Source organism: Butyricimonas sp. Marseille-P3923, assembly GCF_900184685.1.
In the GTDB taxonomy this organism is placed as follows: domain Bacteria; phylum Bacteroidota; class Bacteroidia; order Bacteroidales; family Marinifilaceae; genus Butyricimonas; species Butyricimonas muris.
The window spans coordinates 1038086-1095756 of sequence record NZ_FXXL01000007.1 but is presented as its reverse complement, the minus strand read 5'-3'; the positions used below and the strand labels follow the sequence as shown (position 1 = coordinate 1095756).

Annotated in this window: 46 protein-coding genes (2 of these 46 running past the window's edge); 30 read left to right on the top strand and 16 right to left on the bottom strand. The window is 46.7% G+C overall.

All coding sequences use genetic code 11. The features are described from left to right. The 5 genes from CS948_RS16120 to CS948_RS16100 form a co-directional block, all read left to right on the top strand. Nucleotides 1–963: the 3' portion of a discoidin domain-containing protein gene (locus tag CS948_RS16120; protein ID WP_099292704.1), read on the top strand. The gene continues 867 nt to the left of window position 1, outside the view; 963 of the gene's 1830 nt are visible here — the last part of the coding sequence; the start codon falls outside the window, past its left edge; its stop codon occupies nucleotides 961–963. A 33-nt stretch (nucleotides 964–996) separates the two neighbouring features. Beyond that, nucleotides 997–2757 (top strand): O-antigen ligase family protein, encoded by a 1761-nt coding sequence (locus CS948_RS16115; RefSeq protein ID WP_099292702.1) that lies wholly within the window; start codon nucleotides 997–999, stop codon nucleotides 2755–2757. Nucleotides 2758–2785: 28 nt separating this feature from the next. Continuing rightward, nucleotides 2786–4450 (top strand): hypothetical protein, encoded by a 1665-nt coding sequence (locus CS948_RS21485; RefSeq protein WP_141560971.1) that lies wholly within the window; start codon nucleotides 2786–2788, stop codon nucleotides 4448–4450. A 19-nt stretch (nucleotides 4451–4469) separates the two neighbouring features. Next, the gene (locus CS948_RS16105; RefSeq protein ID WP_141560970.1) at nucleotides 4470–5009 is read left to right on the top strand and encodes a hypothetical protein; all 540 of its coding nucleotides are present in this window, start codon (nucleotides 4470–4472) and stop codon (nucleotides 5007–5009) included. A 153-nt stretch (nucleotides 5010–5162) separates the two neighbouring features. Next, nucleotides 5163–5699 carry a hypothetical protein gene (locus CS948_RS16100; RefSeq protein ID WP_099292697.1) on the top strand — a complete coding sequence of 179 codons (537 nt, stop codon included), beginning with the start codon at nucleotides 5163–5165 and terminating at the stop codon, nucleotides 5697–5699. A 222-nt stretch (nucleotides 5700–5921) separates the two neighbouring features. On the opposite strand, the gene CS948_RS16095 is transcribed toward CS948_RS16100, so the two are convergent. After that, a complete protein-coding gene (locus CS948_RS16095; protein ID WP_099292696.1) occupies nucleotides 5922–7481 on the bottom strand; it encodes a peptide MFS transporter in 1560 nt (519 codons plus the stop codon). 115 nt (nucleotides 7482–7596) lie between these two features. Here CS948_RS16095 and CS948_RS16090 point away from each other — a divergent pair, with 115 nt between their 5' ends. The 4 genes from CS948_RS16090 (at nucleotide 7597) to CS948_RS16075 (ending at nucleotide 12450) form a co-directional block, all read left to right on the top strand. Further along, a complete protein-coding gene (locus tag CS948_RS16090; RefSeq protein ID WP_099292695.1) occupies nucleotides 7597–9129 on the top strand; it encodes an NAD(P)H-hydrate dehydratase in 1533 nt (510 codons plus the stop codon). A gap of 11 nt (nucleotides 9130–9140) precedes the next feature. Continuing rightward, entirely contained in the window at nucleotides 9141–10253 is a 1113-nt protein-coding gene (locus CS948_RS16085) for a DUF4831 family protein (RefSeq protein WP_099292694.1), read from the top strand. Nucleotides 10254–10277: 24 nt separating this feature from the next. After that, entirely contained in the window at nucleotides 10278–12065 is a 1788-nt protein-coding gene (locus CS948_RS16080; RefSeq protein WP_099292693.1) for a chloride channel protein, read from the top strand. 163 nt (nucleotides 12066–12228) lie between these two features. After that, a complete protein-coding gene (locus CS948_RS16075; RefSeq protein WP_009135471.1) occupies nucleotides 12229–12450 on the top strand; it encodes a DUF2795 domain-containing protein in 222 nt (73 codons plus the stop codon). A 268-nt stretch (nucleotides 12451–12718) separates the two neighbouring features. On the opposite strand, the gene CS948_RS21795 is transcribed toward CS948_RS16075, so the two are convergent. The 9 genes from CS948_RS21795 to CS948_RS16030 form a co-directional block, all read right to left on the bottom strand. Then, nucleotides 12719–13255, bottom strand: coding sequence for an NUDIX domain-containing protein (locus CS948_RS21795; protein ID WP_218014313.1), 537 nt, complete (start codon nucleotides 13253–13255; stop codon nucleotides 12719–12721). A 601-nt stretch (nucleotides 13256–13856) separates the two neighbouring features. Further along, on the bottom strand, nucleotides 13857–16307 hold the full coding sequence (gene pheT, locus CS948_RS16065) for a phenylalanine--tRNA ligase subunit beta (protein ID WP_099292691.1): 2451 nt from the start codon (nucleotides 16305–16307) through the stop codon (nucleotides 13857–13859). A 250-nt stretch (nucleotides 16308–16557) separates the two neighbouring features. Then, complete coding sequence (gene nadA / locus CS948_RS16060) at nucleotides 16558–17484, bottom strand: quinolinate synthase NadA (protein ID WP_099292690.1); 927 nt, start codon at nucleotides 17482–17484, stop codon at nucleotides 16558–16560. Between the two features lie 9 nt (nucleotides 17485–17493). Beyond that, nucleotides 17494–18330: a carboxylating nicotinate-nucleotide diphosphorylase gene (nadC, locus tag CS948_RS16055; protein ID WP_099294603.1), complete on the bottom strand. Its 837-nt coding sequence runs from the start codon at nucleotides 18328–18330 to the stop codon at nucleotides 17494–17496. 102 nt (nucleotides 18331–18432) lie between these two features. Then, nucleotides 18433–20010 carry an L-aspartate oxidase gene (nadB, locus tag CS948_RS16050; RefSeq protein ID WP_099294601.1) on the bottom strand — a complete coding sequence of 526 codons (1578 nt, stop codon included), beginning with the start codon at nucleotides 20008–20010 and terminating at the stop codon, nucleotides 18433–18435. Between the two features lie 195 nt (nucleotides 20011–20205). Beyond that, entirely contained in the window at nucleotides 20206–21618 is a 1413-nt protein-coding gene (locus CS948_RS16045; RefSeq protein ID WP_141560969.1) for a hypothetical protein, read from the bottom strand. Nucleotides 21619–21857: 239 nt separating this feature from the next. Beyond that, a complete protein-coding gene (locus CS948_RS16040; RefSeq protein WP_099292688.1) occupies nucleotides 21858–23357 on the bottom strand; it encodes a potassium/proton antiporter in 1500 nt (499 codons plus the stop codon). Nucleotides 23358–23377: 20 nt separating this feature from the next. After that, entirely contained in the window at nucleotides 23378–24637 is a 1260-nt protein-coding gene (locus tag CS948_RS16035) for a DEAD/DEAH box helicase (protein WP_099292687.1), read from the bottom strand. Between the two features lie 136 nt (nucleotides 24638–24773). After that, on the bottom strand, nucleotides 24774–26174 hold the full coding sequence (locus CS948_RS16030) for a sodium:alanine symporter family protein (RefSeq protein ID WP_099292686.1): 1401 nt from the start codon (nucleotides 26172–26174) through the stop codon (nucleotides 24774–24776). Between the two features lie 761 nt (nucleotides 26175–26935). Between CS948_RS16030 and CS948_RS16025 the strand changes: the two genes are divergently transcribed. The 7 genes from CS948_RS16025 to lipB all read left to right on the top strand — a co-directional run bounded on the left by CS948_RS16025 (nucleotide 26936) and on the right by lipB (nucleotide 34690). Beyond that, nucleotides 26936–27652: an ABC transporter ATP-binding protein gene (locus CS948_RS16025; protein WP_099292685.1), complete on the top strand. Its 717-nt coding sequence runs from the start codon at nucleotides 26936–26938 to the stop codon at nucleotides 27650–27652. A gap of 10 nt (nucleotides 27653–27662) precedes the next feature. After that, entirely contained in the window at nucleotides 27663–28937 is a 1275-nt protein-coding gene (locus tag CS948_RS16020) for an ABC transporter permease (protein ID WP_099292684.1), read from the top strand. A 2-nt stretch (nucleotides 28938–28939) separates the two neighbouring features. Then, nucleotides 28940–30199 (top strand): ABC transporter permease, encoded by a 1260-nt coding sequence (locus CS948_RS16015; RefSeq protein ID WP_099292683.1) that lies wholly within the window; start codon nucleotides 28940–28942, stop codon nucleotides 30197–30199. Between the two features lie 247 nt (nucleotides 30200–30446). Then, the gene (locus CS948_RS16010; protein ID WP_099292682.1) at nucleotides 30447–31550 is read left to right on the top strand and encodes an efflux RND transporter periplasmic adaptor subunit; all 1104 of its coding nucleotides are present in this window, start codon (nucleotides 30447–30449) and stop codon (nucleotides 31548–31550) included. A gap of 2 nt (nucleotides 31551–31552) precedes the next feature. Next, nucleotides 31553–32869 (top strand): TolC family protein, encoded by a 1317-nt coding sequence (locus CS948_RS16005; RefSeq protein WP_099294599.1) that lies wholly within the window; start codon nucleotides 31553–31555, stop codon nucleotides 32867–32869. 196 nt (nucleotides 32870–33065) lie between these two features. Further along, nucleotides 33066–33920, top strand: coding sequence for a lipoyl synthase (lipA, locus tag CS948_RS16000; protein WP_099292681.1), 855 nt, complete (start codon nucleotides 33066–33068; stop codon nucleotides 33918–33920). 98 nt (nucleotides 33921–34018) lie between these two features. Next, a complete protein-coding gene (gene lipB, locus CS948_RS15995) occupies nucleotides 34019–34690 on the top strand; it encodes a lipoyl(octanoyl) transferase LipB (RefSeq protein WP_099292680.1) in 672 nt (223 codons plus the stop codon). Nucleotides 34691–35093: 403 nt separating this feature from the next. On the opposite strand, the gene CS948_RS15990 is transcribed toward lipB, so the two are convergent. After that, nucleotides 35094–36242, bottom strand: a complete 1149-nt coding sequence (locus tag CS948_RS15990) for a hypothetical protein (protein ID WP_099292679.1) — start codon at nucleotides 36240–36242, stop codon at nucleotides 35094–35096. Nucleotides 36243–36946: 704 nt separating this feature from the next. Here CS948_RS15990 and CS948_RS21725 point away from each other — a divergent pair. The 8 genes from CS948_RS21725 (at nucleotide 36947) to CS948_RS15955 (ending at nucleotide 44269) form a co-directional block, all read left to right on the top strand. Continuing rightward, on the top strand, nucleotides 36947–37153 hold the full coding sequence (locus tag CS948_RS21725) for a hypothetical protein (protein WP_176555084.1): 207 nt from the start codon (nucleotides 36947–36949) through the stop codon (nucleotides 37151–37153). An 11-nt stretch (nucleotides 37154–37164) separates the two neighbouring features. Further along, nucleotides 37165–37632, top strand: a complete 468-nt coding sequence (locus CS948_RS15985; RefSeq protein WP_255302044.1) for a DUF3575 domain-containing protein — start codon at nucleotides 37165–37167, stop codon at nucleotides 37630–37632. Between the two features lie 6 nt (nucleotides 37633–37638). Continuing rightward, entirely contained in the window at nucleotides 37639–38658 is a 1020-nt protein-coding gene (locus CS948_RS15980) for a DUF6562 domain-containing protein (RefSeq protein ID WP_099292677.1), read from the top strand. Between the two features lie 26 nt (nucleotides 38659–38684). Further along, complete coding sequence (locus CS948_RS15975; protein WP_099292676.1) at nucleotides 38685–39749, top strand: DUF6562 domain-containing protein; 1065 nt, start codon at nucleotides 38685–38687, stop codon at nucleotides 39747–39749. A 191-nt stretch (nucleotides 39750–39940) separates the two neighbouring features. Beyond that, complete coding sequence (locus CS948_RS15970) at nucleotides 39941–40627, top strand: hypothetical protein (RefSeq protein WP_099292675.1); 687 nt, start codon at nucleotides 39941–39943, stop codon at nucleotides 40625–40627. Between the two features lie 242 nt (nucleotides 40628–40869). Further along, nucleotides 40870–41628: a copper homeostasis protein CutC gene (locus CS948_RS15965; RefSeq protein WP_176555083.1), complete on the top strand. Its 759-nt coding sequence runs from the start codon at nucleotides 40870–40872 to the stop codon at nucleotides 41626–41628. Between the two features lie 85 nt (nucleotides 41629–41713). Then, nucleotides 41714–43477 (top strand): aconitase family protein, encoded by a 1764-nt coding sequence (locus CS948_RS15960; RefSeq protein ID WP_099292674.1) that lies wholly within the window; start codon nucleotides 41714–41716, stop codon nucleotides 43475–43477. A 9-nt stretch (nucleotides 43478–43486) separates the two neighbouring features. Continuing rightward, a complete protein-coding gene (locus CS948_RS15955) occupies nucleotides 43487–44269 on the top strand; it encodes a nitrilase-related carbon-nitrogen hydrolase (RefSeq protein ID WP_176555082.1) in 783 nt (260 codons plus the stop codon). A 63-nt stretch (nucleotides 44270–44332) separates the two neighbouring features. On the opposite strand, the gene CS948_RS15950 is transcribed toward CS948_RS15955, so the two are convergent. From CS948_RS15950 to CS948_RS15935, 4 genes are all read right to left on the bottom strand, one after another. Continuing rightward, nucleotides 44333–45025: an OmpA family protein gene (locus CS948_RS15950; RefSeq protein ID WP_099292673.1), complete on the bottom strand. Its 693-nt coding sequence runs from the start codon at nucleotides 45023–45025 to the stop codon at nucleotides 44333–44335. 148 nt (nucleotides 45026–45173) lie between these two features. Further along, entirely contained in the window at nucleotides 45174–46331 is a 1158-nt protein-coding gene (locus CS948_RS15945; protein WP_099292672.1) for a porin, read from the bottom strand. 75 nt (nucleotides 46332–46406) lie between these two features. After that, the gene (gene ansB / locus CS948_RS15940) at nucleotides 46407–47468 is read right to left on the bottom strand and encodes an L-asparaginase 2 (RefSeq protein WP_099292671.1); all 1062 of its coding nucleotides are present in this window, start codon (nucleotides 47466–47468) and stop codon (nucleotides 46407–46409) included. 34 nt (nucleotides 47469–47502) lie between these two features. Then, nucleotides 47503–48813, bottom strand: a complete 1311-nt coding sequence (locus CS948_RS15935) for an anaerobic C4-dicarboxylate transporter family protein (RefSeq protein WP_099292670.1) — start codon at nucleotides 48811–48813, stop codon at nucleotides 47503–47505. A 504-nt stretch (nucleotides 48814–49317) separates the two neighbouring features. Between CS948_RS15935 and CS948_RS15930 the strand changes: the two genes are divergently transcribed. From CS948_RS15930 to CS948_RS15910, 5 genes are all read left to right on the top strand, one after another. Beyond that, on the top strand, nucleotides 49318–50517 hold the full coding sequence (locus CS948_RS15930; protein ID WP_099292669.1) for a hypothetical protein: 1200 nt from the start codon (nucleotides 49318–49320) through the stop codon (nucleotides 50515–50517). Between the two features lie 104 nt (nucleotides 50518–50621). After that, on the top strand, nucleotides 50622–51305 hold the full coding sequence (locus tag CS948_RS15925) for a hypothetical protein (protein ID WP_099292668.1): 684 nt from the start codon (nucleotides 50622–50624) through the stop codon (nucleotides 51303–51305). A gap of 405 nt (nucleotides 51306–51710) precedes the next feature. Next, nucleotides 51711–53669: a DNA topoisomerase (ATP-hydrolyzing) subunit B gene (gyrB, locus tag CS948_RS15920; RefSeq protein WP_099294593.1), complete on the top strand. Its 1959-nt coding sequence runs from the start codon at nucleotides 51711–51713 to the stop codon at nucleotides 53667–53669. 96 nt (nucleotides 53670–53765) lie between these two features. Beyond that, nucleotides 53766–54329 carry a TIGR00730 family Rossman fold protein gene (locus CS948_RS15915; protein ID WP_099292667.1) on the top strand — a complete coding sequence of 188 codons (564 nt, stop codon included), beginning with the start codon at nucleotides 53766–53768 and terminating at the stop codon, nucleotides 54327–54329. 292 nt (nucleotides 54330–54621) lie between these two features. After that, complete coding sequence (locus CS948_RS15910; RefSeq protein ID WP_099292666.1) at nucleotides 54622–54888, top strand: HU family DNA-binding protein; 267 nt, start codon at nucleotides 54622–54624, stop codon at nucleotides 54886–54888. Between the two features lie 158 nt (nucleotides 54889–55046). Here the strand turns inward: CS948_RS15910 and nusB are convergent, their stop codons facing one another. Further along, nucleotides 55047–55994 carry a transcription antitermination factor NusB gene (gene nusB, locus CS948_RS15905; protein ID WP_255302043.1) on the bottom strand — a complete coding sequence of 316 codons (948 nt, stop codon included), beginning with the start codon at nucleotides 55992–55994 and terminating at the stop codon, nucleotides 55047–55049. Between the two features lie 117 nt (nucleotides 55995–56111). Here nusB and recN point away from each other — a divergent pair, with 117 nt between their 5' ends. Further along, nucleotides 56112–57671, top strand: the 5' portion of a protein-coding gene (gene recN, locus CS948_RS15900; protein WP_099292665.1) for a DNA repair protein RecN. The gene runs 99 nt beyond the window's last position; 1560 of the gene's 1659 nt are visible here — the first part of the coding sequence; its start codon is at nucleotides 56112–56114; the stop codon falls past the right edge of the window.

The window sequence follows — 57671 nt, the reverse complement described above, 5'->3', positions numbered from 1 at the left end:
ATGCCCAAAGAAAAAAATAATGTTTCCTATTTATTTAAAGATCCTTTTAATAAAGACGTAACCGACCAGTATATTGTAACTTCTGATGTTAACGTGGAATGCCCTAATCATAATAAAAACACGGAATACGCGTATTTGGCTGTTTTCTATAACTTGTCATGGGAACCCGTAGCGTGGGCAAAGAGAAATGCTAACCAATTTACGTTCAAAAATATGGGAAGGGAAATTGTCTACTTGCCCGTGTCATATAAAAACAGATACTCTTACAACCTCACGTGTCCTTTTGTACTTGATAATCAAGGAGGTGTTCGTTATTTGATTCCTGATAAAAACAAATTAAACAAAGTACATTTAACGAGAAAATACCCGATGAAAGAATTTAGCGCCCGGCATGGGGAAGAGCTTGTTGGGGGATATTTACTCTGTGCAAACAACAAAGAATACAACGATAGCATTCTCGTGCATAGAATAAATCGCAATCCCAACATGGGATATGAAATTGTGAATCTCGAAAATTCATCCGATTACCGGTATTGGAAATACGTCATGCCCGGCTACAATAGCATAGCTGAACTCAATTTCTTTGATCACGAGAAAAAAGTGAAAGGTAAAATTAAAACCCTATCCACGTGTATGGATTACGAGAATCTTTCCGATGGAAACCCGTTAACCTATTTTGAAATATACAACTACATAGAAATTGACTTTGGAAAACCTGTAAGTATCTCAAAAATAATGCTTCTGCCTAGAAATGATGGTAATGGTATATACCCGGGAGATAAATATGAATTATTTTATTTCGACAAAGACGGTTGGACGTCCTTGGGGCAACAGGTTGCGACTGAACCCTTTCTTGATTATTTGAACGTACCTGATAATGCCTTGTTGTGGTTACGAAACCTATCCAATGGAGTTGAAGAAAGGATTTTTACTTGGGAGAATGGGGGTGTAAGATTTTGGTAACAAATATCCACGTCAATATAATCCATCAAGAATATGACAAAATCTATAGCATTAATTTTTATCGCGATATACGGGGCTGTATCATTTATGCCATTTATCTTGTCGACAAGCGAACTCGTGTTGCAGGCTCAAATACAATGCGTTATACTCGCCTTGGTATTCATTTTATCCATCATGTCGATGAAAAAACTCATCACGTGCCAGAACCCTGTAAAGATAGCTAGAGTTGATATTCTTGTATTCCTGCTAATGTTATACCAAGGATTCAACATCACACGGGTGCCCGACACGAATAGGGATACTGTTACCATCTATATGTATCTCATTACAACGATATTTTACATTCATTCCCGGAATACTCTTGCCGGAAAGAATACGACAATATTTTATCTGATGATTGTTTTTATCACGTTAGGTCAAATACTGTTCGGGGTAGTGTACCAGACAAATAATTTTAATTCCATCAAACATATACATGGCACTTTTTTTAATTCGGGATTACTGGCTGGCTTTATCTCTCTTTCGATAATATCACTTGTGAATCTGCTTTGTGGCAACTTTAAGAAAGAAAATTCCCGGTACCTGAAACAAATCCTATACATTATTATCTTGATCATTCAAATATACATTATGCTTAGGTTAACCTCTAGAGCGGCATTAATAGCTTCTGTTTGTGGTGTAATTGTGATACTTTACTCTTTATTTCCATCAAAATCTTTCTCGATAAAAAGTAAATTTAAGATGCTGGTATTTATTACGATAATGTTTGTTTTGACAGGTTATTATCTTTACCAGCTAAAACCGAAATCCGCAAATGGTAGAGTTCTCGTTTGGCTGTCTTCTGTTGAAATGATAAAAGATAAGCCTATACTTGGATTTGGGACAGGTGCATTCAGGCAAAATTACATGAATTACCAGGCTCAATATCTTGCAACGATCTCGAACGAACAATTCAAAAATCTAGCCTCTGACACGAGCGTTGCTTTTAACGAGCCTTTGAAAGCGTTAACAGAGCAAGGAATTGTCGGGACAATAATACTCGTGGTGTTACTCGTGAGCGTGTTTAGAACAAAGAATATGAAATTTAGGCGGGAAATAATATCCCTTAAGGCTCTCTTGTGCACGATGCTCGTGTTTGGTTTATTCTCATATCCTACCGAGAGTATTCTTTTTCAAGTCATATTCTTTTTTATTATAGCTCAATTGTCTAGTCTTGCGGAGAATCAAGATATTGCAGATTTTAAAGTAAAAAAGCATATGGCAATAGCGTTAACGTTACTGTCTATGATTGTCTATGTCCCTGTTGGGATTTCGGTATTTACATATATGGTTAGCTGCCAGAAACTAGATAAAATTATTTCATGTAATGTCATTGACAATCAGATTATTTTTCGGCTTGAGGAATTATACCCGCGGCTTTCAGCTACTAACGAATATCTTTCATATTACGGGCAAACTCTCAATCGATTAAAAGAATATGGACTAGCTATACCTGTCCTTGAACAACAAGGGCGATGTTTCCCGTCCTCTAGGCAACGGATAGAACTGGGAATTGCTCTTCACGGGCGAGGGTATTATGATGAGGCCAACGAAAAGTGGATAGAGGCTTCAGAGATGGTTCCCGCGCTTATCAAGCCTCACTATCTGCTCGCGAAATCTTATTTTCTCCAGGGGAAGAAAGAACTTGGGCTTCGACAAGCAAAAATAGTGTTGACCAAAAAGCCTAAAGTTAACACACCGGAAATCTATCATATGAAACAGGAAATAATCTCTGCTGTTCAAGAAGCGGAGTAATTTAATGTCAAATTTAACTATAACAAAAATGAAAAAAGTAAAGAAAAAAAAGTATTTTTGGACACTGATGTCCATGATACTTGCAGTGCCCCTAACGTTTCTCGGGTGTCAGGACACTTTGGAAATTGACGATTGCAATAACGGTTCATTTACGGGAGGAACCCCGTTGGAACAGGCTATTGCGTGGTATAACACTCAAAAAAATGGAGATCCCGTGTTGCTTACATCACAATCTCGGTCAAGTGAGGGGCAACTGTTTTACACAGAACCCAGCTGGAAGTATACTTGCACTTCGAGTAATGAAGAATTAGTGGTAGTTGACGTGGATTTAACAGACCGGATTGGATTGGATTTTGTTCCCGTGAAAAATTTATCCAAATTCAAGGAATCCGGGGAATACAAGTATCGCCGTTCGTATTCGCGACTCGTGGTCATGACGGATAAAGCCACTCTTCAAAAAAGCGGGTACGTGATGACAATATTACCTTCCGTGTGGTATATTGAGCATCACGGGGCTGATATTCATTTGAATACTTATTTGCGTCGGGAGCCTAACTTGGATGGATACGTTCTGTTTCACGATCTGGACGGACAATTTGTTAACGGGTGGAGATACGAATCTGGAAAAGTAACCGGTCGTATCAAAAACCTGTCTTCGGGGCATCAAGAGGAAGAATCTAATACTACTTTTAATTATGAAACGATACCTGCCTCCTACACGGTGGCTCCCGCGGCACAATCACGCTATGGAGGGGAAGGCTCTTGGGGTGGCGGCAGTAGTGGAGGTAGTGGTAGTGGTAGTGGTAGTGGTAGTGGTAGTGGTAGTGGTATCACTGGCAATAATACGGATGGCTATGTTATTCCCGAGGTTGTTGTAACCGGTACTGGTGGTTCAGGTAGCACAGTGATCCTTCCCCCGGAAATTATTTTCCCCTCGACGGGTTCTGGAAATCAAGGCTCTGGAACCATCGAACCTGGTGGTGGCTCAGGAAATGTTTCTGGTGGGGTAACCGGTGATAATCAACCCGTGCCGGATAAAATAACTCTTGAAAATTTTCTCAAGAAGATATTCACGCCTGAATTTATCGAGAAAATATTCAAAGAATTAGGCGTTAACACGGGTAAAATAACTATTACTTTTGAGCCAGCAAAAAATCCTATGAATAATGCTAGTTATGATCCTCTAACAAAAACTCTAAATATAAACCCTGCCATGTTAAATAGAGGATTTACTGTATCGGATCTCACGTCAATCATTTATCACGAAATGGTTCATGCGAAGCAGGATATGGTGGATCAAATTCAAATTGAAAGAAATAGTGATGGCGAAATAGTGATGAAAGAATATCAAATGCCTTATGATGATTATTATATGGCTGATAAATGGGATTCTTTCTATACAGTATTAGACGTTAATGGTGTACCACACGAATTGAAAGATTGTACTCCGCAGCAAAAGCAAATATGGAATCATTATTATGAACTTTATGTGAAACCTTTTGAGGATGCTCGAAACAGAGGAGAAACCTATACGGTAGAAGCAAATATGGATCATCTTAGATGTGAAATAGAAGCGTATGAACGCCAGTTAAGAGAATATGGTAACTCGATGTCTGAAGCTTATAGAGAATCAATTATAAGTATTTTAAAAGGACTTCACAGGGAATATGAATATATCAAAAATCAAAAATAACCATCAAAACACATATATCATGAAACACTTATTTTTATACTTGATAATTATTTGTAATGGATTCTCGTTATTCGCACAGAGTCCGTTTTCAGTTAAATTTGAATTAGTAAACCCGTCCGGTAAAATTAAATCAGATTCTTATTTTCTTTTTACACTTACTAATAATACAGATTCTACCTATATTTTTACCCCGGGGGTTGAGCGATTTGGGGGGGCTTTTCATACTTATTTGGTAAAAGAAACGAAATTTCAGGCAAAAATTTCTAAAGGTCGTCCCACATACTCTTTTGATTTTGGCGATAAAAAGATAATTGTGTTGAAACCGAGAGAAAGTATATCCATCATCCTTCCTAAATTTATACAGAACGATGGTAGTGGTGTACTTCCCTATAGTAAATCAATATTGGCTACAGTTGAAAAAGTGAGGTACACTTTAGTAAAGCTACAGTACTTGAACAAGGATAATCCATTTGCGGGATTAAAGACCGTTGATCTTGTTTCCAATTGGGTGGTCATTGATACAACCGAATTTGCTCGATTGATAAAAACAAACGATTAGAATAATATGAAGAGTCCAAAAAAAGTTGGACGAATTAATTATAGCAAGTGGGTGTTCCATAACACCCACTTGGGGGTATAAGGTTGTAATCTTCTGTTGTTGTAATAATCGATATATGATTACATTAAAAATATCCATCAGCACACATATATCATGAAATACTTATTTTTATACCTGATAATTATTTGTAATGGATTCACGTTATTTGCGCAGAGTCCGTTTTCAGTTAAATTTGAACTGATAAACCCTTCCGGTAAAATTAAATCAGATTCTTATTTTCTTTTTACACTTACCAATAATACAGATTCGACCTATATTTTTACAAAAGGGATAGAGCAATTTGGAGGAGCTTTTCATACTTATTTAGTAAGGGAAATAAAGTTTCAAACTGAAATTTATAAAGGTAGACCCATGTGCTCTTTTGATTTTAGAGATGGGATAATTGTGTTAAAACCTAAAGAGAGCATATCAATTAGAATCTCTAAATTTTTTGAGGACAATGGTAACGGTGCCCTTCCCTATAATAAAGCATTATTGGCTACAGTTGAAAAAGTGAGGTACACTTTAGTAAAGCTACAGTACTTAAACAAAGATAACCCATTCGCGGGATTAAAGACCGTTGATCTTGTTTCCAATTGGGTGGTCATTGATACAACCGAATTTGCTCGATTGATAAAAACGAATAATTAGAATAAGTGTCGTGTCACTCTTTTTAATTATCCTTACTTTAACCGCAAAGCCAACAATGATAATTATTATTCTGTAACCGCCGTAACTGTTAATCTTGCATAAACCGAAAAAAAAAAGAAAAAATTTTTTTATAGGAAAGCCGCCGTAACTGTTACGGCGGTTATAAAGATACAAAAAGAGGCTGCATCGTGCAGCCTCTTTTTATATGAATAAAGTTGTTGCTTATTTTGTAACTCTTTCAAGCCATTTTACCATACCAAGCATAACGCCCATGGATACAAGGCATACGATTAAGAATACAGTCCAGCATTGCCAGATTGGCCACGCGTTGTACATAAGGGGACCAATCCAAAGCAGAAGGTTACCGAGAGCGGTAGCCGCTAACCATAGGCCTTGACATAAACCGAGCATGCTCTTGGGAGCAACTTTTGACACGAAGGATAATCCAAGAGGAGAGATAAACAACTCTGCAACTGTCAAGAAGAAGTAAGTGGCGATAAGAACCCACCAGTGAGCCTTGCTTGCCATTTGCTCCGCGATAGGCAATAATTTGAATGAATCTGCTGAAGGATAACCTTTCATCAAGGAGAAAATTGCAAGGAACAAGAAGGCCATACCCGCGATGAACATACCGATAGCGATTTTGCGGGGAGTTGAAATTTCTTTACCGCGTCTTGCGAGAGCCCCGAAAATAGCCATGATAATGGGGGTAAGGACAATCACGAAGAAGGGGTTGATTGCTTGCCATACTTCAGGAGCGACTGCGGAAGAATCCACGAAGTCGCGGGCGAAGAATGAAAGTGACATACCGTTCTGGTGGAATGAGAACCAGAAGAAAATAACTATACCCAAAACAGCAAATAACGCGTACATTCTCTGTTTAATTTCTTTAGCCATAGCAGCTTTCTCCTCCGGGGTGTAGTCTACGCTTTGGGCAGTAGCCTTCTTCGCGGGATTCGGGAAAGTCTTTTGGGAAACAAAGAAAATAACAAGAGAGATAAGCATGGCTGCAACAGATGCAATGAATGAATAGTGAATACCTTCATTGAAAATTTGCAGGTATTGGCTGCAAGATGCGGTCAGGTCGGAAACGGCTCCACCGGCAGCAACCATAAGTTGTTGTAAGTTGGCAAGAGCTTCCGGTGCCATAGCGGCAGCGTTGTTAATATACTCGTGGCAAAGTGCCGGGAGTTGCGCGTTGTAAGTGAATCCGTTTGTTCCCAACCACCATTGGCGTAAAACCGGAGCGATGAACGGGGCAATCAAACCACCCACGTTGATAAACACGTAGAAGATTTGGAATCCTGAATCCCGCTTGTCTTTCGCGATTTTGAGAGCTTCCGGACCTTGTTTGGCGGCGTCTGCCTCGAAGTTATCGTACATCTGACCCACGATAGCTTGCAAGTTACCTTTGAACAAACCGTTACCGAAGGCAATGAGGAACAGGGCAACGCAAGTGAGCGTCAACAACCAAGTCGTGTTTGCCGCGGTAGCGAGGATTGGAATGGACAGGATAATGTATCCTAATGCCATAATTACAAGACCGGTCTTAATGGTACCCTTGTAGTTTTGCGTGCGGTCAGCAATAAGACCTCCGACAAGGCTTAAAATGTATATACCGGCGTAAAAGAAAGAGTAGATAGTACCACTGGCAGCTTCACTCAAACCAAATTTAGAACATAGGAACAACACGAGTACGGCATTCATGATGTAGTAGCCGAAACGTTCTCCCATATTACTTAGAGCCGCGGTAAGCAACCCTTTAGGATGATTTTTAAACATAACTTTTGTTTTTGATTCGTATTGATTAATATTAAAATTATTTCATTCACGCTAACAGCACGCAAATATAATTTATTTTTTTATCTTTAGTCCTTGAAAACGTTTGAACTCTGTTATGAAGAACGAATATAGAAAAATTTTCAAGACATCCGAACTGCGGGAATTGGATGAATATACGATTGAGAATGAGCCGATAACGTCGTTGAATCTGATGGAAAGGGCGGCTAGTTTATTGACACAAAAATTATTGATTTTTTTTTCACGTGGTCATATTTTTAACATTCTGGCGGGGAGCGGGAATAATGCCGGCGACGGGTATGTCGTGGCTAGGTTGTTGAATGAAAAAGGGTTGATAACCAATGTGTTCGATTTGTGTCCGGGGAAGCAATTATCGCCCGACTGTGCCGTGAACAGGGAGCGTTTTGTACGAAACGGGGGAGTGTGTATCGAGGTGGAAAAAGCGGAAGATTTTCTGCCGGATGAAAACAGTGTTATTATTGATGCGATTTTCGGTGCCGGGTTGAATCGTCCGGTGACCGGATTTTTGGGGGATGTCATTCGAAAGGTGAACGAGTTGCCTAATACAGTTGTGGCAATAGATATTCCTTCCGGTTTACTCGGTGAAGATAACCGGGAGAATGACGGGGCTATCGTGGAGGCTGATTATACTTTTACATTTCAATTTCCTAAACTGGCATTCATGTTCCCGGAGAACGGGAAGTATGTCGGGGAAGTAGAGGTATTGGATATTCATTTGCATCCGGGTATTTTGCGGGAACGGGATTCTTCTTATTATTTTTTGACCGAGGAAGCGGTGGCCTCCCGTTTGCTGATGCCGGAGAAGTTTTCACATAAAGGGACCTTGGGGAATACCTTATTAATAGCGGGGACTCCCGCGATGCCGGGTGCCGCCGTGTTGGCGGCAAGAGGAGCCATTCGTTCGGGAACGGGATTGTTGACGGTGCATGTGCCTCGTTTCGTGAAAGAGATGATCCATTTTGCCGTACCCGAGGCATTGGTGGAGGTGGACTCGAGTGACTACTGTTTCTCGGGCGTGAACGATTTGTCTAGGGTACAGGCTGTCGGGATCGGACCCGGTTTAGGGACGGGTGACGTGACGAGGTACGGGATGCGCCGGTTGCTGAAGGCATGGCGGGGGAAAATGGTGATTGATGCCGATGCCTTGAATTTGCTTGCTGCCGACGCAGAATTGTTGAGTATGGTACCCCGGGGAGCCGTGTTGACGCCTCACCCGAAAGAATTCGAGAGATTGGCAGGAAAAAGTGAAAATGATTTTGATAGATTAAATAAATTAAGCACCTTTGCAGGTCTACACCAACTGTATGTAGTATTGAAGGGTGCGCGCACGGTGATAGCCTCTCCCGACGGTAATTGTTATTTTAATATGACAGGAAACCCGGGAATGGCAAAAGGAGGGGCGGGAGATGTGTTGACCGGAATCATTGCCGCGTTGCTGGCAAGCGGACACGAGCCGTTGGATGCAGTCGTTATCGGTGTTTACGCGCACGGTAAGGCGGGTGATCTGGCAGCCGCGGAATTTGGAATGAGGGGAGTCCGGGCGGGCGACATCGCGGATAAGCTGGGGTTGGTATGGAAAACGTTGGAAACATATAATATTGCTAAGTAGTGATAAACGAAATGAAACGACTTTTATTGATTATCGGGTTGATGGGATTAGTATCCCTGTCTGTTTTAGGACAGAAGAAGAGAGAATTAACGACTCCTGTATCTGTGAATTATGCCTTGCCGAAGATCGGTTATGATATAGTGGTCACGATGGAGTGTGTGGAGGTTGTGCCGGGACCTTTCCGTAAATATGCCATGCAGCAATTGGGGGTGCAGCCGGAAATCATGATGCCGGGAGAGGAATGGACGATCAAGAATATCCGTTTCGTGCCGAAAGCGTTGCCGGATACCAAAGCGATGTACACGCTGAATGCCGCGGGTGAATATAATTCGATAACGGTCAACGTGACCCCGGAAGGTTTTTTGGCCGGATTGGGAAGCGGGGCTACCAATAATAGTCACGACGGGAAAATGGTGTATGTGCCGGATAAAGAAGCCGCGGATGCCGATATTGATTACGTGCGTTTCGGGTTGCGTTCCACGCAAAAAGAGGTGTTGGATTCCAATTTCACGGAGATGGAAGTAGAGGGAGAGATTCGTAGAGTATGGGATCCGATCGAGCGTCATGTGCTGAAGGAAGAAAAAGATTACGTGAGCGAAATCACGGAAGATTTATTTGCCATACGGAAAAAGAGATTGGAACTTTTAACCAACGGAACGGCTACTGCCGAGGCTCTAAAAGCGTTGGATAAACTGGAACAGGATTATATGAGTCTTTTCATGGGTAAGAAGGTGCGGAGTAAAGTTGTTCGTACATTTACCTTTGTACCCGAGAAAGCGGACGAAGCTGTTGTTTTATTCCGTTTTTCCGCGGAAGACGGGATAACGGCTAAGAATAATGTTTCGGCACAGCCTTATATCGTGGAACTTCGTAATTTGTTGGTACGGAAACAAGACGCACCGCAAAAAGAGTCTGCCCGTCCGGTTCCCTCGTTGTTTTACAGAGAGCCGGCAACCGCTGACATTTACCTTTTGAAAGGTAAAGAAGTACTGATGACGGTAAGCGGTGTTATTCCACAGTTAGGCGTGATCAAGCAATTCCCGTTGGATGTGATCAATAACGAGGGGATTGCCCTTGAATTTTATCCGCTATACGGTTCGTTGAAAAGTGTGATAAAAAAATAATTTCAGGTATTTACAATTCTATTTATGGCGGAGGTAAGCGATAAGGGGTTACTTGGGAGATTCTTGGTGTGGCGTGTTCGCAATATTAAGGAGAAACAGTTCATCGTGATCTTGAGTATCTTGGTGGGTATTGTAACCGGGTTGGCGGGAGTGGTGTTGAAAAATATGGTACATTACACTCACGTGTTCTTCACGGAACGGATGCAGGTGGATAGCGGTAGCTTGTTTTTCTTCGTGTACCCTGTTATCGGTATTCTGCTCACGACGTTGTTCGTGAAATTTTTCGTGAAAGAGGGAATCAGTCACGGGGTGACGAAGGTTTTGTACGCTATTTCTCGTCGGAATAGTATGATAAAACCGCACAACAATTACTCCTCTATGATTGCCAGTACATTGACTATCGGGTTCGGTGGATCTGTCGGAACGGAGGCAACTATTGTATTGACCGGGGCGTCGATCGGTTCGAATCTGGCGCGTATGTTCAGGATGAACTATAAGGTAATGACATTGATGATCGGGTGTGGTGCGGCCGGTGCTATTGCCGGAATATTCAAGGCTCCTATTGCCGGAATTGTGTTCACGCTGGAAGTGCTGATGCTTGATTTGACGATGGCTTCGTTAGTACCTTTAATGTTTACCGCTATTACCTCGTATGTCGTGACTTTCTTCCTGATGGGCGACGGTTTCGTGTTCTCGTACCAGATTACCGATAAGTTCGTGATGGCTAATTTCCCGTACTATGTTATTTTGGGTGTTTTTGCCGGGGTATTGTCCGTGTATTTCGTTCGGATGAATATCCGGATAGAGCAGTTGATCGGGCGGGTGAAAAATATCTGGAAACGGGTGGCTATCGGCGGAGCGTTATTGGGAGTGGTGATTTTTATTTTTCCCCCGCTATACGGTGAAGGTTACTCGGCGTTGGATGATCTGATGGCTGGGCATTCCGATAAATTATTGAATAACACGTATTTTTTCGGTTTTCGGGATAGTACGTTGATGTTGATTCTTTTCGTGGTCGGTTTGATTTTCGTGAAGGTGATCGCCACGGCACTGACGAATGGTAGCGGTGGAGTAGGTGGTGTATTTGCGCCGAGTTTGTTCACGGGTGGTGTTGCCGGATTCTTGGTTGCCATGTTGATAAACCTGAGTGGTATCCGTCACGTGGAACCGAGTCATTTCGTGTTGGCGGGTATGGCGGGCACGATGTCGGGAGTAATGAAAGCACCTTTGACGGCGATGTTCCTGATCGCTGAAATTTCGGGGGGATACGCTTTGTTCCTGCCGTTGATGCTGACGTCAGTTATCTCTTATCTGACGAGTCAAGGCATGGAACCTTATTCTATTTATGCCCGTCGGTTGGCTATACAAGGCGATTTACTGACTCACAACAAGGATAAGGCCGTGTTGACCTTGATGAAGTTGAACAAGGTCGTGGAAACGGATTTTAAAACCATCGGGGTGGATGCCACGTTGGGGGATCTGGTAAAAGTCGTATCCAAGTCGAGCCGGAACTTGTTTCCCGTGTTGAATGATCGACAGCAATTATTGGGCATCGTGTTATTGGACGATATCCGTAAGGTGATGTTCAATCAGGATATGTATTCCAAGACTTACGTGAGGGATTTTATGACGACGCCTTCCGTGGTGATTGATATCAATGATTCGATGGAGGTTGTCATGAAAAAGTTCGAGGATTCCGGGGCATGGAATTTGCCAGTTTTGCAAGATCATCAATATCTCGGTTTCGTGTCTAAAGCAAAGATATTCAATACTTACCGTAAAGTGTTAATTCACTTCTCCGATGATGAATAGAATTTATATGTAACTATTTAGCCGTATTCCCGTTATTAGTGAGTGAAATATTTTACTTGTAATGTTTCTAAATAATTCCTTCTATATTGTAAAGAGGTTGTATTATTAGAAATAAAGTATATATTCGCGGCAAAATAGAAAAAACTATATAAACGATATAACTATGTATTGGACACTGGAATTAGCCTCAAAATTGGAAGATGCACCTTGGCCTGCATCAAAAGATGAGTTGATCGACTACGCCATTCGCTCTGGGGCGCCTATGGAAGTGATTGAAAATCTTCAGGATATTGAAGATGACGAGGAGATTTTCGAGAGTATTGAAGATATTTGGCCGGACTATCCGAGTAAAGATGATTTCTTCTTTAACGAGGATGAGTATTAATTGATGGTTGTAATGAATAAAAAGGATTGTCTAAGAAATTAGACAATCTTTTTTGTATAATCTTCCTTGCAGGTGTTGTGGGATTCTCCGTGTTTTACAGAACCATACGTTACCCTTGCTTAACCTCAAAGACGTAGCATGAACGTATCATGGACGTAGCATGAACGTAAATTTGCGTTTATGATGTGTTTATGCTATGTAAATATAGCCTCTTTGGGGGTAGGCAAAGGGGAAGAACGGGGCGTGCAACAATTTTGCAAGTGTAAGGTTATTTTTTCAGTAACCGGTGATACTCGTGCAAGAAATTGGGGGTGAATATGGAGGTGTTGTCAGGATTCTCGATTTCTTCGCGAGTCCAGAAACGTCCTTCGTCAACTTCTTCGTTATGGATGTCTATGGCGTCGTGTGCGGTACAGAGGAACGAGAACACGAGTTCGCGTTCACGGGGACTTTCCCACACGTAAGAACCGAGGAACCGGGCTTTGAATTTAGTGATTCCCAGTTCTTCCTGTGTTTCCCGTTTTAAGGCATCTTCAATTTTCTCCCCGAACCCGACATGTCCGCCGACAGCCGTATCCCACATACCCGGCAGGAAGTCTTTTTTCATGCTTCGTTTTTGCAGGTAGATATCTCCTTGTTTATTCATGATGTGGAGATGGACTACCGGGTGGAGGAGCATGGAACCGGAGTGTACACTGCGGCGGGTGGCTTTTCCGACAACTTCCCCTTTCTCGTTGACCACGGGCAACCATTCGTCGTCACGTGCCGCTTTGGCTAGAAGACGATTTTTGACAAAGAAGGTCAGGAAGAATAAGGCGAGCAGGATGTATAATAACGGTCCTTCTATAAAATCGTGTACTTCTTCATTGCAGAGAAAGGCAGAAGCGAAAGCGACAGCCGTGTGAATGACAAGCAGATAGAATAACAGTCCGAGCATCCTGTGCATGGCTTGTTGCTGTTCCGGGGTGATTTGTAAGGTGTTCCGGTATGATTCGGGCAATGTCTTCGTCATGTCGGCTTTCGTGAAAGCGAAAATGCCTAACAATACACACATGGCGGCTTCCACGATGGTTTGTTGTATTCTTTCAAAAGATGTTCCTTCCAATAACACGGCGATTACTCCCAAAGCGATGAAAAATAGGGTATTGGCGAGAGTCGTTTTGTTTATTCTTTTTTCTTTTATCCACGAGTAGAAAAATTCTCCGGCACCAAGTATGATGACGGCAATCAAACCGATTCGCGGGCCAAAAAATTCTTCGGCGATGAAATACAGGATAATCAGTACGAAAGAGGGGAGAAGGGAACGCATAACAATTGAAAATTGAGGATTGAAAATTGAAAATGATAGGGAGTTGCAGGTTACAAGTTAGAGGCTTTGCCTGTACTTGTAACCTGCTAACTTGTGACTATCTGATTTCAGCGTTGAAGAGGTGTTTGTAAGTTCCCATCAACTTGTTCATGATCTTGTCGATCTGTTTGTCGGTGAGCGTTTTTTCCTCGTCAAGCAGGGTGAAACTTACGGCGTATGATTTTTTGTCGGCACCTAGTTTTTCGCCCTCGTAAACGTCGAATAAGGTGACGGATTTCAAGAAAGATTTTTCCGTGCGGAAAGCGGTATCCTTGATTTCTTTGAATGTCACTTTTTTGTCCAGTAAAAGGGCAAGGTCACGTTTCACGGAAGGGAATTTCGGTAGCGGTGCGAAAGTGACCGTTTGGTTTTTGATCGCTTTCAATATATTTTCCCACGAGAATTCAGCGTAATAGACTTCTTGGCTTACATCCGTTTTCTTCAAGGGAGTTTTGCTCACGATACCCATGGAAACGATATGTTTGTCACCTGCCTTGTAAGTCAGTCCTTCGCGGAAGATATCCCGGTCGCTTGCCTCTATTTTCAAGTTATCGGGTTGCAACCCGAGCCGGTTCAATATCATTTCGCAATAGGCTTTCAGGTAGAAGAAGTCTGTTTTGGCTTCTTTGGCGTTCCATGTCGTGATATTTTTATTACCCGTGATGAAAAGAGAAAGCATATTTTCTTCTTTGTATTGCTTTTGAGGATCGTCGGAACCTTCTTTCTTGTGGAAGGTATACGCTTTCCCGAACTCGAATAATTTCAAATTGTGGTTTTTCCGGTTGATGTTGTACGCTACGTTTTCCAACCCGGAGAATAACAGGGATTGGCGCATGGCTCCTAAATCGGCACTGAGCGGGTTGAACAGCATGACCGTCCGTGTCGGGTCGAAGGAGGTGAGGTCCTCGTAATAGCTGGCTTTGGTCAACGAGTTGTTCATTACTTCGTTGAATCCGTTGGCGGCTAACAGGTCGGAAATGATATTTTTCAATTGGTAATCATCCGGTTTTTCGCTGTAGCTTAACGTGGACTTCACGCTATTGGGTACTTCCACGTTATTGAAGCCGTAGATGCGAAGAATGTCCTCGATCACGTCGGCTTCCCGTTTCACGTCCACGCGGTAGGGGGGGACATGTAATAACATACCCTCTTCGTCTTCTTTCACGATCTTCATCTCGAGAGAACGAAGGATGTTTTTGATGGCGGAGTGATCTATTTTTTTACCGATCAGACGGTCGATATGGTCGAATTTCACGGTCACCTCGAAATCTTCCACGGGTGTCGGGTAGATGTCTATCACGTCGGATGTGATTTTTCCGCCCGCTACTTCTTTGAGCATCATGGCAGCCAGTTTCAAGGCATAAATCACGATATTCGGGTCTGTTCCCCGTTCGTAACGGAAAGATGCATCCGTGTTCAAGCCGTGGCGACGAGCTGTTTTGCGAACGAATACCGGATCGAAACAAGCACTTTCAAGGAATACGTTCGTCGTGGTTTCCGAGATACCGCTTTCCTGTCCCCCGAATACTCCGGCAATACACATGGGAGCCTCGCTGTTGCAGATCATCAGATCGTCTTCGTGCAATTCTCTTTCCACGCCGTCCAGTGTGGTGAACTTCGTGCCTTTGGCAACACTTTTGACAATCACTTCATCTCCTTTTACTTTATCTTTGTCGAAAGCGTGCAGGGGTTGTCCCAGACCGAACAGGATATAGTTTGTCACGTCCACGATGTTGCTGATGGGGTGCAACCCGATCGCTTTCATCCGGTTCTGTAACCATTCGGGAGAGGGTTTTACTTGAACGCCTTCAATGCAGATTCCGGCATACCGACGGCAGGCTTCCGGTCTTTCCAGACGTACCGATATCTTGGCTCTCGTGCTGTCCGGCTTGAAGCCTTCCACGGAAGGAAGCGCGTACCGTATGTCTTGTGTCTGTTGCAGGTAGGCTGCCAAATCCCGGGCTACACCGAGGTGTGAGGCTCCGTCGATACGGTTCGGGGTGATATCCACCTCGATAACGGTATCCCGGTAAATGTTGAAATAATCTGCCGCGGGTATCCCGACAGGGGTGTCTTCCGGCAATACCATGATTCCGTCATGCGATTCGCCGATACCTATTTCATCCTCCGCGCAGATCATTCCGTTAGAGGCAACTCCTCTGATTTTTGATTTCTTTATCACGAACTCTTCGTCACCTTTGTAGAGGGTTGTACCGACAGTAGCTACTACTACTTTTTGTCCGGCGGCGACGTTGGGTGCACCGCACACGATTTGCTCCGGTTCTCCCGTTCCGAGGTCAACCGTGGTCACGTGCAAGTGGTCTGAATCGGGGTGTTCTTCACAAGTCAGTACTTTACCGATAACCAGCCCTTTTAATCCTCCTTTCACGGCCTCAAACTCCTCGTAGCCGCCTACTTCAAGTCCGATACTTGTCAGTATTTTGCAAATCTCTTCAGTGCTTTGGTCTATCTTCAAATAGTCTTTCAACCAGTTCAGTGATACGTTCATATATTAATTTTAGATTTATGATTTATGATTTATGATTTATGATTTTAGATTGAACTCCCTCTATCCATTTTAGATTTAATGATTGTAGATTTTAGATTTCTCCCCACTTGCCAACACTTCTTTTCAAATTCTACACTCTTAATTTCTAATCACTGTCTTTGACTAGTGCCACTAGCTCCTCCTCTGTTTATAGAGGAGGTGTCAGCTTTGCTGACGGAGGAGTTCATTTTCAATTCTCCATTTTCCATTTTCAATTGATATCTAGCATTCTCTGGATCGGTAACCACGCTCTCTGCCTTAAATCTTCGGGGAGGCGTACCTCGTGTTGTTCTTTTTCAAGGGCGTCGAGGACTTTTTCAAGGGTTACTTTTTTCATTTGTCCGCAGATTGCGGTTGGATGAATGGGGATAAATTCTTTCGTGGGGTTATCCGCCTGTAACTTATGAATGGTTTCCAATTCGGTTGCGATGATAAATTGTTGCTTCGGTGATTCCTTGGCGTGTTTGATGATTCCTGCCGTGGAATACATGAAAGCTCTAGGATGATTCAATACGCGATCGTCGTGTGAACAACTGGATTCCGGGTGTATCAACGCGTCGGCATCCGGGTATTGTTCCAGTTTATCCAATATCATTTGGGCATCGATACGGTCATGCACGCAGCAATCGCCATTCCAGATTTCCATTTCCCGTCCCGTAACCTTTTGGATGTAAGCACCGAGGTTTTTATCGGGAACAAACAGAATCTTTTTATCTTTCGGCAGGCTTTGTACGACTTTCAAGGCGTTGGATGAAGTACAGCAGTAATCCGTGTACGCTTTCACCTCGGCGGTCGTGTTCACGTAGCTGACGATAAGACCGTCCGGGTTTGCCTTTTTCCATTCTCGCAAGTCGTACCCGCTGACGCCTTCTGCCAGAGAGCAACCGGCTCCTTCTGCCGGAATCAGTACTTTTTTGTTCGGGGAGATGATGGAAGCGGTTTCAGCCATAAAATGAACCCCGCAGAAAACGATAATATCGGCATCCGTTTCTCCTGCCATGCGGGAGAGTCCCAGTGAATCACCCAAATAATCGGCAACGTCTTGAACTTCCGGGCGGGTATAATAGTGCGCCAGAATAATAGCGTTTTTTTCCTTCTTCAACTGTTGTATCCTATCGACAATTTCCTTGTGTGTCATAACCGTGTATTAGTTCATTTTGATGTTCATGCTAATGTCCATTGCCGTGACCGAGTGTGTCAACGCTCCCACGCTGATGTAATCTACCCCGGTGGCGGCAACTTCTTTCAGACGGGGGATGCTCATGTTTCCCGATGCTTCGGTTTTGGCTCTGCCCGCGATGAGTTTTACCGCTTCGGTCATCGCTTCGTTGCTCATGTTGTCGAGCATGATGATATCGGCTCTCGCGTCAAGTGCCTGTTGTACTTCTTCCAAAGTAGTGGTTTCCACTTCCAGTTTGATGCTGAGAGGGAGATGGGCACGCGCTTCTTTCACGGCGTTGGGGATGCCTCCGGCAATCTTGATATGGTTGTCTTTCAACATAATCATATCGTATAATCCCATCCGGTGGTTGGAGCCTCCGCCGTGGAGTACAGCCATTTTATCCAGCACTCTCAATCCCGGTGCGGTTTTACGGGTATCTAACAAGCGGGTACGCGTTCCTGCCAGTTCTTTCATGTAACGGGCTGTTTCCGTGGCAATACCGGACATCCGTTGCAAGATGTTCAACGATAATCGCTCGCCTAACAAGAGTGTACGATAGCTTGCTTCGATTCGTAGGATGATATCTCCTTTTTTCACGGCGGTTCCGTCGTTTACTAACGGTTCCCACACGATATCTTTTTCAAATTTCTCGAATACTCGTTTAGCGATTTCCAACCCGGAGATAACTCCGTCGGCTTTTGCCTTCATCTCGGCAACTGCTTTTGCCTGCACGGGAATGATTGCATTGGTCGTGATGTCCCCCGTGGCGATATCCTCTTCAATGGCGAGGTCGATTAGTCTTTCTATTAGCGAGTCGTACATACTATCTATTTTAGATTTCTTGATTTTTGATTTTTGATTTTTGATTCCGACCCACATGTCAACGCTTGTTTAATCGTAAATCGTAATTCATAAATCGTAAATTTATTCGTTTTCCATTTTCAATTGTACCGGTAGTGTCCTGATTTCCTTTTCCTTTTGTTGAATGATGTGACATACAAAAGCATCTTCCGGGTTCGGGTAGTCGGAGCGGAAATGTCCGCCTCGGCTTTCTTCGCGGAAGAGGGCGGAACGGATAATCAATTCCGCCACGGTGAGCAGGTTTTTACTAACCAGTGAATAGTATTCGTTTGCTTCAAAATTTTCTTTTGCTTTCAATGCTTCCAGACGGTTCAAGCCTTCCTGTAATCCGCTTTTGTTTCGGATGATTCCGGCTTCCTGTGTCATGATGTCGGCGACTTCGGTTTTAAGTTGCAAGTAAGCGTCGAGTTTTCGCGCATCCAGACGGAATCGGGGAGTGATCTCCGGAACCGGGGCTTCCCGTCTGTTCCGCACGGAATCTTCCACGGCACGTTTACCGTATACCAGACATTCTATGAGTGAATTGGATGCCAGTCGGTTGGCTCCCATGATGCCGGATGAAGCGAGTTCCCCGCACACGTAAAGGTGGGGGATATTTGTCCGCCCGTTCAAGTCGGTTCTGACACCTCCCACGGTATAGTGGGCGGCAGGTGCGACTGGTATGCGGTCAGTCATGTCGATGCCTAGTTCCGCGCACTTTTCAAATATATTCGGGAAGCGTTTCTTTATCTTTTCCGGATCGAGATGTTTCAATGACAGGTAAACGTAGTCCTGATTGTTCTGTTTCATTTGTAGGAATATGGATTGCGCCACGATATCCCGCGGGGCAAGTTCGGCAAGCTCGTGTTTCCCTACCATAAAGCGTTCGCCCTGTTGATTCAACAGGTGGGCACCTTCTCCCCGGACAGCCTCGCTGACCAGATAAGCCTCTCCCGAGGGCGTGTAGATAGCGGAGGGGTGGAATTGGATAAATTCCATATCCGCGATTTCGCATCCTGCCTCGAACGTGAGAGCCAGTCCGTCACCGATCGTGGTGTGGGGATTGGTCGTGCGTTTGTATATAGCGGAGGTCCCGCCGGAGGTGAGTAACACGTTGTGTCCCGTGAATACCTCTTCCCGGTTCTCGTTAAAATCCCAGCATCTGACGCCGTAGCACCCGTGTTCGTCTTGTAACAGGGCGATAACAGCGTGATTGTCGAATACTTCCACCGAGGGACAATGTTCCACTTTGTCAATCACGAAATTGGTAATCATCCTTCCGGTTGCGTCCCCGCCGGCGTGTAGTATCCTTTTCTGGTGGTGTCCGCCTTCCAGACCGAGTGCAAGTTCCCCGTTCTCCGTGTCGAAGTGCATACCGTCGTTAATCAATTCTTGTATGCGAACGGGTCCTTCGTTTACTAAAACATGAACGGCAGGATAGTCGCACAAACCTCTTCCTGCCGTGATCGTATCTTGGAAGTGAAACAACGGGGCATCATCTTCTCCGGTAACGGCAGCAATTCCACCTTGGGCAAAATAAGAATTACTTTCCCTGATATTGGATTTGGTTAACAATGCTACTTTCCCGTAAACTGACGCACGATAGGCCGTATAAAGACCTGCTAAACCACTTCCGACAATAATATAATCGTAACTACGCATTTTTTTGTCATGTAAATTGATGCGAAAGTAGTAATATTTTTTATCTAAACCAATAAAAAGTAAGGTCATAAGGTTCATAAAGTTTATAAAGTTCATAAAGTGAGGGATGTCCTTTGAAAAGGGGGGAGCGGTAACATGAGTTGCCGTGGACAAAAGACTTGCGGGATACGGTGAACTTTATGGATGAGGCGTTGATTAGCGAATGTCGGTAAACGACTTGGAAAACTTCTCGCCGTAGGCATTGAGGTATTCTTTCGTGAACTTCTCGTAGCTTTTCTTGGCAAGGGAGTGTTTGCCTAGGGCGGCGTAAGCGTTTACCCGTAATTGGAGCGCGTATTCGTTAAGTTGATCGCAAAGGGAGATCGAATCGGCTATCTGTAATGCCAGATCGGGTTCTGTCTGAATATTCACGGAAGTTTCCGTGTAACTCACGAGGGTATCGATAATGTAATCCGATACGGTCGATTTGTAGCGGTCTAGCCACTCGTAATCCGTGTCGAACAAGAAGGCGCCTTGCTTGGATAGTTGCAGCAGTTTCAGAATATCTTCCCGGGCGGTTAATTTACCTTTTGCCGACAAGGAGAGATAATCGTAATAGTCCGTGTATATCTGTTCCGGGGCAAGGTTGAGAATCCAACTTCCGGTTTTGTTGCTGACCTCGTTTTCCCCGAGGGTATCCAGTAGGCTTCGTAATTTGCCGATGTTTACCGCCCGGTTGTTTTTGGCGCTTTGTTCGGTCTTGTCGAACCATAGTAATTCTTTCAATCGCTCGGAGGTGATGCCTTTTTCCGGTGTATGTATCAATAACAACAAGAAAAGTTCTTTCAACAAGGGGGTGAATTTCTTCGTGATATTGTTTCCTTCGGCATCGTAGATATGAAAGCCGCCGAACAGGTAAACGGCGTTTACCGTTTGGGGTATGTGTACCGGGGATTCGTTGTTGGCGATTATAACTTCATTTTCCAGCCGGGATGCTGAAGCGGATTGTTTCCGGCGCAAAAGCCTTTTACGCAATTGTACACCGCCGAACACGAGTAAATCCACGGTAAGTATAAAGATAAACCAATACCAGAAAGTAGCGGAGAGTTGTTTGTCCGTGGTTTCGATAAAATGAATATTGCTAATTTGTAATGCCGGTTTGCCGTCCCGGTCGAGTACCTTCTCTTTGTCGGCGACAAAAGCAAATTTATATCCCGCCTTGGGATCGAACCCGAGGTTGTTGATCGTGTATAATGTATCGCTGATTTGAATCGTAAATTCTTTTTTCTGTTGGAACAAGGTCAGTTTTACCTTAAATTCCGGGTTCGGAGAGGAAGAGGGGATAGGCAGCTTTCTCAGGTTCTCTCTGGAATACACGATTAATTGTTGTAATTCCCCTTTCCGGTAATCCAGAAAAAGGTTATAGTACTCGTTTTCGTTCGAGTTGATTTGTAGCAACGGGCCGAAATAAGTTTGTTGGTGTGCTTGTAGAGTAATATCGAAATCAATCTGCAACCGTTTCTTCAAGTAGATATACCGGTTTTTGTCAGAAGGTACCGTGTCGTTTTTCTCCGTGTTATTGTTATCCGGTTGTGCGAATAGCTTCCCGGTCGGAAAAACCGACATCATGAACATGAAACTCACGATTATAAGGTGTCGCGGGCTAAAGTGAAAGGTTGTATGTTTTCCGGTGTTTTTCATCCACTGCAAATATAGCATTTGCTGATGAATTATAAAATAATAATTTTACTCCCTGAAAGAAAGTGGCTGAGGGTATGTTTTGCAAGGTCACGGGTGTCCTCGTCAAAATGCCCACAGGGTACCCGTTACTTTATGAACTTTATAAACCTTATAAACTTTATAAACCCTTATGCGTTTTTCTGAATCGAATAGTCCGTGATGCCAAGACTCTCGTAAGTCTTTTTGAGGGCTTCGTCGTCGTCAGTGATCACGAGGAGTTTGTCGCCCGTGTTGAGTTTGGTTTTACCCTTGGGTACGCAATAGGCGTCGTTCTTTTTGATAAGGGCTACCAGCGTGTTGTCCGGTAATATCAAGTCCATCAGCCGATCGCCCTTCGTGAGCATGGAGGGGATCACTTCTATTTCGGACATGGCGGTTTTGATTTCTTCGGGTAATTCCACGTTAAATACATTTTTGCGGGTTTCCGGGGTAGACAGTCCGAGTAGTTTAGCCATGAAACTGACGGTTGTCCCTTGCACTACTAACGACAGGATCGTGATAAAGAACACGACGTTGAATATCAGTGAAGCGTGCTGTACGTTCGCGATGAGGGGGTATGTGGCAAAAATGATAGGGACTGCTCCGCGCAATCCTACCCATGAAACGTACACCCGTGCTTTGGTTGTCATCTTCCGGAAGGGGAGAAGACAAAGGAAAACGCTGAGCGGGCGAGCCAGTATAATCATGAATACCCCGATTAAAATACCCAGCGAAGCGATAGGCAATAGTTCTGCCGGGTTCACGAGTAATCCCAGCGTGAGGAACATCACGATTTGGAACAGCCACGTGATACCGTCGAAGAATGTCGTAAGACTCTTTTTATGTATCATCTTCTTGTTGCCCACCACGAGTCCGGCGATATAAACGGCTAGGTAACCGTTTCCTCTCAACAAGTCGGTGAAGGAGAAGATAAAGAATACAAAAGCCAACAAGAGGACAGGATAGAGCGATTGATTGATATTCAGTTTGTTGATGCTATAAACTGCCAACCTTCCCAACAGGAATCCTGCCACAGCACCGATGCTCATTTGCATCACGAATTGTAACGCTGTATTCACGAGGCTACTTTCCCCAGATTGGATCATTTGAATCAATAGAATCGTCAACATGTACGCCATCGGGTCATTACTACCACTCTCCAACTCCAGCATGGGACGCAGGTTCTCTTTTAGTCCCTGACGTTTCGACCGGAGTATCGAGAACACGGAAGCCGAATCCGTGGACGACATTACCGAAGCGAGCAAGAGCGATTCTATAAAGGTGAGTTTGATAAAGCTATTCTCCAGATTGGTGATATAGTATATGAAATATCCCGTGAGCAGGGCAGTCAACATCACCCCAACGGTAGCAAGTATTATTCCTTGCCCCAGAACGGGTTTTATTTCCGAGGCACTGGTATCCATACCGCCGGAGAACAATATAATACTTAACGCGATAACACCTATGAATTGTGCTGTCTGGGGACTGTTGAACTCGATTCCCAGTCCGTCCGTCCCGAAGAGCATACCTACTCCCAGAAAGAGCAACAACGCCGGGACGCCGAATCGGAAACCGGCTTTCCCGACAACAATACTAACAAATAATAGAATAGATCCAATAAGTAAGATGTTTCCAGCGTCTAAAGTCATAAGCGTTTCTTTTTATCAGTTTAATTTTGTGGGCTTCCGCCTCGTTTGGCATAGTTTTTCTTTTTAATGAAAGAACGGTTACCGGGTTTGCCTCCCCGTCCTTTTGACGATCCGTGATTGAAAGCCTTAGGGTTATACGCGGGTGCTTCTCCGAGGTTGGCGGGAATGGGAATTTTATAGACCTCTTCCCCTATAAATTGTTCTATACGATAGAACTTGCCCTGTTCCGCTTCGGAAACGAAAGTTAAAGCCACGCCCTCGGCATCAGCTCTCGCCGTACGCCCGATTCTGTGGATATAATCTTCCGGGTCATGCGGTACGTCAAAGTTGATAACCAATCCGATATCATCAATATCTATGCCACGTGACACGATATCCGTGGCAACGAGGATGTCTGTTTTATTGTTTTTGAAATTCATCATGACGGCTTCCCGCTCCGGTTGTTCAAGATCGGAGTGCATGGCGGCCACGTTGAATTTTTTACGTTTCAGGGTGAAAGCGAGGTCTTTTACTTTTTGTTTGGAAGAGGCGAAGATAAGTGTTTTGTGTAACACGGGTTTGTTGAACAATTCTTCGATGATCCCCATCTTCTGGTACTCGCGGCAAATGTAGGCGGCTTGCATGATTGCCTCGTTGGGTTTAGATACGGCAACGTTGATTTCCACGGGGTCCCGGAGAACGTTTTGAGCCAGTTGTCTGATTTTCGGTGGCATCGTTGCCGAGAAGAGAATGGTTTGCCGATCCTTGGGCAACTTGTTCACGATCTGCATGATGTCGTCGAAGAATCCCATGTCGAGCATCCGGTCAGCCTCGTCCAGTATAAAATATTTTACCTGCGAGAGATCGACATCGCTGTGTTGCAGGTGGGCTATCAGACGTCCCGGTGTCGCGATAGCCACGTCCGCACCCATGCGCAACGCTTTTTTCTGTTGATCCCACAGTGCCCCGTCACCGCCGCCGTACACCACTACCGTGGATACGGGAAGAAAATAAGAGAATCCCTCGAATTGCACGTCTATCTGTTGTGCCAGTTCCCGCGTGGGAGCCATGATTACGGCTTGTACCGCGTCGTTTTTCTTCTCGTCTTTCACCAGTCTGTTCAGAATGGGGAGGGTATAGGCGGCTGTTTTGCCGGTGCCTGTTTGCGCGCAGGCAATCAAGTCTTTTCCCTCCAGTATAACGGGTATAGTTAATTCTTGTATAGGTGTTGTTTCTTGAAAATTCATTGCATCTAATCCTTGCAATACTTCATCCTCTAGTTCCAGCTCGTCAAATCTCATCTTTTTTAACTCTTTCTATGTTTTAAAGTGCGCTCTCGTGTCCCTCGAGAGGCCGCGGCAATCCGGATATTTCTGTGTCGCTTGTCACGTTTAACCTTTCCATCTTGTTGATGCAAAGTTAAGAAAAAAATTGTTTTTATTCCCATTCACTTGTCGAATCTTTCAATTCGGGAATGGAAGATGCTTTAAAGACAATGTTTTTTTTGCTGATACGGCGTTGCCGCTGGTAATCCTGCAAGGCTTTCAGTGCGACTTTACCCAGTAGTACGATAGCCGCGAGATTGATGATCGTCATGATTGCCATAGCGAAGTCCGCCAAATTCCACACGAGATCGAGGGCGGCAATCGAACCGAACATCACCATGCCACCCACGGCGATACGGTATATTTGCAGGTATTTCTTGTTCTTCGAGATAAAGAGCAGGTTCGTTTCGCAATACGAGTAATTGCCGACAATGGAACTGAACGCGAAAAGCAGTATGGCGATAGCGATAAATTGTCCGCCCGCGCTTCCGATTTGGTGTGTCAGTGCCATTTGCGTGAGTTGAATGCCTTTTATCGAGCCATCCAGCGGCACGTCCGAGAGCAGGATGATGAAAGCGGTACAACTGCATATAATCAACGTGTCGGTAAACACGCTCAATGCCTGTATCAATCCTTGCTTCGCCGGGTGACTCACGTCGGCGGTAGCGGCGGCATTCGGCGCGGAACCCATTCCAGCCTCGTTGGAAAATAATCCCCGCCGTATGCCTTGCATGACGATAACCCCAAGCCCGCCACCGGCGAATTGCTCGAAACCGAGAGCGTTGGAGAATATCATGCCGACCACGTGCGGCAATGTGCCGAGGTGCGTGAACAAGATGTACACGGCGAGCAGGATATACGCGATAGCCATAAGCGGAACGAGTATCCCGGAGATAACGGCGATACGGTGTATTCCCCCGAATATCACGAGGAAGGTGAGTGCGGTCAGTATTATCCCGAACCACATGCGGTTTACCCGGAATACTTCGTTAAAGGCGAAAGTCACCGTGTTCGCTTGCACGGAATTGAATACCAACCCGAACGTGATCGTGATGATGACGGCAAAGAGAATACCCATCCACCGTTTTTTCAGTCCCCGTTCCATGTAGAAAGCGGGACCGCCGATATACGTCCGCTCGCCTTGCGTCTTGTATATCTGTGCCAGTGTCGATTCGATAAAGGCGGAGGCAGAACCCACCAAAGCGATTAGCCACATCCAGAAAATAGCCCCGGGGCCCCCGAGCGCGAGAGCTGTTGCCACCCCGGCGAGGTTTCCCGTGCCTACCCGCGAAGCGGTTGCGATACAGAAAGCCTGAAAGGAAGAAACCGAGTTCTTGTGACTACCGCCCGCGATGCCATCACCGAGCAACCGGAACATCTCGCGGATATTTCGAAATTGCACGAATTTACTCTTGAACGTGAAATATAGCCCGATGATGATCAGTGCGGCAATTAATATGTACGTGTAGATAAAGTCATTTACCGATATAATCCAATTATTCAATGTTTCCATGAGTACCTTAGTTTTTATAAAATACGCTTTTTATACGTTAAAATTAGGGATTGGGTTGCCGGACAATTGAAAATTGAAAGTTGAAAATTGAAAATGATTTGTTCGCTTTCGGCGAGTACCCAATTAATTATTTGCGTTAGGGACTGTATTCCAGCTCCTCCTCTGTTTATAGAGGAGGTGGCTGCGAAGCAGACGGAGGAGTTTATTGATTCAGTGATTTCGTGATTTTAGATTGAATGATTCCAGCCGCATAAGCAACGCTTCATTAATCACGGAATCGGCAATCACTGAATCACTAAATCGACAAACTCCCTCCCCCCTTCGGGGTATTGAGCCCGGAAACCGGTCTCGAACTGGCTCTCGTTCGACAGACAACGAGCAAGCTCTCTGTCTGTTCTCTCTTACTCGCCAGTTTCCCTCTATAAACAGAGGGAGAGTTGAATTACAGTCTTACTTCGGTAATCATTTTCAATTTTCAACTTTCAATTTTCAATTTCTTGTACCCCGATTTTCCTGCCTTTTCGTTTTTCATCATGAATGCGTATTCCATTCGTTAACGAGTGTGACGGTTCTTGGAATATGCAATTTTAACAATCCGTCGAATCGTTGTTAAATTTTAAACATCCACGAATTGTAGATGTAATTGTTTGATAAAATGGCATGTGTATTGATAAGGAATGCTAATTGTTGTGCGAATATTTATTCAGAAAAAATGTATGTATATGAGAAAAAGCAATTCACTAAACTAAACAACTAACGGGATGATTCACTTAGAAGGCATAAACAAAACGTATTACAACGGTGCGCCGTTGCACGTGCTGAAAGGCATAGACCTCGACATCAAGCGGGGGGAATTTGTATCAATCATGGGTTCGTCCGGCTCCGGCAAATCCACGTTACTCAACATTCTGGGGATTCTCGACAATTACGACACGGGAGCGTATTACCTGAACGAGGTATTGATCCGTGACTTGAGCGAAACGAGAGCGGCGGAATACCGCAACCGGATGATCGGCTTTATCTTCCAGTCTTTTAACTTGATCTCTTTCAAGAATGCCATGGAGAACGTGGCGCTTCCGTTGTTCTACCAGAACGTGAGCCGTCGCAAGCGTAATGCGTTGGCGTTGGAATATCTTGACCGTCTTGGCTTGAAGGAGTGGGGGCACCACATGCCTAACGAGCTTTCCGGGGGGCAGAAACAGCGTGTGGCTATTGCGCGGGCGTTGATCTCGCAGCCTCGCATCATTCTTGCCGACGAACCCACGGGGGCATTGGACAGCAAGACGTCGGTCGAGGTGATGGACATATTGAAAGAGGTCAACGACACGGGTATGACGGTTATCGTCGTGACGCACGAGAGTGGCGTTGCCAACCGGACAAACAAGATTATCCGCCTTAAAGACGGCGTGATCGAAGCGGTGGAAGACAACCGTAACCACGACGTGTTGGTGTTCGGCAAAGAGGATCTCATGAAATAAACCGAACGACATGAAAATAAGATTCGACATTTGGTACGAGATTATCAGTACCGTTCGCAGGAACAAGCTGCGTACCTTCCTCACGGGCTTTTCCGTCGCGTGGGGAATATTTATGCTGATCGTGTTACTCGGTTCCGGCAATGGGCTGATGAATGGCTTCCAGAGTAACTTCGCCGATCGGGCGACAAATTCCATCAAGGTATACGGTTCCCGCACGAGCAAGACTTTCGAGGGGATGCAGAAAGGAAGGGTGATACAACTTGATAACACCGATATGCTGAACACGGAAACCAAGTTCCCAGCGCACGTGGGTGTGGCGGGGGCTATCCTCAAGATGAACAATCGTACGATCTCCAAGGGCGACGAGTACGTCGTGTGCAGTCTTGTCGGCGTGGAGCCTTCGTACGTGGAAATCGAGCCGTATCGGGTAGCGGAGAATAACGGCAGGTTTATTAATAAATTAGACCTCGACGAACGGCGCAAGGTGATCGTGATTCATCCGCGGACGGCGGAAACCCTGTTCAAGGGACGGAACGCCGTCGGGGAATACGTGAACGTGAACGGCATCGCTTACAAGGTCGTGGGAGTCTACGTGCAGAATAAGGAACGCAATGACCAAGACGCTTTTATCCCTTTTACCACGGCGCAAAACGTGTATATCAAGGGTGACAAAATCGACCAGATTCTATTTACCACCAAGGGGTTGGATACACGGGAGAAAGGCGACGCTTTCGAGCAGAGCTACAAGGAGGTGCTTGCCGCGCACCACCGTTTCGACCCGACCGACCGTAGTGCTGTCTGGCTGTGGAACCGTTTCACGTTTTTCCTGCAATTCCTTGATGCGCAACAGATCATACAGATCGCAATCTGGGTGATCGGGATATTCACGTTGCTTTCCGGTGTGGTCGGGGTGAGCAACATCATGCTGATCACCGTCAAGGAACGCACGAAAGAATTTGGTATCCGCAAGGCTTTGGGTGCGTCCCCGGCGTCAATCCTGTGGCTGATAATCCTTGAGTCAATCATTATAACGACCTTCTTCGGGTATATCGGTATGGTCGGCGGTATCGCTCTCACGGAATGGGGAGCCCGCCTGTTTGACGCCCAAGCCGTGGCGGAGTCTACCGATTTCCTGCAATTTACCATATTTAAAGACCCCACCGTGGGATTGGGCACCGCCCTTTCGTTTATCGTGCTGCTCGTCATCGCGGGCACGCTGGCGGGATTCTTCCCGGCACGCAAGGCGGTACAAATTAAACCGATTGAAGCACTTAGAGCCGATTAACTATGAGAAATATAATAGACTTAGACCGTTGGGAAGAGATCATGATGACGATCACCCGCAACAAGACACGGAGCATACTGACAGCGTTCGGGGTATTCTGGGGGATATTCATGTTGATCGTTCTGATTGGCGGGGGAAACGGGATGCGGGTACTTATCGGGCGTTCGTTCAGCAGTTTTGCCACCAACTCCTGTTTTGTCAGTTCCCACCCGACAAGCGAGGCGTACAAGGGATTCCGCAAGGGACGTTACTGGAGCCTCAACGTGAAAGACGTCGATATCCTGCGCTCCAACATTCCGGAGATTGCTTACATCGTCCCGATGCTCTTCAGTCGTCGGGGGGATAATAATATATTGTATGAAGACAAGTTTTTTACCGGGGGAGTCAAGGGCGTGATGAAGGATTACGAGAATATCGAGCATCAATCCCTCGTGTACGGGCGTTTTCTCAATGACATCGACGTCAACGAGCAGCGTAAAGTTTGCGTGATCGGTATTCGTATTTACGAAACGCTGTTTGCCAAGGGAGAAGATCCCACGGGCAAGTATATCCGCGTGGACGGCGTGTATTACCAAGTGATTGGCGTGGTCGAAACGATCGACAGCGACATCAATATCGGCGGGAATGCCGAAGAAACCGTTATCCTGCCGTTCACGACCATGCAGAATACCTATCAGACGGGCAACTCGGTACACCTTATTGCCATGACGGGCAAGCCGGGCGTGAAGATTCAGACGATAGAGTCGGCAGCGGAACGCGTCGTCAAGCAGAACCACATGATTGCCCCGAATGACGCGCAGGCGGTACTCCTTATAAATGCGGAGAAGTTATACAAGTTGTACGAGAACCTGTTTATAGGTATCGACCTGTTGATATGGATTGTCGGCTTGGGAACCTTGCTGGCGGGAGTGATCGGGGTGAGCAACATCATGATGATCACCGTGCGCGAGCGCACCGGGGAGATTGGCGTGCGGCGTGCTATCGGCGCCCGTCCTTACGATATCATGGGGCAGGTTATCAGCGAGAGCATGGTGCTTACCGGACTGGCGGGTATGCTGGGTATTTCCCTTGCCGTCTACGTCCTCGAACTGATGAACGTCGGCGTGACTTCTGCCAAGGGCTATTATGCCGGTTTTGAAATCTCGTTCTGGACGGTCGTCGGTGCAACCTTCATCCTGTTATTGCTCGGCAGCCTCGCGGGACTGGCTCCTGCGTTCCGTGCCATGAATATAAAACCGATCGACGCGATTCGGGAAGAATGAAACAATTGAAAATGGAGAATTGAAAATTGAAAATGAACTCCTCCGTCGGCTTTGCCGACACCTCCTCTATAAACAGAGGAGGAGCTGGTGATAGTAACCGAAGACGGTGAGTAACTAAGCTCTCCCTCTGTTTATAGAGGGAAACTTGTTTCCACGTTACCGAGCGAGAGTCAGTTCGAGCGATAGCTCAATACGGCGAAGCCGGGAGGGAGTTTAAATCTAAAATCTAAAATTTAAAATCTAAAATATGAAAAAGCTCTTTAAAATCTTTGTGCTACTTTTGATTGTAGCTGTATTTATCGGGACGTTCGGGTTCCTGTACGTGAAGTCGCAACCTAAAAAGAAGGTGTACGAGATAGTCACTCCCGTTGTCACCGACGTGGAGAAAAACACGGTGGCGACGGGTAAGGTGGAGCCTCGTAACGAGGTATTGATCAAGCCGCAGATATCGGGTATCATCGCCGAGGTCTACAAGGAAGCGGGGCAGCCGATCCGTGCCGGGGAAGTGATTGCCAAAGTGAAAGTAATCCCCGAAATGGGACAGTTGAGTGCCGCCGAGAGCCGCCTGCGTATTTCCGACATCAATTACAGGCAGGCGGTGCAGGAGTTCGAGCGCATGAAGACGCTGTACAAGGACGACCTGATCAGTAAAGAGGAGTTCGAGAAATGCGAGGTTGCCCTGTCGCAATCCAAAGAGGAGAAGGAAACCGCCGCCGATGCCCTTGATATCGTGCGTGACGGTATCTCCCGCAAGAGTGCCTCGGCGAGCAACACTATGATTCGTTCCACGATCGACGGGTTGATTCTCGACGTCCCCGTGAAAGTCGGTAATTCCGTGATCATGAGCAACACTTTCAACGACGGAACCACTATCGCTATCGTGGCGAACATGAGTGACTTGATCTTCAAGGGAAAGATTGATGAAACCGAGGTCGGACGCGTTCACGAGGGGATGCCTATCAAGCTCACGATCGGTGCCTTGCAGGATATGCAGTTTGACGCCTGTCTGGAGTACATATCCCCGCGCGCAAGGGAGGAAAACGGGGCTAACCTCTTCGAGATTAAAGCCGCTATCACCATACCCGATTCCGTTTACATACGCTCCGGGTACAGTGCCAACGCCGAGATCGTGTTACAGCGGTCGCCGCGGGTGCTGACCGTGCCGGAAAGTTGCGTGGAATTCAAGGACGGTAAAAACTACGTTCATGTCCTTACCGGTACGCGTCCCGATCAGGTATTCGAGCGTCGTCCCGTCACGCTGGGCATCAGCGACGGAATCAAGATAGAGGTAAAAGAGGGTATCACCGCCGACGATAAAGTGCGCGGCACCGAAAAAACGAACACACTATGATGATGAAAGCGAAATTTGTAATCGTGGCGATGCTGGTCAGCCTCGGGGCGGGGGCACAAGAAAAATGGTCACTCCGCCAATGTGTCGAACACGCCCTTGACAACAATATCGAGATCAAACAACGGGAGATTGCCCTCGACCGTCAAGAGATAGAAGTTCATACCGCCAAATTCCGCCGCCTGCCGAACTTGGGGGCGAGGGCGGGACAGTCGTTCAGCTATGGGCGTGTGGCGTCCCCGCTGGATAACACCTATTTCGACCGTAACACCCGTAATACCAGTTTCGAGGCGGCAACCAGCGTGTCCCTTTTCTCCGGGATGCAGATTACTCATAATATAGCGTTGGCGAAACTCAACCTCGATGCCGCGATGGAAGACCTCAAAAAAGCGCGTGAAGATGTCAGTATGCAGGTCACATCCCTTTTCCTGCAAGTTCTTTTCGCGGAGGAAATCAGCAAGGTTGCCGCCGCGCAGTTAAAAGTGAGCGAGGCGCAGCACCACCGGATGAAACGCCTGCACGAGGTGGGCAAAGTTTCCACGTCAGCGTTCTATGAAACGAAATCCCGCTTGGCACAAGATCGGGTGACTGCCGTTCAAGCGGAGAACAATCGTAAACTCGCCCTGCTCGATCTTAGCCAGATACTGGAACTGCCTTCGCCGGAGCTGTTCGCTATTGTCGCTCCCGATATGGAGCCCACGTTCGAGTTGCTCACCCCGCCACAGGATATTTACGATATTGCCGTCGTGTCGAAACCTATCGTGCGTGCCGCTCAACATCGCGTGGCGGGAGCCGAACGGAGTATCCGTATTGCCCAAAGTGCCTTGTACCCGCAGTTGGAATTTGCTGCCGGGATTACCACGGGCTACTACACCGTGGCGAACTTCGACAGCCCCTCGTTCAGCAGCCAGTTCACCAACAACATGAACAAATCGTTCGGTTTCACGCTGACCATTCCTATTTTCAACCGTATGGAAACGCGTGACAAGGTAAAGAGTGCCCGTTTGCAGATGCAGAATCAATCGTTTATGCTCGATGCCGCCAAGAAAGCTCTGTTCAAGGAGATACAACAAGCCTATTATAGTGCCATTGCCGCCCAATCCACTTACCTCTCCAGTGCCACCGCCGTGGAAGCTGCCGAGGAATCCTATCGCCTCACGGAGCGGAAATACGAGGAAGGCAAGGCTACCGGGGTTGAATTTAACGAGGTCAAAACGCTTTTGCAAAAAGCCGTTTCCGATCGTATTCAAGCGAAGTACGACTATCTCTTCCGGTTGAAGATATTGGATTATTACAAGGGGATACCGATTGTCTTGGAATAAAAAAGGGTGTGTTTAACACACCCTTTTTACCACTATTTACTACTAACCCTAAAATTGGAACTACTTCGTGAGTCCACTTTTTTATAACCCATTTTTATTACTTAGTCACATTCAATAGATGCAGGAAATATAAAAAGGTTGCGTTGGGAGGAGAAAAAAAAGTATATTCGCGTTTGATTGTAAAAAATAAAGCGTTATGGCTTGTTGTAATAATAGACGTAAACCGGAATGGTTGAAAATTAAGTTACCGATGGGACAGTTGTCCACGGGAGTTTTAAACATCGTGCGAGGACATAACTTGCACACGATTTGCACGAGCGGGATGTGCCCGAACCAAGGGGAATGCTGGGGAGCGGGTACAGCCACGTTCATGATCGGTGGCGACGTGTGTACGCGTTCGTGTAAATTCTGCAACGTGGCGACAGGGCGTCCGGCTCCGCTTGACCCGCGGGAACCGGAGAATATAGCCAACTCCGTGAAGTTGCTGGAATTGAAACATGCCGTGATAACCTCGGTGGATCGCGATGATCTCGAAGATTTGGGCGCGGGGCATTGGGTGCGGGTGATCGAAGCCGTGAAGAGGGAGAACCCGAACACGACGATGGAAGTTTTGATCCCCGACTTTCAAGGACGGCGGGAACTGGTGCAACAGGTAATAGACGTCCGTCCGGAGGTAATATCCCATAATCTGGAAACCGTGCGGCGATTGTCGGATAGCGTGCGGAGCCGCGCGAAATATGATATCTCGCTGGAAGTGATCCGTCAGGTGAGCGAGTCGGGAATCGTGTCCAAGTCGGGTATTATGCTGGGGTTGGGAGAAACGCGGGAGGAGATATTACAGACGATGGACGATTTGCGTGCCGCGGGATGCAAGGTGATGACCATCGGGCAATACCTCCAGCCGACATCCGCGAACTTGGAAGTGAAAGAGTACGTGACCCCGGAGATTTTCGAGGAGTACGGGCGTATCGGGCTGGAAAAGGGATTCCGCCACGTGGAGAGCGGTCCGTTGGTGCGGTCGAGTTATCACGCGGAGAAGCATGTAAAATGAGTTCATAAAGTTCATAAGGTTTATAAAGTTCATAAAGTCTATTAAGATACCATGAACTTTATAAACCTTATAAACTTTATAAACCTTATAAACTGAACATGAAAAAGACAAAGTTTTTTGACTTGGGTACGGCAAGTTACATGCCGGTATGGAAGAAGCAGGAAGAATTGCACGAGCGGGTGATTGCCGCGAAGTTGCGGGGGGAGGAAACGGAAAACTACTTGCTTTTCGTGGAGCATAACCACGTGTACACGCTCGGGAAAAGCGGAAACGAGGCGAATATGCTGATCGGCGCGATACAGTTGCAGGCGGCGCATGCCGAGTTCGTGAAGGTAAACCGGGGCGGCGACATCACGTATCACGGTCCGGGACAACTGGTCGTGTACCCGATCGTGGACATGGCTAATTTCGGGGTGGGGGTGAAAGACTACGTGGAGCGTCTGGAAGAGGTCGTGATCCGTGTCATCGGGGAATACGGCATCCGCGGGGAACGGCTGGCGGGAGCCACGGGCGTGTGGATTGACACGGGTACGCCCCGTGCCCGCAAGATATGTGCCATCGGGATAAAGTGCTCCCGTTACGTGACCATGCACGGTTTCGCGCTGAACGTGAACACCGATTTGAACTATTTCAATTATATCAATCCGTGCGGTTTCGTTGACAAGGGGGTGACGTCCATCGCTAAAGAGCTGGGACACGACGTGCCGATGCAAGAGGTGAAAGACGCCGTGAAACGGTATTTCGTGGAATTATTCGGGATGGAATTTTAGTCGCCTTCGGCGATTGAGGAATTTTAGATTTGTGATTTTTAGTCGCCTTTGGCGAGTTGCAAGTTACAGGTTGCATTTGCCCTCGGCAAGTTACAGGTTGCTTCCCCCGCGTTAGGGACTGTATTCCAGCTCCTCCTCTATAAACAGAGGGAGAGCTAGTTACAGCCCCTAATACAAGTAAATTAACCTGCAACTTGCCAAGGGCAAATGCAACCTGTAACTCGCCGAAGGCGACTCTTTTAATCATTCAATTTAAAATCTAAAATCTAAAATCAAAAATCTCCCTCCCCTTTTTCCAATTTTCAATTTTCAATTTTCAATTTTCAACTTTCAATTGCCAACTGTTTCGTCCCGCTCTTTCCCTCGCCGGTGACGGCGATGGCGTAGAGGAAGCGGAAGCGTTTCAACGATTCCGCGGGGGGCGTGAACGCGGCGGGTGTGTCGGCGTGGCTCCCGTGTAGCGGCACGAGGTCGATGGAACGCACGCGAGGGCGGTCTTGTCGCGCGTGACGGTCACGTCGGGGATGTCGGCGCCGCCCGGGGCGTTATGGCAGCGGGGCACGGATACCCGCGACAGGTCGTGGAGCACGGCGACCGTGTACACGAGCAGGTCGGCAGCCTCCCATCCCTCGGGCAGGGTTACCCTGAAATTGCCCCTTTTGCCTCGTTTGCCGAGGGGGTGTAGCTTCACGCGGTCGTTGGCGGTGTTGATGATGACGGCGTACACGTCGTCGCGGGGGGTGATGTTGGGAGTTTCCCGTTTCTGGGCGGTCTTCACGAGGTGGACGGTGACCTCGCGGCGGGCGGGGGCGTCGTTGTCTTGCCCGGTGGCGGAGGGAATCTCCCTCTCGTCCACGGTGACGCGGACGAGGGCGTCGCGCACGGCGGCGGGTGGGTAGATGCAGGTGCTTGCCGACGATTTTTTGCCCTCGTGGAATTTCACGAGCGTGTAGATGAACAAGTTCGTCTTGTCCCACCCGGCGGGGATGGCGAACGAGGTGGAGCCCGACTCGGAACGGGCGCGGAGCGGTACGAGTTCTCCTTCCTCGTTGGTGCCGTCGAACACGTAGCCGTACGCCATGTCGTCCGGGTGATGCGTGCCGCTCGACGGTGTCGTGTCGGCGGTTTGCTCGAACACTATCTTGTTCGTTTCCGCGTCGATGGTGGCGGTGATGGCGACGGGTTTGATGTTGCCCGTGGCGAGCACCATTTCCCGGAAGTCGTACACGCGTTGCAGTTCTCCCCGCTCGTCGCGCACGGCGTCGCAGAGGGTTTTGGCGTTCTCTTGCATGAATCGCGTGGAGGGCGTTTCACCCCGTTTCCGCCCGGGCAGCCCGAGGCGAGTGACGTCGGTCACGAGCGGGGCGATATGCCCGGCGGCGCCGAATCCCTTGATTCGTAGGTCGCGTGCCTCTTCCACTTCCTTGTCGTCGAAGGTGGGGGAAGCCGCTTTCTGGTTGATACTCATTTTACCGCTCGGTAGCGTGCGGATGGTCTTGTCGCCGATGGTGCCGCTCATCTCGAGGGCGATGACGGATTTGAAGTCTGCCATAGTTGTAATTTTTAATAGTAGTTTTTTTGTTCGGTCATCCCGGCGTCTGCCGGCGGGGGATGTAAGTGCCTATCCTCGCGGCGGGATTGTCCCGTCGTTGATTCTGCAATATTACAATATTGAAAAATAGAAAACAAGAAAAAAACGAATTAATTTTAAATTAATTTTAATTAATCCAACAAATATTACAATATTGAATGTTAAAAATAATTACACGTTTTCATTGTCCGGCAGGAAACATCTCTCGACTCTATCTTTTTTATCCACATTCTGTTAAAATATTAACATTAGTATATTGCTGATACACATTGGTTTTATATTGTATTTCCCTCGCCTCCCCGGGGGCTCTTTTTGGAGGTCACCTGATGATCATCTGCTGATCACTTGCTGATGACTTGATATACTTAGGTCATCAGTAGGTTATTGATGGGTGAAAAAGTGTTAATAAAAAAGAAGGCTTCAAGGAGGACGCGAGAGGCATCCAAAGATGGTGTATTGTTGGAAGTTGTGTTCGTGGCGGGGAAATTATTAAACGATCGTTTAATGATACACAAATATATTAACATTTTTCGAAAATACAACCATATAGCCTAATTTTAGTTGATTTTAATACACAATTAGTTACGGGAATGACATCACTCGTGACAAATTCTCGATTTATCGTATCATTAAACGATGATTTAATAATAGAAATCGGCACGCGTATGAAAACAATAACCATAACACTCTTGTTACTCTTCCCGTTTCTGGCGTATTCTCGCGGGGGGACGTCGGGAACGGCAGTCGCGGACACCGCGGTAACGGATGCCGCTTGGGCGGAACGGGTGAGGAATCTCGAGGCACTGGAAATCCGGCGGGAACGCGGGTGGCGGGAATCTCTGGCGGCGTACGGGCGTCGTTCGTCGCGGTGAAGACCAACGCGGTGGCGTGGGCGTGGGCGGTGATGAACATCGCCGCGGAAGTGCGGGTAGGACGGCGATGGTCGGTGGAATTGCCCGTGGCGTGGAGCCCGTGGCACGCGGGCGGGAAGCACGCTGTCAAAACCTTTGCCATCCAGCCCGAGGCACGTTACTGGCTCGCGACACCGGGTGAAGGGCATTTCTTCGGCATGCACGCTCACGTGGGATGGTTCAACGTGAAGTGGAAGCGCGACCGTTACCAAGACGCTGGCCGTCCGCTCCTTGGTGCGGGTATAAGCTACGGCTACCTGTTGCCGTTCGGCGGACGCTGGGCGGGTGAGTTCACGCTGGGAGCGGGGTATGCCAACATGAAGCACGATACCTATTATAATATAGATAACGGCGCGCGGATAGATACCCGGACGAAGAATTACTGGGGCATCACCCGCTTAGGGGTGTCGGTGGTCTATCGCTTTAACCTTAAAAAGTAACGGCTTATGAAACGGAAATACACGATAGGATTTATCGCCCTTGTGCTGACAATCGTCCTTGCCGGTTGTGTACACGACTACCCGTCCATGACGGAAGACGGCGAAGAGGGCGTTGACCCCACGCTCGTTGAAGTCAATACCGAAGTGACGCTCGATATGGAGCTTGTCCCGCTGGAAATCGTCACGGGGAAGAATGCCCGCGGCGGGGAGCCGACGGGATACCGCCGCCGCTTCATCGTCGAGGCGTGGCGCGGCGGCAAGCCGGAATCCCGGCAGGTGACGGTGATGGATGATGCCGAAGACGACGGCGACGGGAAAATCACGCTGCCCGTCCGGCTGAAACTGCACGCCGTGGAATACACCCTCGCCGTGTGGACGGACCACGTGGCGGCTGGCACGACGGACGACCTCTATTACGACACCGGGGACTTGCAACGCGTCGCCTGCCGCGACCCCTACACGGGTAGCACCCCGTATCGCGATTGCCTCTACGGCACCACCGCCCTCGACTTGCGGCAATACCGCGACAAGTGGAACGCGAAGGTTCAGGTGAAAGTGGAGATGGCGCGCCCGCTGGCGAAGTACGAGTTGATAGCCACGGACGTCGCGGAATTTCTTGAAAGAACGGCACAGCAGCGTGCCCAAGGCGAAAGTTACACGGTCACGTTCAGTTACAGTTTTTACATTCCTGCCGTGTTCGATGTGCTGGCAGGCAAACCTTGTGAATCGTGGCCCGAAATCTCCTTCACCTTGCCGCTCGCTTTGCCCGAAGAAGGGGAAACGCTCCATCCGGTCGGTTCGGATTTCATTTTTGCCAATGGCGGCGAATCATCCGTACTGCTTACCATGGAAATACGGGACAGCCGGGGAAATCGGGTGTCGCGCGTGTCCGGCATCGACGTGCCCTACCGGAGAGGACACCTCACTACCCTGAAAGGAGCGTTCCTCACGAGTGAAATGAAGGGAGGAGTAGAAATCGACACCGAATGGGACGGCGAGGTAGAAATAGACATGGATAATTTATAGACCAAATTAAATATAAGACAATGAAAATGAAACAGAATTTTTTATTAGGCGCGATGGCTCTGGCAGGGCTGTTAGCTTCGTGCAGCCAGACGGAAATGGAAGAAGCGGCGAACGTTCCGCGAAAGGGAAATGAAGTAACCGTGACGGTAGCTCCGTCCGCGGATTTTACGCAACCGCGCGCAAGGGTGGAATCCAATCAGCAGTTGAGGTACATCGCCGAACTGTGGGAAGAGGATAAGACGACCAACCCCGCGAATCCAACGACGAAAAAACTGATTGCCCGCACCGAGCAGGTAGGCGCCGATGCAAACAAATTCACTTTCGACGTAGAACAGCAAGGTGATTATGTCATCCTTTTCTGGGCGGATTATATTGCCGCAGGCGGCTCAACGAGTGATAAGACGATAACGGGAGGTAGTGGCGAAAATACCTTCAGCGTTTCCTTCCAAGGATATGAGGATAAAGAATTTACAACAAATGGTAGTCGGGCATCAAAAGAAGGTTTACAAGGGGTAGAGATAAAGACGCTGTCTAGTAAAGAGGGATTTTACAATGGTACGCTTGAGGCTTTTTGTAGCAAGGTTGCATTTACGAAAAAAAACGATATTGTATCCCTTGACCAAGTCACTCTGAAGCGTCCGTTATGCAAATATATACTCAAAGAAAAAACTGCCGATTTATCAGAAATTTCAAAGGTAAATATAAAAACCATTAGATATTACTATCGATACAATGTGTATAAAGAGAAGACTACAGATTTCGGCCAGTACGATGGAGGTAGTATAGGTAGTAAGGCTATCAATATATTAAATTCTTCTGAGAAACAACTCTTTTCTTTCTATTCTTTTGCGGGGAAATCTGAAGGAACGTTATCCACGTATACTATGAAATTTAATTTTACAGCGAATGATAATGGCAAGAAATATACAGATGCCCAAATAGCCTCAAGTAAAATTCCTTGCCGTGCAAATTATATATATACCCTCTCCGGCTCGTTCGTGCAGGAAGACCTTACCGGGACGACGGTCAATGTTGATGTAACCTGTGATGAAGGAGGATGGACGGACGGAAGTAAGGATTTGAACAATTAATGCGCCATTCAGACATATCGCCGATAGCGAACCGAAACAAGGAGATGCACGGGGAGGGGGCGAGCGGGTTGACTTGCCCGTTCCTATCACGTGGACACCCGTGCGTCAATGCCCGGGTGTAGTCGGCAGCACGTTTATCCGGCAGTTTAGATTACAGGTACTCGCCCGCGGGCGACTAAAATTTTATTATCATGGATGCACGATTCGCGCCCCTTTTGGCGGGGCAAGTAGACAGGATACGGGTGGGCGGTTACACGTTTTTCATGCAAAACGGGAAGTTGCGTTGCTGCCTGTCGAAGCGTCCGGAATGCTCGGGCGACAACTGGGTGATGACGGAGGGGCGGGCGAGGAGCACGACGAATTTTTCCGGCAACCGCGTGCACGCGACACACGTGAAGGACGTGTACGAGGAGCTGCCGGTGTGGAAGTGCGGTTTCCGCGACCTCGGGATCACGGGGATGTCGTACGATAATTTCCGCCAGCGGGTGAACGCCGGGTGCTTGGGGCTGGACGGGAAAATCACGGATTTCCGGCATTTCAAGGCGAGCGTGGGGCGACTGTCGTTGCCCCCGGTGATGACGATGATGACTTCCGGCTCGACGGTGAATCTGTGGTGGAAAGACGACCGGAACGTCCCGACGGCACGCCCGACGGATTTGTTGCACGTGATTTTCGTGCAGGAACTGTATCCCGCCTCGCTGCAACGCGTCGTGCCGCTCGTCCTCCTGCCGGGCAATCCCCCGCTGGCGAGCATCCGTGCCGGCGGTTGGGCGGAGTTTACGCTGCCGGGCGGTGACGCGTACCACTTGTACCCTTTCTTCGGCACGGCGGATAACGACGGGTTCTCGCCGAACGAGTATTTTGATTTTAGATTTTAAATTTTAGATTTTAGATTGAACTCCTCCGTCCGCTTCGCGTCCACCTCCTCTATAAACAGAGGAGGTGCTGGGATACAGCCCCTAACGCGGGGAAAGCAACCTGCAACTCGCCGAAGGCGACTCTTTTAATCATTCAATCACAGAATTGATAGAACTAATTTCTTGAATTATTTGCAGGTTGTCGATTATTTCTTTATATTCGTGTTATGAAACGGATTTCGCGTTAAGAAGATTGTAAGGAAATGAAGAGAAATATCGAGGTTGAGGTTTGCACGTTTTCACTGGAATCGTGCGTGAATGCCCAAACGGCAGGTGCCGACCGGGTGGAGTTATGTGCGGCGATGTATGACGGGGGGACGACACCGTCGGCTGGGATAATCCGTATGGCACGGAAACTGTTGTCCATAGAACTTTACGTGATGATTCGCCCGAGAGGCGGGGACTTTCTTTATTCCGGGCAAGAATTTGAGTTGATGAAAGAGGAGATACGGCACGTGAAGGAGAGCGGCGCGGACGGTGTCGTGCTGGGAATTTTGAAGGCTGACGGAACGGTGGACGTGGAACGTACCCGTGAACTGGTGGAGCTTGCCGCCCCGTTGAAAGTTACTTTCCACAGGGCGATAGACATGACGCGGGATTTGAACGAGGCTCTGGAAGACGTGATTCGGGCGGGATGCTACCGGGTGCTGACCTCGGGAGGGCGTAACACGGTGGCGGAAGGACTGGAGCAAATAAGAGCGTTAACAAAACGGGCAGCCGGACGCGTACAGGTCATGGCGGGAAGCGGGGTGAACGCCGCGAATACACGTTCGTTACTGGACGCGGGGGTGGATGCCGTGCATTTGAGCGGCAAGAGCGGCAGGGATAGCCGGATGGTGTACCGTAACCCGGACGTGTCGATGGGCGGGGTGCCGGGATTGCCGGAATACGAGCAGTATTACAGCGACGTGAAGAAGGTTGAGGCGGTGGTGAAAGAAGCGAATCGATTCTGTGATTTATGATTTACGATTTTAGATTAAAATAACCATTCAATCATAAATCAAGAAATCATAAATCAAATAAAAGGGTAAACTAAAAGCGAAGACGATGTTGCGTACATTTGTAGAGAAAATATTAAACGCGGAAAAAGGAAGTGTCGTGGTTCGGGAACCGGATCTCGTGATGAGTCATGATAATTCGGCAAGGGTCAGGTTCCTTTTCGAGCGGATTCACGGGACGAAGGTACACGACCCGTCGCGGGTGGTAATTGTGCTGGACGGGAAAGCCTCCGGGCTGATGCACGAGTTGTCGTTCGAGTATAACTCGATACGGGATTTCGTGGAGGAACAGGGGATTGAACATTTTTACGATTGCGATAGCGGGATCGGTCACCAGATACTGGCGGGGCTGGCGCGACCGGGCATGCTGGTGGTCGGGTGTGATTCGCACACGGCGACGGCGGGAGCTTTCAACGCGTTTGCCTTGGGTATCAACAAGACGGAAACCGCGGTGTCGTGGAAGACGGGGAAAATGTGGTTCCGTGTGCCGGAAACGGTAAAGATCGTGTTGAGGAACCGTCTGCCGGAAGGTGTTCTGGCGAAGGACTTGGCACTGTGGATTAAAGGTGTCCTCGGGGAACTTGACGTGAACGGGCAGGCGATAGAATATCACGGCGAGGGCGTGGAGTCGTTGACGATAGATGACCGTATGACGATAGCCAATATGTCTACCGAAATGGGCGTGGTGAGTGCCGCGTTCCCGCCGGACGACACGTTGGCGGATTATTTCAACGAGCCTGCCGTGAGAGGTGTTTGGGCTGACGAGGGAGCCGTGTACGACCATTCGATAGAAATTGATTTGGCGAAAGTCTTTCCTTTGATATTCAATACCCGAAAAGGAGAGATTCGAAGCGTGGATGAATTGGAGGGTTTAAAAATACAACAGGGATTGATCGGGGCTTGTGCCTCGGGACGTTTGGAGGATTTGAGGCTGGTGTCGATGATTCTTGACGGGAGGCGTATCGCTGACGGCTTCCAGTTGTTCGTGGTACCCGCTTCAAGGGATATTTATTTGAAAGCGGTAGAGGAAGGTATTATTGACAAGATCGTGCACTCGGGTGCGATGGTATTGGGTTCGAGTTGCGGACCGTGCCTCGGTGTCGGACACGTTGCCTCGGCAGGGAACAGTCGTTTGATATCGACGGCGAACAGCATGTATATCGGGGGTGCGAATGCCTCCGGCGTGGAAAAATATATCGCTTCTCCCGCCACGATTGCCATGACCGCTTTACGCGGGGAACTCTCGTCGGTGATTCATTTCGAGGGAGCGCGTTATAAATACGAGGTAAAACCCGTTGAGCCGGTGATGTTGGGCGGCTATGATTATCGTAGGGTGAACGGGGTATGGAATTACGCGGACGTGGATAATATCTCGAGTAACCAGATTTTCGCGGAGAAATTGATGTACCGTTTGACACTGGAACAGGTGGAGGAGATCAAGCCTTACCTGTTCGCCGGGTTGGATAAGAATTTTGCCACGGACGCGAAACCGGGTGATATTATCATAGCCGGGGAGAACTTCGGTCGCGGACCGTTGGTGAAACACGCCGCCACGGGGTTGGTGGCTGTCGGGGTGAAATTGGTTATCGTGAAGTCGGTAAACCATGATTTCTATCGTATGGCGATTAATCACGGTTTGCTGATTCTGGTAGACTGGGCTATCGCGGATGCCTATACTTCCGGTGAATCATTGAAATTCGACTGGGAGAATCGGGTGGCGTATTTAAATGACAGAGAATACCCACTCCCGAGAATGGACAAGGAATTTAGTGAAATTATCGGAAAAGGCGGACTCGCGAAAGCCTTTTCATGATTTAAAGATATGATGCGACTGACGATTTTCATGTGTGTGTTGTTTTTTGTTGTATCCGGGTACGCCGGAACAAAGAGAGGGCAATCCTTACGGGTTGCCCTTATTCAAGCACACTTGCAATGGGGTGATGTGGACGGAAACCTGAAAGCGTTCGGGGAGAGGGTGGAGAGATGTGGCGAGGCGGACGTAATTGTGTTCCCGGAGTTGTTTGCATCGGGTTGCGAGATGAAGAAAGGAGGCGGGGATAAGAAAGCCGGGATTGCCGCCTGGTACGGGGATATACGTGAAAACTTGAAAGAGTGGGCGGTAAGTAAAAAAGCGGTGGTGATGGGTTCGACGATATTCGCGGAAGGCGATCGGTATTACAATCGGTTGATCGTGGCTTTCCCGGACGGGAAGTGTTTGTATTACGACAAGCACAACTGTTTTAAAAAAGGAGCTTTCTCGCCGGGAGAAGGGCAACTTATTTTTGATTACAAGGGATTCAAGATAGCCACTTATATTTGTTATGACTTGCGATTCGCTGAATGGAGCCGGAACACGACGGGGTACAACGTGGCGGTATACGTGGCGAATTGGCCGGCTTCCCGTCGGGAAGACTGGCAGAAGCTGTTGCGGGAAAGGGCTAAAGAAAATAAAGCTCACGTGATAGGAGTAAATTGCGCGGGTACAGATCCGGATGGATTGTATTATGCCGGAGATTCGGGAATTGTCGGCACGGACGGGGAGTGGATAGACCGTTGTGATGAAGGAAAAGACGAGATAAAGGTGGTGAGGATTTATAAAAACTAAAAGTTGGGAAGTAGCCTCAAGCTATCTCAAACTTTTAGTTTTTAACTTTTATCTTTTAGTTTTCTATTGTAATGTTCCTGCTTCTGCTTGTTTAATCATGTTGGCGTTAGCCGTGATGTATATTTCCACCCGGCGGTTTTGCGCGCGTCCCTCGGCTGTACTGTTGTCTGCGACGGGTTGGTCAAAAGCAAGTCCCTCGGTTGTGATACGGGCGCGAGAAATACCGTTGCCCACGAGGAAGTTGGCTACCGCGTCCGCGCGTTGTTTGGATACTCTTTCGTTTACTTCACGGGTACCCGTGTTGTCCGTGTGCCCGTAGATTGTAACATCCGTGTCGGGAGAGTTTTTGAGTGAATTGGCGAATTTCGTCAAAGCATCGCGGGATGAATTGCTTAATTGGCTGGAATTAGTGGCAAAAAGAATACCGTTGTCGAAAGTTACCTTGATCGCTTGCAAGTCATTGGCATCGGTAACTGTTTCTACTTTTGCTCCTTCGATAGCTTCCAGTTCTTTCTTTTGCTTGTCCATCTTCTTCCCGATCAAGGCTCCCGTTCCGGCTCCCACTGCACCGCCGATGGCTGCACCGATAGCCGCACCTTTGCCTTTACCTACCAAGGCACCGATGCCCGCGCCAAGTGCCGCACCGCCACCGGCACCGATGGCCGCACCTTTACCCGTGTTACTCATGGAAGCGCATCCGGAAAGAATGATACTTCCGCTCAATGCTAAAATGGTGAATAAATTAGTCCTTTTCATATGTATTTAATTTGAAATGTTGGTTTCACTCGTTAATTTCTCCGCAAAAGTAATACCATTTTAATAATTTCAAAATAAAGTGAAGATAAGGGGATAAAAAAAGAGGTATGTTACAGACACACCTCCTTGTTTTTTATAAACTAAAGTATCAGAACATCGGTAATTGATAGATAAACCCGACTTCTACTCTTTGCGTGTTGTAGTTGTTTTGACCGAGTACTTTAGCGCGATCGGTGAAGTTATAGCTACGTCCCACGAAAGTACAGAAGAAGTGCAAATTGGATTCCATCGGGTAGAATTCAACACCTGCCAAGTAACCGTATGAGGTGCGGTATTTACCTTTTTCTACATTTTCGGTAGCTTTGAAGATAGACGCGGTTTCATACATTCCTTTCATGAAAACGTTCCATTTCGGTAAGAAACGATAGTTTACCTTGGCTACCAATGACATGTATTTGGCGTTGAAAGCGTTGTGTTCATCTTCTAGTCCCACGATACCGGTCATGATACCTTTGCGGTCAATGTCCTCGTCGGAATACATGAAATCCACGAACGCGTTTACTTTCTTGGAGAAGGTAAAATCGTTACCTAACGCGTAGTAATACATTTGTTTGTCTTTTGCTTCGGACATAATGGATGCAGACCAACGGGTTTTGTAGAAACCGTCGAATAAACTACCGTTCCAGTTTATGGTATAAAGTAACGGGGCTCTTCCGTCTTCAAGGTTCTTTCCGTAAGTATCTTCAAATGAATTATTACGGCTATCCAAAATTTGGAATTGTATCTGATGATTATCATCAACTTGGTAAGCGATGTTCAATCCGGTCATGAAATTGCTCATGTTCTCGATCATGTCGCTATACTCGTAGATTTCAATAGGATTAAGGTCAAATTCAATACCTCCGTAAGCGGCACATTGTTTTCCTGCGAAGAAAGAGAATTGGTCGTTTAGTTTTACCCCGATACCGGCAATATCGATAGAGGTCGGCATATTGTCAATCGTACCGCTACCGTTATTACCGCGGTTCAAACGTTGCCGCCAGCGATAGGACAACCACGGGGTAATGTTACCTTTTGCCTCGATACGGAATTGACGCATCTTGAAAGCTGCTTCGCTCAATCCGTTCCTGTCATAATTGAAGCTGGCGTCGAATGACCCTTGCATATTCAGGTAGAAGTTGAACCAGTCGATTTTTTTCTCGACATTGCTTACTCGTTCAAAAAGTGTTTTTTCCTTGGGAGAGCTTTGCGCGAATGCACTCGCGCCGAACCCCATAACGACTATTAATATGGCTAATTTTTTCATGTTCTGCTTTATTATGGTAGAAGGTCGTGTCGTTATACGCGGCTACGACCTTCTACCTGTATTGTTTTCAGTTGGTTAGTATTCGTTGAAGTATTGTTGGATTTGTTTCCAGTCACTGGTTTTCGTCAACGCTAACATTAATAAAATACGGGACTTTTGGGGGTTCAATTCTTGAGAAGCGATGAACTTGTATTGATTGTCATCCACTTCTGCATCAAGGGTGGTAGGACCTGTCGGTACACGGGTGGAACGAACGATAAGAATACCTTTGTTCCGCGCATTAATCAGTTCCGGGAATACATTCTTGTGAATGTTACCGTTACCCAAACCGGCATGAATGATACCCTTGTAACCGCTGTTAGCCATCATTTTAACAACATCACCTTCCATGTTGGAGTAGCTATAAACGATACCTACTTTCGGAAGCGCGTTCAAGTTGGTCACGTCGAACACGGATTGGCTGGTGTGTTTTTTCAACGTGGCTTGGTTATAGAATACTTTACCGTTGTAGATGTAGCCGAGAGCCCCTGAGTTCGGTGCTTGGAACGTTTGCACGTCGATAGTGTTCATTTTAAGCACGCTTTGCGCACCGATAACGAGTCCGTTCATGGCAACCAGTACGCCTTTACCGATGGATTCTTTCGCTCCGGCAACAACTACGGCGTTGTAAAGATTCAACGGTCCGTCCGCGCTGAGGGCGGTAGAGGGACGCATTGCCCCGACAAGAACGACGGGTTTGTTGCTTTTCACTACCAAATTCAAGAAGTAAGCCGTTTCTTCCATCGTGTCGGTTCCGTGAGTGATGACTATACCGTCAATATCTTTTCTAGCCAATAATTTGTTGATGGTCTTGGCAAGAGTCAACCACACGTCGTCCGTCATATCCTGAGAACCGATTTTCACGATTTGTTCCCCGGTTACGTTAGCAATCTTTTGAATTTCGGGAACGGCTGAAAGCAATGTCCCGATAGCTACTTGTCCGGCAGTGTAATTTGTTCCGGTAGAAGAGGCACCTGTTCCGGCGATAGTACCCCCTGTTGCCAATATGTGTATGTTAGGCAACTTTTGTGCAAACGTTGTTGCAACAGAAAATAGCACCAAGGCTACCAGCAAACTTAAATTTCTAAACATTTTCATAACTTGTGTTTTAAATTTACTATAATATAGACTATTAGAAAATCTGAATAAAAAGCAATCCAAGCCCGACGGCTACAACCGTGGCAACGAGTCCGGGCATCATGAACGAGTGGTTCAGCACGTACTTCCCGATGCGGGTGGTACCCGTCCGGTCAAAGTTAATGGCGGCAACCACGGTGGGGTAGTTCGGGATAAAGAAATACCCGTTTACTGCGGGAAACATGGCGATTAGCATATAAGGCGATATACCCAACGCGATCCCGAGAGGCATTAAAGCGCGGACTGTTGCTGCCTGACTATACAGTAATATAGACATGACGAACAAGGCTATACCGAACAACCACGGCATCTGTCTTACGACTTCTTCGATGGAAGATTTCAATTCAGCCATATTGCCTTGCAGGAATGTATCACCCATCCACGCAATACCGAAGATTGCCACGACGGCTTGCATCCCTGCCCCGAACACGGAACCTTGCGCGGCTTTCAACCCGTCCGTGCGGGTTACCAGCAAGATAAGTGCCGCGGCAGACAGCATCAGAATCTCGATGATTGCCGGCATGTCCAGTAATACTTGGTTCCCGTCAATCATGAAGGAAGGGCGTAAGTTGTCGAATGAACCGAAAAGTACGATAAATACGGTAGCGAGTATAAACACGAGAACGGATAGACTTGCCTTCTTTTGGTTGGCCACGTCCTTTAACTCGTATTTCTTATCGGTGAATACACCTTCTTTCAAACGTTTTTGATATTCCGGGTCATCAACAAGCTCTTTACCCACCCGCATGGAGAAGAATGCCCCTACAAGCACACCGATCAAGGTGGCGGGAATCGTGATTTTCAGAATATCGAACAACGTAATATCGAAACCTGCTAATAGCCCGAGTAAGGCAACCGTGGCAGCCGAGATAGGACTTGCCGTGATAGCCTGTTGTGATGCGATGACCGCGATCCCGAGCGGACGTTCCGGTCGGATTTTCGTTTCTGTCGCGACTTCGGCGATAACCGGGAGCACGGAGTAAGCCACGTGTCCTGTTCCGGCGATGAATGTAAAGGCGTAAGTCACGAGCGGACTTAAAATAGTCACGTGCGCGGGGTTCTTTCTGAGTAAGCGTTCGGCGACCTTAACCATTAAGTCGAGTCCTCCGGCGGCTTGCATGGCGGCCGCGGCTGATATTACCGCCACGATCATGAGCATGACATCAATAGGAGGGGCTGTTGGTTGCAGTCCGAACACGAATGTTAAAATCCCCAGCCCGATTCCGCCCATAACACCCAACCCGACACCGCCTAGACGCGCTCCGATGATGATTGCTGTTAAAACGAAAGCTAATTGTAAAATCATCTCTTTTCTTTATTTTAATGTTTAATAATGCAATTATTCTAATTTCAACACCCATACTTTACGGTTTTCTTAACAAGAAGGTTTCACATTTTTATCAACAATTAGTTACAATAAAAGGTTTTCTCGTTAAAATAATAATCCGATAATAGATATTATAATGTTTAAAATTAACAAATGCATATAGTCAATTTGTATGCCAAACTTTTAATTTCTTATAAATAAATGATTGCTTTTAGGGCTTTATGGAAGGGGGTATTGAGCTAGAATAAAGATAGATAGAGTCTATGAGGTTTATAAAGTTCATAAAGTTCATAAAGTTTATAAAGTCACGGGTGTCCTTCGGACAAAGCTTAACGGCAGCGTGAGCTGCCGTGGGCAAAGCGCCCGCAGGGTCAATGAACTTTATGAACCTTATAAACCTTATAAACCTTATAAACTTTATAAACTCTACGTCCTTTCTATATTCATCCGAAAGTATTATTTTTGCTATAAATTTTGGAATATATGCAAGATCTGTACCTGTTTAATCCGGATAACGAGATTTCTGTTGCCAACGGCACCAATGGTTACACGCCGAAAGCGAATATCGCTTTGATGGCGGATAATCTTTCTTTTTTGATGGCGTATTTGACGGGGGAAGAGGATTACGTTCTGGTATCCCGGCTACCGGGATGTGATTTCTTGGAGAGAAGACAGGAAGTATTCGGTTTGACGTGCAAGCCGATTCTTTGGGATAGAGCGTGTTTATTGTCTTTTCGGGAAGTTCGCCCGTGGGGGTGGAGTCCTAGGGTACATAATTTACTGGGCGAATTGAAAACCCGTTGCGGTGAGCGATTCCGGCAAGGTGTTATGGCGGAATGGAACGATGAACGACGGGTGTTGTATAGCAGGCAAAAGGCTCGCGAATGTTTGGAGTTTATCCGGCAACGGTTACCGTTGGTCGAAGCGACGATCGTACCCCGGCAATGTTCTTCCTTGGATGCCATTCGGGAGATCACCGGCGAGGAAAGTGTAGTGGTGAAGGCACCATGGTCGTCTTCCGGGAAAGGTATATTATTTGTACCGCGGGGAGAGTTCACGAAGAAAGAAGAAGAGATTGTGTCCGGAATGTTGCATAAGCAAGGATTCGTGATGGTCGAGAAGCGTTTGAATCGAATACTTGATTTCGCCATGGAGTTCAAGATGGATAATGATTTTCAATTGCAATATTTAGGATTTTCCGTGTTCGAAACCGGTAAGCGGGGGGAATACGAGGGAAATGTCGTCGCATCGGAAAGCCGATTGCGGGGCATGATATCGGCTTACGCGGACGAGGAGGTATTGGAACGTGTCCGGGAACTTTTGACGGAAGCCTTGCTCGAACAGTATCGAGGGATATACACGGGATATTTGGGCGTGGATATGATGATTTATCAAGACGAAGAGGGACGATACCGGGTACAGCCATGCGTGGAAATCAATTTACGCTACAACATGGGGATTGTCGCTTTACAGTTACAACGGCATTTGGCGGAGGAAGCGGAAGGGCGTTTCTGTATTCGTTTTTCAGCCAAGGCGGGAGAAATCCGCGGTTCCGCGGAAGAGCGACGGAAAATGTTTCCGTTGGAAATTCATCACGGGAAGGTCGTTTCAGGGTATATCAATTTGACTCCGGTTGATGAAGAAAGTCGCTTCGTGGCAGAATTAATCGTGGAGAAAAAATAAACTTTGTAAACTTTATAATCTTTTATGTAGTAAAATAAAGAAAATTTTATTCTCTTTGTACTTGATAATGAATTACGGATCTGGCAATAAATAGGGGTTAGCATATGCACATGAAAATTAAGATCGAGGGTATTAAGGAACTTTTTATAGAGGATATCCTTCCTACCATGGAAAAGCACGGTTACCATTTTTTAAGGTCAAAGAACTCGTTTGTTCACGAGAACAGGGAATGGAAAAACGAGTGCAATCTGCGTTTCACGGATTGGGGTGACGATCATGTATCATTGCGAACAGAGTATTTTGTGACGAGCAAGAAAGTTTCCCGTTTGTTTAGCGAGGCAACTTTAGAGTCGGGATGTATGCCGACTTGTGGTGTGCTCGACGTGGGATGGGCGTATAAATATCTGGGGATTCCGTTGGAAGATAAGCCGTGGTTTGAAATGAGAATCGCCAAACTCGACTCTATCGTGCAGAAATGGATCGTTGAATTCGAGAGCGTGGGTTTGTCTTTTTTCAAGGAGATGAACGATTACGAGAAGTTGGAGAAGGTACTGGATATATATAACGTGTCCGGTTGTCCGGCTTTGTCGGTATGGACAGGTGAGCGCATTCTGCACGGGATATGCCTGCATTATATCAAGACGAGGGACAGGCGTAGGACATTGGAACTTTTTTCCATGTACCGGAAAAAGGTCGAGGGGATGGATTACTCGTTGATAAAAGACCAGTTTATTCGTTTGGAACAATATTTCAGGAATTTACCGGACGGTTTAAATCGGAAGTTGTGACGAATGTCTAGGTGTGGTCGTTTCGTGAAGTATTTTTGACCATCATGGCTAGCCTGTGATGGTCTTGTTGTATCATTATCTCTCGATTACCTGTGAAATATTTACATCACATTAATATAATATGTTTATATGTATTATATTATCTTGTAGTTAAATACAGTTAACGCATGGGAATCGGGACGTAATTGCGCGATGATATCCTCGCTCGAAAAAAAAGGGAGCCACGAGTTTGGGAAAGTTGTTTTAGAGGGTGAAAATATCTCGTTAAAAGTTCGATATTCCGGCATATTTTTACTATATTTGTACGTTTTGTGGAAACACAATGGAAATCTTGACGGAGAGGGATTTAGAGATATTTGAAAATATAGAAAACCATTAAATATGAGTGAAGAAATAGAGCAGAACATGAATGAAGAATTAGAGCCGATGAATAATGAGTATTCGGCTGACAGTATTCAGGTGTTGGAGGGGTTGGAGGCCGTGCGTATGCGTCCTTCCATGTATATTGGTGATGTGAACACGAAGGGGTTGCATCATTTGGTGTATGAGGTGGTCGACAACTCGATAGACGAGGCGTTAGCCGGTTATTGTAAAAATATTGAAGTAACGATTAACGAGGATGATTCGATAACGGTTAGTGATGACGGTCGCGGTATTCCCACGGGAATGAACCAGAAAGAGAATCGTTCCGCACTGGAGGTGGTGTTGACGATTTTGCACGCCGGGGGTAAGTTCGATAAAGGCTCTTACAAGGTTTCCGGTGGTTTGCATGGTGTGGGTGTGTCTTGTGTGAACGCTCTTTCTATCAAATTAACCGCCACGATTTACCGGGAAGGGAGTATCTGGTTTCAAGAATATTCCAAAGGTGTGCCTTTGGAAGACGTGAAGATTATCGGTGAAACCGATCGTACCGGTACGACGATTACTTTCAAGCCGGATGATTCGATCTTTTATGTAACGGAATATAAATATGATATATTGGCCGCCCGTTTGCGGGAATTGGCTTATTTGAACCGGGGTATTCGTTTGTCTTTGACGGATAAACGGGTGGTTGATCCCGACACGAACGAGTTTAAATCCGAAGTTTTCTATTCCGAAAAAGGGTTGAGCGAGTTCGTGGAATATCTGGATGCCAATCGTGAAAAACTGATTGACGAAACCATTCATATCACGACCGAGAAAAACGGTATCCCGATCGAGGTGGCTATGCATTATAACACGGAGTTCAAGGAGAACGTGTTCTCTTACGTGAATAATATCAACACGATGGAAGGTGGTACTCACCTTGCCGGTTTCCGCAGGGGAATCATGCAGACGTTGAAGACGTATGCCGACAATTCCGGTGCGTTGAGTAAATTGAAGTTTGATATTAACGGGGATGACTTCCGTGAAGGTCTGACTGCCATTATTTCCGTGAAGGTGGCTGAACCGCAATTCGAGGGACAGACGAAAACCAAGTTGGGTAACACGGAGGTGGGAAGCGCGGTGTCGCAAGCGGTGAGTACGGCTTTGGCGAATTATCTGGAAGAGCACCCGAAGGATGCCCGTTCAATCGTGGATAAGGTGATTCTCGCTGCACAAGCCCGTCACGCGGCTCGCAAGGCACGTGAGCTGGTACAGCGGAAAACGGTACTTTCCGGTTCCGGGCTTCCCGGTAAACTGGCGGACTGTTCGGATAATAACCCGGAGAACTGCGAGATATTCCTCGTCGAGGGAGATTCTGCAGGGGGTACGGCAAAACAAGGACGTGACCGTAAATTTCAAGCTATCCTGCCTTTGCGCGGTAAGATTCTGAACGTGGAGAAAGCGTTGGCTCACCGGGTATGGGAGAGTGAAGAAATTAAGATTATATTCCAAGCGTTGGGCATCACTATCGGTACGGCAGAGGACAGCAAGGCCGTGAATCTCGAGAAATTGCGTTACCACAAGATCGTGATCATGGCGGATGCCGACGTCGACGGGGCGCATATCGCTACTTTGATTATGACTTTGTTCTTCCGCTATATGAAACCCGTGATCGAAAGTGGTTATCTATATATCGCTACCCCACCTCTTTTCTCCGTGAAGAAAGGAAAAGAGCAACGTTATTGCTGGACGGACGAGCAACGTTTGCAGTTGATTCAAGAAATGGGAGGCGGAAAGGAGAGCAGTTTGCATATCCAGCGCTACAAAGGTTTGGGTGAGATGACCGCGGAGCAGCTATGGGATACGACTATGTCGCCCGAAGGGCGTATATTGCGTCAGGTGACGATAGAGAATGCTGCTGAAGCGGACCGTATTTTCTCCATGCTTATGGGAGATGACGTGCCGCCTCGTAGACAATTTATCGAGCAGAACGCCACGTACGCGAATATTGACGCCTAGGGTGTCAATGTTACAGGTTGCAGGTTGACAGGTTACAGGTTTGTGACTGTCCTGCAACCTGTAATTTTAGTATTTGATTTCTATATATCTGGTTTTATGAGAGTTTGTGTGTTTTGTGCTTCTTCTGAAAAGATGGAGAGCGTGTATTTCGAGGCGGCGGCCGAATTGGGGGAGGAGATCGTGAAGAATGGCTGGGAGTTGCTGTATGGCGGGACGAATTGCGGGTTGATGCGGGAGGTTTCGGACGCGGCGAAGAAAGCAGGAGGGAAGGTAACGGGAATTATTCCGCGATGTATCGTTGACCGCGGCGTGTCGGCTCAAGGGATAATGGAATTGATAGTTGCTCCCGATATGAAAGAACGGAAAAGTATGATGCGGGAGCAAGCCGACGCGTTTGTCGCTTTGCCCGGCGGATGGGGTACTTTGGAAGAAATCACGGAGGTAATTACCTTGAAACAATTAGGTGTTCACAACAAGCCGATTGTCTTTATCAACACGAATGATTTCTATGAATACTTTTTTTTGTTTATCAATAATATTCGAAAAGAAGGTTTTGTATCAAATGCTTACGATGGTTTGTACACGGTCGTGAATGATGTTGAAGAAGCCCTGGCTTATATTAAAAAATACAAGGCGAAAGAATTTTCAAGTAAATATTAGGAAATAGTTGTTTTTTTAATATTTATGGACTATATTTACAGTGCTAATATAGCGTATGAGTTGACTATTGTAGTGATACAAAAGTTTGGTTAGTTTAGTTTAGAATGTAAAGGGTGATTTTGGTCACCCTTTATTAATTTGGTGTGAAATAATATGATTTAGATTTTCGGTATGAACACGTGGTTGGTTTTAGTATTGTCCCCCTATTTAGGGGCATATTGAACAAAACTGTTTGTTTTTTCTTTTTTAATATTTAAGTTTGCAAAATGAAATAATAAAAAGTGAGGATAATATGAACAAACATGAATTAATTAGGATTGCGGCTAAAAAGAGCGGAGTGTCACAGAAAACAGCAGAAAAAGTTGTATCGTCAATTCTTGAAACAATTTTAGAGAGTCTTAGAAATGATGAGGCTGTATCCATGTTGAATTTTGGAAAGTTTTCCATAAAAAAATATGATGCTCGCAATGGCTATAATGTTGCAACAAAGAAAATTATGACGATTCCGGAGAAAAAAGTTGTCCGCTTTAAAATAGCGAAAGGCACTGGTTTAAAATAAAACAATTTTAGCCCGGTAGAATAATGAAAGGCATAGAAAAATGCCTCTTGTATGCGGTACGTATAAATATATGCGTACCCGTAATTTAATAAACCTAAGGGCAAAAAGCGTTTTGACGCGTTTGCCCTAGTCGTGGTATTATCCGGATAGCTTCTTGTTTATTCCATTAATCCTCTACCAATCTTTTTGATTTGATTTTTCTCTTTGAGCAAGATAACCACTTTATCCAGTACCCCGTTGATGAAACTGCTACTTTTGGGCGAACAGTAGTTTTTGGATATTTCGATAAACTCGTCCAGAGTAACTTTTACCGGGATAGACGGGAAATATTTTAACTCGGCGATGGCGATGTCCATGATTAATTTATCCATTTCGGAAATACGGTCTAATTCCCAGTTGGCGGTAAACTGATCGATGATTTCCATGTTCTCTTTCATGTCGAGGATGGATTTCCGGAACAGGGTTTTGGCAAAATCCAAGTCTTCGTCTTCATTGTATAGGGAGATGAAGAAAACGGTGTTTTCCGAGTAGTTTTCTTTCATGTTTTTAACTGTCTTGTAGACGATGCTTAACACCAGTTCGAAATCGTCGTTCCAAAAGATGTTTTTCTCTTCCATTGCCTGCTCGAAGTCTTCGTCAACGGCGATAAGTTCTGAAATCATGTCCAACACGAGTTGCTTGTGGTCGTCATAAGTAACGGTCGGTTTGTTCATGTACAGGTTAAAGAAGTCGGTTTCTACCAGCTTGTTGTGTAAGGAAACTACCACGTCTTGACACTCGTTTAATGAAACGAGATTGGTTGAAACGTATGTTTTGAATTTCCGGTTTTCGGCTATTTGGTTGATTACCGGGTTATCGATGAACCGGGTGTTCGGGTTTAAGTCCTTGTGGGATGCAAGCTTTCGATTGCGGGCGGCATCTATTTTTAGAAACGCGTGACGTTGGATCTCTGTAATCAGAAGGAAGACGTGGTAATACAGGTCTGTACTCTTTGTAATACTCTTGAACAAATCTCGTTCCACTTCCGTGATTGTCACTCCCTCTTTCTTCGTGTAAGAATATAAAAGCTGTAAAACTTTAATTCTAATTAATCTTCTGCTTGTCATTTTATAAAGAACTATTGTTATATCGGGCACAAAAGTACGAATTTAATTGAAAATTGGAAATTGATAATTGAAAATTATTCGTTACTTTCGCACGGATTATGCAGTAAAGGATTAAAGATGATACGACATATACATATAGTAAATTATGCTCTGATTGACAAGACGGATTTGGAGTTGGAGAAAGGGTTTACGATTATCACGGGGGAAACAGGTGCCGGGAAATCTATTTTATTGGGGGCTATCGGGTTGACTCTGGGACAGCGAGCCGATGCTTCGGCTATCATGGATAAGGACAAGAAATGTATCGTGGAAATCACGTATGATGTCGCGGGGTACCATTTGCGGCAGTGGTTCGAGGATAATGACTTGGATTATGATGACGAGGTGGTGGTACGCCGGGAATTGAACGCGGACGGAAAGTCCCGTTCGTTTATCAATGATACGCCCGTGAATAATAAGGTTTTGAAGGAATTCGGGAGTTTCCTGATTGACGTGCATTCCCAGCACCAGTCTTTGTTGATTGGGCAGCCGGAATATCAATTGGAGATTCTGGATGCTTTTTGCGGCAATCAGTCTTTGTTGAAAGAGTACAGGATGAAATATGTATCCCGTCAGTCGTTGCTCTCGGAGTTGGAACAGGTGAAGCGGCAGGCTCGGGAAGCCGAGCAGGAGGAGGATTATTTGAAATTCCAGTTTAACCAGTTGGATGAGGCGAATTTGAGGGAAGGGGAGCAACAGGAGTTGGAGGACGAATTGGCCGTTTTGAATCATGCCGAAACTATAAAAAGTGTCTTTTCCGAGGCAACTTACGCGTTGACGGAGTCGGACGCACCTGTTATTCAAACATTGAAAGGTATACGGAATAGAATAGCCGCTTTGGATGAAGTGGTGAAGGAGGCAACGGATTACGGTCAGCGATTACATTCGGTGATTGTCGAGTTGGAGGATATCGCTGATGAGGCGGAACGGGTTGCCGAACGGGTGGAATATAATCCCGGACGCGTGGACGTGATAAATGACAGGCTCGGGGTGATGTATGACCTTCTGCACAAGCATAAAGTGGAACGGACGGAGGATTTAATCGCTTTGAAAGACACTTTGCGGGAGAGATTGAAAGGTATACAATCTTTTTCTACCCGCATCGAAGAGTTGGATACGCGAATTGCCGCGTTGGAAGCGGAAATGGAGGTTCTGGCTCGGAGGATTCACGCTGCCCGGGTGGATTCGGAAGGGAAATTGCGGGAGGAGATGCAGGGGTTGTTAGTGGGGTTGGGTATCAAGCACGCCTCGTTTAAAGTCGGGATTGTTCCCGTGGGGCATTTTACCCCGACGGGGAAAGATGAGGTTACTTTCCTGTTCTCGGCGAACAAGAATCAAGAGCCGGGTGAATTGTCAAAAGTCGCTTCCGGGGGAGAGATTTCACGCTTGATGTTGTCTTTGAAGTATATATTGTCCCGGACGAAACAGTTGCCTGTTATTATTTTTGACGAGATAGACACGGGTGTGTCCGGCGAGATTGCCCACCGGATGGCTGCCATGATGAAGGAAATGGCTGCCCGTATGCAGGTAATCAGTATCTCGCACTTGCCCCAGATAGCGGCGGCGGGAGATAGTCATTTTAAAGTGTACAAGGAAGATGACCACGCGGGAACTATTTCGCGGATTCGCCGTTTAACA

Excerpts from the sequence above, each read along its gene's own strand:
- CS948_RS15950 (WP_099292673.1), bottom strand. The coding sequence starts at position 45,025 with ATGAAAAGGACTAATTTATTCACCATTTTAGCATTGAGCGGAAGTATC.
- CS948_RS15945 (WP_099292672.1), bottom strand. The coding sequence starts at position 46,331 with ATGAAAAAATTAGCCATATTAATAGTCGTTATGGGGTTCGGCGCGAGT.
- CS948_RS16015 (WP_099292683.1), top strand. The coding sequence starts at position 28,940 with ATGAGAAATATAATAGACTTAGACCGTTGGGAAGAGATCATGATGACG.
- CS948_RS16095 (WP_099292696.1), bottom strand. The coding sequence starts at position 7,481 with ATGTTTAAAAATCATCCTAAAGGGTTGCTTACCGCGGCTCTAAGTAAT.
- CS948_RS15935 (WP_099292670.1), bottom strand. The coding sequence starts at position 48,813 with ATGATTTTACAATTAGCTTTCGTTTTAACAGCAATCATCATCGGAGCG.
- CS948_RS16005 (WP_099294599.1), top strand. The coding sequence starts at position 31,553 with ATGAAAGCGAAATTTGTAATCGTGGCGATGCTGGTCAGCCTCGGGGCG.
- nusB (WP_255302043.1), bottom strand. The coding sequence starts at position 55,994 with ATGACAAGCAGAAGATTAATTAGAATTAAAGTTTTACAGCTTTTATAT.
- lipA (WP_099292681.1), top strand. The coding sequence starts at position 33,066 with ATGGCTTGTTGTAATAATAGACGTAAACCGGAATGGTTGAAAATTAAG.
- CS948_RS16040 (WP_099292688.1), bottom strand. The coding sequence starts at position 23,357 with ATGACTTTAGACGCTGGAAACATCTTACTTATTGGATCTATTCTATTA.
- CS948_RS16020 (WP_099292684.1), top strand. The coding sequence starts at position 27,663 with ATGAAAATAAGATTCGACATTTGGTACGAGATTATCAGTACCGTTCGC.
- CS948_RS15970 (WP_099292675.1), top strand. The coding sequence starts at position 39,941 with ATGGATGCACGATTCGCGCCCCTTTTGGCGGGGCAAGTAGACAGGATA.
- CS948_RS15955 (WP_176555082.1), top strand. The coding sequence starts at position 43,487 with ATGATGCGACTGACGATTTTCATGTGTGTGTTGTTTTTTGTTGTATCC.
- pheT (WP_099292691.1), bottom strand. The coding sequence starts at position 16,307 with ATGAACGTATCACTGAACTGGTTGAAAGACTATTTGAAGATAGACCAA.
- CS948_RS15925 (WP_099292668.1), top strand. The coding sequence starts at position 50,622 with ATGCACATGAAAATTAAGATCGAGGGTATTAAGGAACTTTTTATAGAG.
- lipB (WP_099292680.1), top strand. The coding sequence starts at position 34,019 with ATGAAAAAGACAAAGTTTTTTGACTTGGGTACGGCAAGTTACATGCCG.
- nadC (WP_099294603.1), bottom strand. The coding sequence starts at position 18,330 with ATGTACGACTCGCTAATAGAAAGACTAATCGACCTCGCCATTGAAGAG.
- nadA (WP_099292690.1), bottom strand. The coding sequence starts at position 17,484 with ATGACACACAAGGAAATTGTCGATAGGATACAACAGTTGAAGAAGGAA.
- CS948_RS16030 (WP_099292686.1), bottom strand. The coding sequence starts at position 26,174 with ATGGAAACATTGAATAATTGGATTATATCGGTAAATGACTTTATCTAC.
- CS948_RS16115 (WP_099292702.1), top strand. The coding sequence starts at position 997 with ATGACAAAATCTATAGCATTAATTTTTATCGCGATATACGGGGCTGTA.
- CS948_RS16090 (WP_099292695.1), top strand. The coding sequence starts at position 7,597 with ATGAAGAACGAATATAGAAAAATTTTCAAGACATCCGAACTGCGGGAA.
- CS948_RS16010 (WP_099292682.1), top strand. The coding sequence starts at position 30,447 with ATGAAAAAGCTCTTTAAAATCTTTGTGCTACTTTTGATTGTAGCTGTA.
- CS948_RS16025 (WP_099292685.1), top strand. The coding sequence starts at position 26,936 with ATGATTCACTTAGAAGGCATAAACAAAACGTATTACAACGGTGCGCCG.
- CS948_RS15915 (WP_099292667.1), top strand. The coding sequence starts at position 53,766 with ATGAGAGTTTGTGTGTTTTGTGCTTCTTCTGAAAAGATGGAGAGCGTG.
- CS948_RS21485 (WP_141560971.1), top strand. The coding sequence starts at position 2,786 with ATGAAAAAAGTAAAGAAAAAAAAGTATTTTTGGACACTGATGTCCATG.
- CS948_RS16085 (WP_099292694.1), top strand. The coding sequence starts at position 9,141 with ATGAAACGACTTTTATTGATTATCGGGTTGATGGGATTAGTATCCCTG.
- CS948_RS15910 (WP_099292666.1), top strand. The coding sequence starts at position 54,622 with ATGAACAAACATGAATTAATTAGGATTGCGGCTAAAAAGAGCGGAGTG.
- CS948_RS16035 (WP_099292687.1), bottom strand. The coding sequence starts at position 24,637 with ATGAGATTTGACGAGCTGGAACTAGAGGATGAAGTATTGCAAGGATTA.
- CS948_RS15965 (WP_176555083.1), top strand. The coding sequence starts at position 40,870 with ATGAAGAGAAATATCGAGGTTGAGGTTTGCACGTTTTCACTGGAATCG.
- CS948_RS16045 (WP_141560969.1), bottom strand. The coding sequence starts at position 21,618 with ATGATGTCGGTTTTTCCGACCGGGAAGCTATTCGCACAACCGGATAAC.
- CS948_RS15960 (WP_099292674.1), top strand. The coding sequence starts at position 41,714 with ATGTTGCGTACATTTGTAGAGAAAATATTAAACGCGGAAAAAGGAAGT.
- CS948_RS15980 (WP_099292677.1), top strand. The coding sequence starts at position 37,639 with ATGAAACGGAAATACACGATAGGATTTATCGCCCTTGTGCTGACAATC.
- CS948_RS15990 (WP_099292679.1), bottom strand. The coding sequence starts at position 36,242 with ATGGCAGACTTCAAATCCGTCATCGCCCTCGAGATGAGCGGCACCATC.
- CS948_RS21725 (WP_176555084.1), top strand. The coding sequence starts at position 36,947 with ATGAAAACAATAACCATAACACTCTTGTTACTCTTCCCGTTTCTGGCG.
- CS948_RS16100 (WP_099292697.1), top strand. The coding sequence starts at position 5,163 with ATGAAATACTTATTTTTATACCTGATAATTATTTGTAATGGATTCACG.
- ansB (WP_099292671.1), bottom strand. The coding sequence starts at position 47,468 with ATGAAAATGTTTAGAAATTTAAGTTTGCTGGTAGCCTTGGTGCTATTT.
- nadB (WP_099294601.1), bottom strand. The coding sequence starts at position 20,010 with ATGCGTAGTTACGATTATATTATTGTCGGAAGTGGTTTAGCAGGTCTT.
- CS948_RS16105 (WP_141560970.1), top strand. The coding sequence starts at position 4,470 with ATGAAACACTTATTTTTATACTTGATAATTATTTGTAATGGATTCTCG.
- gyrB (WP_099294593.1), top strand. The coding sequence starts at position 51,711 with ATGAATGAAGAATTAGAGCCGATGAATAATGAGTATTCGGCTGACAGT.
- CS948_RS15975 (WP_099292676.1), top strand. The coding sequence starts at position 38,685 with ATGAAACAGAATTTTTTATTAGGCGCGATGGCTCTGGCAGGGCTGTTA.
- CS948_RS15930 (WP_099292669.1), top strand. The coding sequence starts at position 49,318 with ATGCAAGATCTGTACCTGTTTAATCCGGATAACGAGATTTCTGTTGCC.
- CS948_RS16075 (WP_009135471.1), top strand. The coding sequence starts at position 12,229 with ATGTATTGGACACTGGAATTAGCCTCAAAATTGGAAGATGCACCTTGG.
- CS948_RS16080 (WP_099292693.1), top strand. The coding sequence starts at position 10,278 with ATGGCGGAGGTAAGCGATAAGGGGTTACTTGGGAGATTCTTGGTGTGG.